We start from the raw sequence: 57671 nt of genomic DNA, 5'->3' as shown, positions 1-57671 counted from the left end.
AGGAATAAAAGCCAACAGACCAACCTTCTGGAGCAAACCGGCCCCAATAATAAACCCCAGTAATAAAGTGCCAGAAGTAACGAGCTAGAGTCCCGATAAAAGTACTCAAAAAGATATAATAAGTTGCTTTCTTCTGATTTCCCGAAGCGGTTGCCTGTTGAAGTGCCGGAGCCACAATTCCTGCTAGCCCATTAAAAGCAAAAGCTACTGGATAATCTAGCACCACTTGTATAGGGTGGATAATTGAAGCTCCGCCTAGAATAATCGTCAGTAGGCCCCATAAAAGCCCAGTAAATATCCCTGCTTTCCACCCTCGACGTAAACAAAACAACGTAATGGGAATCGAGCCCAAAGCGATATCGAAGCCTGTTCCTTCGATAGGAAACAGTGAGATAATAAAGGCCAAAGTCGCAATCACCCCAGCCTCTATATAAACAGTTAACGAATTTTTTTGCATAAAAATACCCCCTTTGATACACAAAGGAGGCTTAAGTCTTCTTAAGTCTGCAATCCCTCCGCACGTACTAACGTGATCAGGTAATAAGAGTCCCGGCATACATCCAGTCTCAATCACTCTAGTGATTCCCCTTTGCTTGGATGATATCATAGCTCATAAAAAAAACGTTGTCAATCTCGATGTTTTATAGCCCTTCTTTCAGATGATACATCTAAAGATTGTGGCGTTTTCTATGGATAAATTAGTAAGATCCTTTTCTTTTATGATGAGATATTTAATTTGATGGATGATATGAATTTAAATGATGCCTACTTCTGGACAATTAATGAATCAATGGGGTTTACTGATATTGAACACTATTTGCTAAATAAGGGTGGGTACACAAGCTGATTGTATTCAAACCAGGGTCAACACTTGGGCGTCTGATAGAATTGGAACCTATGGTGTTATAGGATTTGTGACTCCAAATTCTATTAATGATAAAGGTAGTATGGCTGGCTTTAGGAAGGTTATTAATGAAGAATTTAATCATATATATACATATAACCTGACTGAAGCTATCAAAGGGAAAATAGGAGATGATGCATTAAAAGAAGGTGGAAGTGTTCTCGATATTATGATAGGAACGGCAATAACGATAATTAAATAGAATCTCAAAAATCTTTTCTCAATAGTTGAGAAGGATTGATGAGATTCTATTACTAAATCCTACTATAATAGATAATAGATTTTATTACCTATCGATGCTACGGACATGCGTATCATAAATAATCATTAATAGTCATGTTGCTAAAAGTCAAGATGATGATCTCCCTTTCAATAAAGCGTTAAGATTGATTGCTGATGATGAGAGTGATCAAAACAAGTAAATGAGAAAATAGTTAATCACCTTATGTTTGATGCATTAGTATCATTAATATATGTGTTGTTAGCAACGGCATTTAGGAAACTGGTATTATTCCAAGCCTGCTAATCAACAGGTTGCGGCGCTCTCGCTCCATCTGCCTCTGATGTGTGAATTGCTAAGTAACGAGTAATAAAAGCGTTATTCCCTCAATCGCATCCGATAGTCGTTGGGGCATACCCTTTTTAATCATTCTATCTCTTCTAGATCACTCGGAGTATGAGTGATGTCACTTCGCGTTCCCTAAATGCTGGTCTTTATTATAAATGGCATCAGACAACGCTACCTAATGATTAGAGTGATACTTGTTTGAAATCAGTATTAGGTGTACGATGAGTGAATGGTACAATAAAGATAAAGATTAAAATATATTCCCCAGTTTATTATCAATCGTCTGCCACCATTCTTATTTAATTCGACTGCATGTTAAAAGGAATGAGAAAAGTAGGCTTAATAACAAGAAATTGTAAGTAATAAAAATCCCTAAATGCTTGAACCTTGGAAAATTTTTCTTTAAAAGACGAAAGCTTTTATCCTGAGGATGAGTTAGGGACAGGTCATTCAAACGTTAAAAACAGTAATCACTCAGTAGCCTTTCACAGTTAAGGAAGTTCTTAATGATTTACAAAGCTTACTGCATGATCTATCAGGCTAAACTAGTTATAAAGGCTATAGAATGGCCACAAGGGCGCTATGCAATAATAAATGGGAATTGGAGGGAATTAAATGGCACGCAAAAAAACCTTTACCCAAGATGAATTATATGAAGCAACTCATCAGTTGATGCTTGCAGAGGGTTACGATCAATTTAATTTTATGAAACTTGCTAAAGCACTCGATGTTTCGCGAACAGCCCTATATAAATATTATAGTAATAAGGATGACTTACTACATGAATTTTTAAACGCTCAGATGAATGAGTGTGTCCAACGTATTGAAACAACCGATTGGCCTGAAAATTATGAAGATAAACTATCACAGTTATTAGACCTTATCTTTGATTTTGCAGATGTTCATAGCATATCGATTCAGGTCCCTAACCAAAAATGGACAGAGGCGAATCAACACCAAGCCAATATCCAAGAGTCAAAACAGTTACACGAAAAATTTTTTAATTTTATTATGGATGTTATTATCGAAGGGCAAAGGAATGGCGTACTTAATGCGCAACTTCCCCCTTTTCTGTTAATTGAAACGATATTTCATAGCCTAATGTTGCCTAATCGAGCGGGTTTATCTGCTCAAAAACGTAGTGATTTCATGAAAGTAATCCTCTTCAATGGTATATTAAACAGCAATAAAAAAAACGATTAGTGACACCACTGTCACTTTGCGTTATACTTAATCTTGCTTATAGAAAAGTTAGAAAAGAGGGATTATTTTATGTTTTTAGCAAGTAAAGAACTGTGGTTTTCTAAAAGACGTTTTCTACTAATTGGCTTCATTATCGTGATGATTTCATGGTTAGTATTCGTCTTAAGTGGACTAGGGAATGGCTTGGCTGATTTAGGAACAGCGGTCATTCGTAATTCAGAGATGGCGTTGGCAGTCTTTGAGAAGGAAGCAGATTTCAGTTTATCTAAATCTACTTTACCTGAAAGTCTGATAGATGACATAACCGAATTAGAGGGAGTCGAAGAAGTAGCTGCTATTACGCAAGCAATAGGTTCAATTTCGCAGGATAGTGTGGATACTGAAGAAAATGGCAAAAAAACCAGTGTGATATTTCTTGGTATTGAAGAAGGAAGCTTTCTAGAACCAGAAGTAGTCTTAGGAGAAGGACTTAAAAATGATCGACCTTATCGGGTAATCGTAGATTCTTCATTATTGAATGAAGGGTTTGCTTTAGGAGATACGGTGACTGTGAATAGTTTAGGGTTAGAATTGGAAATTTCAGGCTTCGCGGATACTCAAACATTGAATCATTTACCTGCCGTTTATGTACCCATGGAAACTATACGAGAATTGAAGTATGTTGTTCCAGGTTCTGATATGGGCATTAAAGATCCCATAAGTGCCGTGTTTATAAAAGGTAACATAGACCGAGACATGATTTCTTCAACGATCGATGGAGTAGAAGTCGCTGATAAAAAAGAAACATTAAACGGTACACCGGGTTATGCTGCTGAGAGTGGTACAATTTCACTGATGTTATGGTTATTAATATTTATCTCGGCATTCGTCATTGCTGTATTCTTCTTTGTCTTAACCACACAGAAAGTGAAACAATTTGGTGTATTGAAAGCGATTGGCGCAAGTAATTCCTTTGTGGTTAAAACAGTTGTGAGCCAAGTTTTCTTGCTTTCAACGATTAGTATTCTAATCGGAATAGCTTTGACTTACTTGATGACGCTTGTTTTACCAGAAGGCATGCCTTTTAACTTACAACCAGAAATGGTGCTGATCTACAGTCTTGTTTTACTTGCAACTAGTATGATAGGCTCCTTATTCTCTGTGAAAAGTATTATCAAAATTGATCCAGTTACCGCATTAGGGAGGGCTGAATAATGAGTGGATTAGTATTAAAAAATGTGACAAAAACTTATCAAGAAGGCGCGTTTAAAACAGTCGCCTTACAAGACTTATCATTAAGTGTTGAGCATGGAGAATTTATTGCAATTATCGGTCCATCTGGTTCAGGTAAAAGTACCTTTCTTTCCATTGCGGGAGCTTTGCTAAAAGCTACATCTGGTCAAGTGCTCATCGATAATGTTGATCTTGCCTCACTTTCTGAGAGAGAACTTTCAAACATTCGCTTAGATAAAATTGGTTTTATCCTACAAACATCGAATTTATTGCCTTATCTAACAGTAGAAGATCAACTACTAGTTGTTAAGAAAATGGGTGGAAGCATCAAAACTGAAGATAGAGTATTGGCCAAAGAGTTACTGAATGATATCGGTTTGGGTGATAAATTAAATAAATATCCTCACCAACTCTCCGGGGGTGAACGTCAAAGAACAGCAATTGCGAGAGCGTTCATGAACAATCCTAGCATAATTTTAGCAGATGAACCGACTGCAAACTTAGATACCAAGCGTGCTCGTGAAGTCGTATCGCTGATTTCTTTAGAAGTGAAAGCTCGCAATAAAGCCGCAATAATGGTGACCCATGATGAGCGGATGCTATCTTACTGTGACCGAGTTTATCGGATTGAAGATGGCGTATTATCACTTGAAAAATAAGTGAATTAATGTAATAAAGAAGGGCTGTGCCAACAGTCCCATTCATAAGAAAGCACGAACACACGATAGAGAATCATTTGTCTGCTCTATGTAGTGCTCCCAAATATTAGAGTCAATGTAATGGAATATTAAGCCGCTAATTGAGTGTCTTGTTTTCGGTGTATAACTGGAGATAGGCCACTCAATTTTGTTTAGAGAGCTTGATGATGATAAGCGAGTATAGTTTTTAGCTAAGCCGATTTGCTTGACTAGAAAAAGTCTTTATTGACTGCGCTACATAAAGAAAATAACTGGAGGAAAATTAGGATGAGTCAGCTTGCTAATAAAGTGGTTAGCACACAGCAGGCAGCTAAAGTAATATCTTTATTCATTTACCATCTATCTAAAATCATGGCTTGGATGTTATTTCTCAGTTATGGCAACTAGAAAAGAAAGAAACTTTTCTAATTCAACCTTTAGAAAGTTTTCACCCAGAGAGATCACTGATAAAATTGATTTTTTTCAAGCGGTAAGAACTGTAAGACGACAGAATAGACAAAATTTCATTGCAAGCTCGATATTTGTCCATATTAAAAAGGTAGGCTCGTTAAACTACTTATCGAGCCTACCTTTTGTATTAAGCTAAATTATTTTGCACGCTTTACTTCAATACGGTAGCCATCTGGATCCGTCACGAAGAAGTAAGTCGGTGTCCCACCAGAAAGACCTCTTAAGTCACCAGTTTTGTAAGCAGAGTCTTTACAGATCTCATGCATTTTCTCTAAATCGCTAACTGTCACACCTAAATGACTGAAGCCATCACCAATAGTATATGGTTCAGCATCATAATTGTAAGTTAACTCAATCTGTACACCAGTTCCTGGGGAATTTAAATAAATTAAATCAAATTTATCTTCAGGGAACTCACGACGACTCGCCACTTCAAAATCAAATAAATTAGTGTAAAAATCTAAAGTAGCTTCAATATCTCTAACACGTAAGCAAATCTCAACTAGTACTTGGTTCATAAAAAATCATCCTCCAATAGTTTCTTATCTCCATAGTAACATGAATCGACCACAGACGCATTTTATTCAATCTAAACACTATAACTTTATCCTTACAATATGTCGATAAGTAGTGACGAGTAAGCCTACGGCTCCAAATCTACAGTAATTATTTTGTTGAATTCGTCGAAATAAGAAGGAGATTATTCATCAAAGGAAACGGCGCCTGCGCAATCACTTAGTTTACAAAAGCCTAAAAGAAATCCAACCTTTTCATTGGTGGAAAACCTATGGCCTAGATTAAGCAATATAGAACTCGGAGCAGCCATAATATTAAAATCGCCATCAAGCGATGTATACGTGTGAACAATCACGTAAGGTTTCTTTCAATGCTTGACTACGTGCTTAAGCTTTCAGGAGCCCACTCGTCAAATCTTTAAACACTCTAAACATTTGGGCAGAATATTCACTAAGAAATATCCGTGATTTGTCATGTGCCAAAAGCCATGTTCTCTTCTTAATCTTGGATTACTGGAATAAAGTGAGTAGGTCGAATAGCTATTTTTCGTTAGCACCTCTCTTCAACAATCAGCTCCTTGCACAGCAAATTTACTGCTTCGAATGATAAGCAAATAGGCTGACACTGCACTTGCATATGATATAATGATTCTAAACTTAAATTAAGCCATCACAAAAGTCATTTTTAGCGCGTCAATTTATTTTAGGCTATTATAACTAACACTAGGGGTGGAAAAGCATGAAAAAGAAGCAAGTAGAAAAAATGATACCAATACAAGCAGCAGTGCCGAGAATGTCGCCAACCGATAAAGCAGAATTAAGCAACAAACAGTTGACAGAAACAACGCAGACACCCACAACAGAAGCAGATTCATTCTTCGCCGATGTGATGGAAAAGTTGCCTAAGAAAACAGTGGCGAAAATTCTCAATAGTTTTGACAGTTCAAAAATTCAAGCGGAGAAGATTCTAAGCAAAAGTAAAGATCAGTTCGACCGAATTTTTGACCAGTTTCTAGTCGGTGTCGATGACGAAATACGTAAGAAGTGTCATTCAATTATCCATGCGGCGTCCTTAACGGCTGCGATTATTGGCTGCTCGCCGATAGCTTTTTCTGATGCTGTTCTATTAGTACCGGTTCAATTAACGATGATGGCTCGTTTACATAAACTATTTGGCCAGAAGTGGGTGGAAGGCCTAAGCAAGAGCCTGTCGAAGGAATTGTTGGTGGTTGGCTTAGGAAGGGGCGCCGTGGGTAACATTATGAAATTTGTACCTGCAGTAGGAACCGTGGCTGGCGCGGCGATTAACGGCGCGGTTGCGAGTACGATCACCGAGGCCCTCGGTTGGACAACAGTTAAAATGTTGAACGACGGGGAAGATATTCTTGAAGACCTGACTAGCTTCAAAGGCCAGTTTAGAACCCTATCCAAGGCACTTAAAAGCACCACTAATAAGTAAACTCCTCCTACCAAAATAAGACTGTAAATCCCTCGCAAACTCCAAACAAAGCAAAAACGCCCTCTCAAAAGAGACGGCGTTTTTTTATGCGTGCTATGTCAAATAACCTTCGATAATCTTAACAAAAGTTGGGATGAATTCTAAATAATCATCGACCTCAATATACTCATCGAGTTGATGTGCCAGATTCACATCGCCCGGTCCATAAATGGCGACATCCATCGTTGGATTGTTCCGTTGGAATTGGGCAGTATCGGTGGTTCCGGGTAAAGCAATCACATCGATATTATCTTGGTGTGACACTTGATGAATCACTTGAATTAATTCAGACTCTGGATTGGACACAACTGTCGGCATATCCGCTAACAATTCAAATTCAAACTGATAGCCATTATTCTGCTGATTAAGTTCATTAACGGTTGCTTGAATTAATGCCGTTAAGCGATCATTATCAAATTCAGGAATTGTTCGAGCATTGGCTTGATATTCAGCGTATTCTGGAATGGAATTCAACTGCACGCCACCTTCAATTAAAGTCACACTATGAATCGTCCGGCCCAATTTATCATTGTCATATTGTTCGACCACCGCATCCAACTTTTCTTGAATCACGACCATAAAATCACGTAAATGTTGAATCGCATTCTGACCTTTTTGAGGAGTCGAAGAATGGGCTGAAACGCCATAAGATTTTATTCTGTAATTGTATGAACCACCATGCATGTAAAGAATACGCTGATTAAAGGGCTCCGCGACTAAGATGCCATCTAAATCATCCGCATAACCTAAATCACTCAACTGTCGAGCACCAGGTTCGCCAGTTTCTTCACCAACCGTCGCTAATAAACGAAGCGTTCCATTGAAAGTCTGGTTTTCTTTGGCATGAATCATCGCAATCACTAGCGCCATTAACCCACCTTTCATATCGGTAGCCCCGCGACCGTATAATTTGCCGTCGATAATTTCAGCTCCATAAGGATTATGTTGCCACAAGTCGTGATTACCGGCTTTGACTACATCCATATGACCAGAAAGTCCCAAAGTTTTTGTCGAGTTTCCATTCTGGATTTCCGCAACTAGATTTGAGCGGCCAGGTTCCAACTCAATTAAGCGAGCCTCAATGCCATGCGCCTGTAATAGCTGTTGCAAGTAAATCGCGACCTCTGTTTCATGATCATTTTCCGTCTTGATCCGGATAATATCCTGTAAATACTCAACTGCTTTTTCATTGCTAATCATAAATTACGCCCCCTTGTTGATTTTCTTCATCTTACTGTATTTCTGACGATCAAGTCAATTTCTGAAGTTATGCTATCTATGCTAATGTTTTTCAAACACGACAAACACGACAAAAAACGATCACCACCTGTCAAAATCTGGTGGCAATCGTTCATAGTCTGGTTATAGGTTTGGAATGTCCATGATGACATGACCGTCTTTGATTTCAATGATTCGGTCGGCTTGTTCAGCGACTTTTTTATCATGGGTAATCAGGATGAAAGTCGTTTTCAATTCTTTATTGATATCTTTTAATAGATTGAAAATCGTTTGTGTTGTTTCAGTGTCTAAGTTTCCCGTCGGTTCATCGCCTAAAATAATTTTAGGTTCATTAATTAAACTGCGGGCAATGGCGGCTCTTTGTTGTTGGCCCCCTGATATTTCAGTCGAGCGGTTATTTTTGACTTTAGTCAAACCCACCATTTCGATTAAATATTCAGCACGTTTCATCGCTTCATCCGTCACCTTATTGTGTTTAATACGGTAAGGCATCAGTACATTTTCTAATACCGTAAATTCAGGCAGTAGGTGATGGAATTGAAAGATGAAACCAATCGTTTCATTTCTTAGAGTCGCTAACTCGTTTTTACTCATCGCCGATGTGTCTTTGCCGGCGATGGTCACATTACCGCTTGTCGGCATATCAAGTGTGCCGATAATGTTCATTAAAGTTGACTTACCACTTCCTGATTGACCAATAATTGAAGTGAAACTAGCGGCTTCAAACGCTAAACTGACATCGTGTAACACTTGTGTTTTGACTTTTGTACCATAGACTTTATTGATATTGTTTAATTGAAGTATTTTACCCATTTTGAATCACCTCCATTGGATTAAGTCGTGACGAATTCTTAGCTGGAATAAATGCCGCTATCGTTGAGGCGATAATCGCAATCACGGTCGATAAGATAACGAACTGTGTGTTAAAGTAAAAGGGAACAAGTGGTGTGCCATCTGTATTTTGGACAAAAATAGAGAAAGTATACATCAGGCCTAAGCCGACACCCGCTCCAATTAAAGCACCGAATGTTCCTAAGACAAAACCTTGGAACAAGAAAACTTGTCCGGCTGTCTTATCTTTAATCCCCATAGCTTTTAGAATACCTAATTGTTTCGACTTTTGAACCGCTGAAATAGCCAGCACTGAAGCGATTCCTAATAAGACCGCAACTAAGACAAACACTTGAATCATATAACTAGAAATAGATTGCCCTGATAAACCAGACAAGAGGGCTTCGTTGGTTTCTTTCCAGTTACTTGTTTTTAAGTTTGAATCAGCTACTTGCGAATCAATCTCACTTGCGATCGTGTCAGCAGCGAAGACATCATCTATTTGTGTTTCGATGGAGGTTAAATTAGTCGTTTCATCAAATAAAGTTTGACTTGTTTCTAAGTCGGTGACCACCCATTGTTCGTTTAAACTGGCAACGCCTAAATCAAATATTCCGGCGATGGTCAGTTCTTCCATTGAGTCTGTTGTGGCTAAAAAGTCAATAGCGTCTCCGACATACAAATTATTGTCTTGCGCGAAGTTTGTACCGACTAAGACTTCATTGTTAGCTGAAGGGATGTCGCCTTCCACTAAACTATCTTCAAAAGAATAAATGTCTTCTGCGTCCGCTAAATCAAAACCTCTTAAAAAAACAGCCTTCGTCGTATCTTCATCTAAGGATACAAAGCCATTGCGACTGAAGGATTTAGTGACAGCTGTTAGACGTTCATCTTCTGTTAACGATTCATACAGCGCATTATCGTCTTCGAAAGGATCACTGTCTTGTGAGTTAACGATCGTGATATGGGGCGAGGAACCGATGGTTCCGTCGACTAAGGATTGTTGTAAGCCTTCGATTAATGACCCGACGAATACTTGAACGGCCACACCAATCACAATCCCGAGTACAATGAAGGCTGTTTGCACTTTACTTGTTTTAAGAAAGCGCATGCCAATTGAAAATGCTAGTTTCATATTATTTTTCCACCTCGATTAGTTGCTGAATATCCTCAAAGTTTCGTAAGTGAATATGAGCGCCTGTATTTTTTACACTATCCGGATTTGCGTCAATTGCACGACCACCTAAGATAAAGGTTAAATCTGAATTCGTTACGTCTTTAATGTTTTCAATCAGTCGATTAACCGACAGAATGTGGTAAAAGTTAGTCACACTGATGACTAAGTACTTTGGCTTCACGTCTTTAATGGCATTCACTATCGTTTTTAAAGGTGTACGTGCCCCAATAAAATAGGAATTAAAGCCGGCAATTTGGAAGAAGTCAGACACCATCTTCGCCCCCAGCTCATGATCTTCAAGTTCTGGACACATCACAATAACATTTTCTCGTTCACCCATAACGGGTGCTTGTTCTTTCAAAATATAGGGGTAGGCTGATTCAATAATCGTGCGAATTATGGCGCTTCTAACGTGTTCTTTCCAAATCAGGTCTCCTTCATCTTCGTACTCATTGATTATGCTTGCTAAGGCTGGACTTAAAATAGACTCGTATAATTCCATCACAGTAACGTGTTTGTTTTCTAAAGCATCCATCGAAAGCTTAACGGCTTGCTCTTTATCTTCCATTTGTAAAGCTTGTAATATTTGTTGGTATAGCTCGTGCATATTAATCACTCCTTCTTTTTATAAGATTCCGTGAACAAAAAGATGAATCACTTTTTCGACAGACACTTCTTGCTTGAAGCGGTTGTCTTTTTGAATAAATGGTGCAATGACTGAATAGAAATGACGCGCTAATTCGGGCGGACTAAAGTGGGGTGAAGTTGGGACATGATGATTAAAGAGTTTTACTAAAGGCTGTAAGTAAGCAGAGCCCCACAGCTGATAAAGATGAGCGTGGTTTTCATCGGAAATTTCATAAGTCATATCATGGATCATTATCGAAAAGTTCGCAGGGTGCTTATCTCTCAAGTAATTAAGAATATCACACAGACTTGCTTCTAAATCAGTTTCGGTGTCATTAACTATGGCCTCTAAGCCCACTTTAACTTGAGCAGATAAGTTTTCTAAAACCGCAATGTAAATATCTTCTTTAGTCTTAAAGTGATGATACAAATTCGGTTGTTTGATCTGCGCTTTCTCGGCAATTTCACGAGTTGACGTCGCTTGAAAGCCTTTTTCCATAAATAATTCGCCTGCTATGTAGAGAATGTAGTCTTTTGTGCTGATTCTTTCTGGAATCATCTGTCGCCTCTCTTTCTATCAAAGCATTTACAGATACCTTCGAGGGTTTACTATTTAAGTTACTGACTCATTTATGATGATTAAAGCCTCTGATTGCTTGTGTGACTATTTATAAACTCCTAATGATAACAAGTAAAGATAAAGTTATATCACTCGATATAAAAACTTATCATTTGATAAGTGTATACATAATTTAACACACCCACTTAATTTAATCAATCGTAAGCGATGCATTTTTCAAAATAAAATTTTTGCCGCCTGCCAGAAGAGGCTTTAACCAGACTTTAAACCCTAAAATAATCCCAACGCTTTCAAGTCTCCATTCCCCAATAATTGTCTAAAATAAGGTTGAATAGGGATAGAGGTGTGGTGAAGATGATTCAAAATCAGCAAACCCATCATTTATACAGCCTCCGAGGCGGTTCCTTTTTATGCCACGAATCTTACTGCCGCCGTTACCGCTTAGCCGGCCGCAACTCAAACACCGCCAACTCCTCGAGCCAAAACACCGGCTTTCGAGTAGCAGAAAACATCTAAAACAAATAAGCATTGAGGGGAAATAAGACCAATAATCCCCTCGTATTAAAACCCATCGCACAACATTTACAAGCCAATCGCAGTAAAGACAAGAACACAGAGTGAGCAGAATATAACTGCCCACTATGTTTTTTCGTGTAGAAAAGACCAGCAAAAAAAGCAAGCGGTAGAAGAATTATCTCCAGACTAAGAAGGCAATCCAAACCTAAAAAAGCTTCATGAAGGCTGGCGCTTTGCGACCATGAAGGGAACCACAAGACCTGCCATCGGACCGACGGCAGGATAATAAGTCTCGCTGCTTTAATTTAATCGTCGTTAACCAAAAGGCAACGACACCGCCTTTTTTTTGCAATAAAATCCACCATCCAGCCAAGCTTTCCTTAGATGGCTAGCACTCTCTAGCCGGTCTTTTGGAAATATCGGCTAGAGGCTGCTTCCCACTAGCCGGTCTTTTTGAAAACATCGGCTAGAGGATGAGCTCAGGCTTATAATCTAAGTATTTTGGTAGTAGGATTTAAAAAGAGGGTAGTCCAATCATCAGTAGGCCTCCTAAGAATATCTTTGCCTTGACAAACATGGGTTACGGATGTAAACTTAGGATAACAATCTAGGTTACACTTGTAAACTAAACTAACAGCAGGGGGAAAGATTATGGAAAAGAATAAACATCAACATCATGATTCTCACGACGATCACAGTAACCACGACGATCATGACCATCACGATCACAGTAACCACGACCACCACGACGGTCATCATCATCACGGAGATTTCAAACAAATTTTCATGAATTCTCTAGTCTTAGGCATTCCTATCCTACTAATGGCGCCATTCTTTGGCCTAACTGAGACTGGACTTATTCACTTTGCCTACTCAGATATCGTGGTCGCCATTTTAGCAACGATTCTTTTAATTTATGGCGGTAAACCATTCTTCCAGGGTGGCTGGCAGGAAGCGAAAAACAAAGCACCAGGCATGATGGCTTTGGTTTCCTTAGGTCTGGGCGTTTCTTATCTATATAGTATGTATGCGGTTATTGCTAACTACGTAAGCGGCCAACATTTGATGGACTTCTTTTTCGAATTCGCCTCACTTGTGCTGATTATGTTATTAGGACACTGGATTGAAATGGAAGCTTTAGGCGATGCGGGCGACGCTCAACAATCTTTGGCAGCTCTCTTACCTAAAGAGGTTCACGTGTTAGCAGACGATGACACCACAGTCACCAAAGCATTGTCAGCATTAAAAATTGGCGACCTGGTACGCGTTCAAGCAGGCGAGAATATTCCAGCCGATGGCGTAATTGTCCGAGGTGATTCGCGTGTCAACGAATCTCTATTAACTGGAGAAGCCGTTCCGATTGAAAAGCATAAGGGAGATCAAGTCATCGGAGGATCAACCAATGGCCCCGGTGTGCTGTATGTGGAGATTCAAGAAGTCGGTGAGAAATCCTTTATTTCACAAGTTCAACATTTGGTAAGTCAAGCCCAGAGTCACCCCTCGCGAGCAGAAGATTTAGCCAATCGGGTGGCGAGTTGGTTGTTTTGGATTGCCTTAGGGGCAGCCTTGCTTGCTTTTATTATCTGGTTTAATCTAGAAGGTCTAGAAAGTGCCGTATCCTTTGCGGTTGCCACCTTAATCATTGCCTGTCCGCATGCGTTAGGTTTGGCCATCCCATTGGTCGTTTCACGAAGTACAAGTCTTGGGGCGCAACGAGGTCTTTTAGTCAAAAATCGTGAAGTCTATGAATTAACCAGTAAAGCCACGCACATTGTCTTAGATAAAACTGGCACCTTAACAACGGGCGAATTTAAAGTGCTCGACACTCAAGTCTTTGGGACAGATTATACGGAGGAAGAATTCATTGCCTTATTGGCTGGCCTTGAAGCGGGGTCGAGTCATCCAATTGCCCAGTCGATTATCACACATGCTGAAGCGGCCTCGATTCAAGCCAGTCATTTCGAACAAGTTGAAGTCCTCGCTGGTAAAGGGGTTAGCGGTCAACTGAATGGCAAAGACTATCAACTGCTTAGTCAAAAAGCCTACGGGCAACCGCTTGACGTCCAAGTGCCTACAGGTGCTACCTTGAGTATTCTAACGGAAAACGGCCAAGCGATTGGAACAGTTGCCCTAGGAGATGAACTCAAAGCGACCAGTAAAGCCTTGATAGATTTCCTGAAAGCTCAAGGTATCCAACCGATGATTGCAACGGGCGACAATGAATCAGCCGCCAAAGCTGTTGCGGATCTCTTGGAGGTCGACTACCGGGCCTCGATGTCACCTCAGGATAAATACGCGCTGATTGAAAGCTATAAAAATGCAGGTCAAACAGTGATTATGGTCGGCGATGGTGTCAATGATGCGCCGTCACTCGCTCTGGCAGATGTGGGTGTCGCGGTAGGTGCCGGTACTCAAGTTGCTCTTGATTCTGCCGATGTCATCTTAACGCAGTCGGATCCAGGTGATATTGAAGCCTTTGTCGAACTCTCTATTAATACCGACCGAAAAATGAAGCAAAACTTGGCTTGGGGAGCAGGCTACAATTTCTTGGCAATTCCAATAGCTGCTGGGATCTTAGCCCCCATTGGCCTTACGTTGGCACCTGCTGTTGGCGCAATTTTGATGTCCGCCTCAACCGTCATCGTGGCCTTTAACGCCATGACTCTAAACTTAAGTGAGTCAGAATAAGCCCGTTCTTTCAAGCAACTTCTTGAAAAGGTAGTGGCGGGGTAAATCCAGCAGGCCTGCAGACGCTTCACAAAAATCTAAACAAAAACATAGTGAGACTCCTTCCTTTTGAAAGAGCACTCACTATGTTTTTTTCTGACCAAGGCTTCCAACAAAGCAAGCGTGATCTTATCTGATGAATTAGTGGAGAAACGCAAGGACAGCCAACGGCCCATCAATTAAAAGCGTTTCAACCAAGTGTTTGGTGCAAATAAAATTATCATAGGGAATATTTCTAGACGGCCCATGATCATGATAAATGAGAGGACTATTTTGACTAGGGGGCTAAAATGCGCAAAGTTTTGTGACGGACCGACGATGCCAAGCCCAGGCCCAATATTATTAAAGGTAGCTGCGACAGCACTAAAAGAGGACAGCAGATTTGGTGTTTCTAAACTGACGACTAAAACAGCCACGACAAAAATCAGCACATAGACCACGAAGTAACTCAACACTGTATTGACCAATTTAGCATCAATTCGGCGGCCTTCATATTCAATGGTTACCACTCGGTTTGGGCGAATGGTCCGTTTAATTTCCGCCCAAGCCGCTTTAATCAGTAACATAATCCGAGAGACTTTCAAACCACCAGCCGTTGAGCCAGCCATACCTCCGACAAACATCAACAGAATTAACATCAGTTGCGAGAATAAAGGCCAATGATCAAAGAGGGCGGTTGAATAACCCGTTGTTGAAATAATGGAAGCAACCGTAAAGAAGCTATCGCGAAAGGCGCTGGTGACACCATAAGACGTCGAAATTAAATTCAGCGCAATCAAGAACACACTGCCGGCAATGATTGCCAGAAACCAGCGGAGTTCTTCACTTTTAAGGGCGCGTTTAGCTTGACCAATGAAGGCCAGATAAAATAAATTGAAATTAATACTGAAGACAATCATGCCGATACTTAAAATCATTTCAACGGTAAAACTATCATAAGGTGCGATACTGCCATTTAAAACCCCGAAACCACCGGTACCAGCTGTCCCAAAAGCCAACAACATCGAGTCAAAGAAAGGCACACCAGCTAGCCAAAGTAAGCCCAGCGTTATCATCATAAAGACGAAATAAATCACATACAAAATGCGGGCCGTAGAAGACAATTTTGAAACGAGCTTGCCAAAGGTTGGCCCAGTCATTTCAGCCTTCATAATATGAACAGAGGCCGATTCAGCTTTAGGTAAAATCGCCAAGGCAAAGACCAAGACGCCCATCCCACCAACAAAATGAGTAAAACTACGCCAGAATAACATCGAATGCGAGAGCGCCTCGACATCATTTAAAATGCTGGCACCCGTTGTAGTAAAACCACTCGACATTTCAAAAAAGGCATCGACAAAGGATGGAATCTGCTGGCTGACCACAAAAGGAATCGCGCTAAAAAATGAAATCGCAATCCAAGAAAGTGAGACAATCGTAAAGCCCTCCGTTGCATAGAAATTACGACGATGGAGTTTGGTGCGCGATAAGAAAAAACCAATCGCGAATGTGACTAAAGCCGTACCAAGAAAACTAGCAATATTGACCCAGCTTTCTTGATAAATCATACTGACAATTAGAGGTAATATCATTAAGCCCGCAAGAATCATAAGGATATTGCCAAGCGTATAGCGGATAATTTGTTTATTCATTAGGCACTCCTTACCTTAAGATGTCATCAATATCGCTAAATGATTTATGCTTGGTCACAATTAGCACATGATCATTGGCTAAGATCACATCTTCACCAGAAGGATAAATTAATTGGTCGTCACGCATAATGTAGGCAATCAATAAATTGTCTTTGGTGTTTAAATCTTTCAGCTTGATATTCAAGACGCGACTATTTTCTTTCACGAAGAATTGCAAGGTTTCGACTTCGTCATCAGCAATTCGAATCAAAGCCTCCACATTGGACGCGGTCGCATTACCTAAAGAGCGGACATAGCGTAAAATCTTGTTCGTAATTAAGCGTTTAGGCGTCACAATCGCTTGTAAGTCTGAGTCGCCTAATATTTTTAGTAAGCCCGTTCGACTGACTTTCGTCATGACTTTCTTAATGCCTAGAGAGAGGGCGTACATTGAGTTGATAATATTTTCCTCATCGATACCGGTTAAACTTAAGACCGCATCAAAGCCTTCAATCCGCTCTTCCAATAACAGTTCTTGGTCCATCCCATCGCCCTTAATCACCACGACTTGTGGAAAACGGTGACTGAGATCTAATGCTCTTTCTTCATTTAATTCGATAACTTTCAGGTCGATATCCATTTTACTCAACAGATGAAGCACGTAATAGGTTACTCGTCCACCACCGATAATTAAAACCGAGCGAATTTTCTCTTCCCGGTAACCGGCTTTCAAGTAGAAGTTTGCTAAATCCTCCCGTGAACCGGTCACATATAAACGGTCCCCAACCCTTAGGACAGTTTGTCCACTAGGAATAATCGTTTGTTTCGCATGGGTTAAGGCACAGATCAAGACCTCGCCATATTCTTGTCTAAACTGGCTTAAGGACTGGTCGGCTAGAGGACTGCCAGCTTTAATCTCCAGCTCTACCATATTCACGCGGCCCTTACCGAACTGCTCAATGCTGAGGGAATGCGGAAATTCAATACTTTTAGTAATATAGCGCGCCGCCACCATTTCCGGATTAATGACCAGGTTGATGCCTAGGCTTTCGCGAACAAATTCAATATGGTTGGTATACTTAGGATTTCTAACACGAGCAATCGTGTATTTAGCTCCTAATTGCTTGGCGATAATGGAACTAATAATATTTGTTTCGTCTTCGGGCGTGACAGCAATGAACATATCACAGGTCTCAACACCCGCTTCGACTAAATTATCATAATCTGCCCCGTCGCCCACTAAACCTGTAATATCGGTTTTATTGATAATTCTTTCCAATCTTTCTGGAACAGCTTCGATGAGGACGATATTATTTTCTAAAGCAAGTTCATGACAAAGAATCTCGCCAACTTTTCCCCCACCTATAATGACAATATCCATTTGAGGATTCACCTTCGTTTTCTTAAATATTTGGTACAAATTAGCTCTATATTAGCAAACTTCTGATACTTTGTAACTTAAATTCAGAAAAATAAGTGTAAGATACATTACAAAATAGTTGAAAGCAATAAATACACTTCTAAGAAGTGACTCAATAAACAAAATAATAGAACTAATAGGAGGTAATCATAGAATAAATTGCTTGAGATTACAATGGAAAAAGTGGAGAAACTTCAAGAACTTAAACGTTTGATTCTTGAGCAAGGTTAGCTAGCAATAGTAGAGAAAGTAGAAAGCTTGATACGTAATAGGTAGGGATAAAGAACCTAGACTGTCTTTATTACACATGTTTCTGGAAAAAGCATTTTCGTTCTTTTATACCAGTAGTTATCTTTAATCAATGAGAAACAAGAGCCATTAAAGAATGTATTAGTGGTGCTATACGACGCTAAGAAAAAATATACTGATGGTGTTAATTAGTATGATGCCTATAGGTTTGAACGGAATAAATGACAAAAGATTGGTTACAGATGAATTAGCGTTGTTTCCAATTAAACGGAAGGATTATCTTGTACTGTTCCTTTTGGAGGAGTCACGATAGCCACTCACACTTAAAATCCAATTCTTGCATGTTTTACAAGTAAGTCTATGCTTCATGATGCGGATTGTTTACGGTATTAACTATACCTAATCCCCCACGATCTCATCTTCATAAGCTACTTTAAAAAGTAGTATGTTTTCCATGGTTCATAAGGCAGTTCTTACCTTATCCGATAAAGTGTCTTAAGCTTGAAGTGACGAAACTTCACGAGAAAGCACGTAACATTTTCTTCAATATGACGAGCTAGTATCACGCCTTAGAAGCAGATTGCAATAATGGACTCATTGGTATAACAACAATGAGTGAATCAACATGAATTAAATGGCTTGCTAGCACGACAGCGTATATTGTAGCGAAATTCAGCGTATAATCTTAGACATCATGAATCTAACTAGCTACTTGCAAGGATTACCTTGTTAGTCGTCGATAGTCGCTACTTCTTATATAAAACCAAACACCTCATACATTGATACGAGGCTGCTGTCTATCGTTCTTATACCAAGAAATGCATAACGAGTAAATTGTGAGGGAGGCCTAGCAATTTACTCCGTTTTAAACCGCTGAAATAAGAGTAACTGGCAAAGTGTTCTTCTTGCTTGCGATTCTCAACTTATAGGTCGTAAGCGTCTAAAGAATTAAGCTAATTTACGAGAAGTCTCTAAGAAATAAATTGGAAACCTTTACAAAAAATGCTTGACATCAAAAAAGTTTATCTTATAATAAAAATATGAAACGTTTCAAATCTCAAGGAGGTTTTTAAATGCTGTATGGTGCAATTGAAGCTGGAGGTACAAAATTTGTATGTTCAGTGGGAAATAAAGAATATCAAACTTTAGATAAAATAAGTATCGAAACGACGGATCCTAAAGAAACATTAAAACAAGTGATTCATTTTTTCAATAAGTATAAAGAACAAGTATCAAGTTTTGGTATTGGTTCCTTTGGTCCAATTGATTGTGATAAAAACTCACCAACGTATGGATTTATTACAAATACCCCTAAATTGTTATGGAAAGATTTTGATGTCTTGGGTACATTAAAATCAGAGTTTAATGTACCGATGTATTGGACGACAGATGTTAATGCGTCAGCCTATGGCGAATATCACTTTGGCCATGGTGAAGACCTATCAAGTTTAGTTTATGTAACGATTGGTACGGGAGTTGGTGGTGGAGCCATTCAGAATGGTGAATTCATTGGAGGAGCCTCGCATCCTGAGATGGGCCATATGATTGTTCATCCTCATAGCAGTGCGACTCAAGGCGGGATTTGCCCATATCATGATTTTTGTTTAGAAGGATTAGCATGTGGACCAGCCATAGAGCATCGAGCAGGCATAAAAGGCAATGACTTAGAACCTGAGAGTGTTGAGTGGGAGATTGAAGCCTACTACATTGCTCAAGCAGTGTATAATATCACGTATCTCTTAAGACCGGAGCGGGTCATTCTTGGTGGAGGTGTGATGAATAAAGAATCCTTGTTAGAAAAGGTACAAGAAAGCTATCAAAAGTTAGCCGGAGACTATTTAGAAATTGACGATATTAAGCGTTATATCGTGCTACCTAAATTAGGTGGAGAAGCTGCCGTTAAGGGCTGTTACAAATTAGCAGAGAAAGCGTTTAATAAAAAATGAAAGGAGTTTAAATATGGCGACGATGAAAGATGTAGCTAAACTAGCAGGTGTAAGTGTTGGTAGTGTGAGTAATGTGTTTAACGGCTTAAACGTAAAAAAATCTACATATGATAAGGTGAAAGCCGCTGTAAAAGAATTGGATTACGAAACAAATAATTTAGCGAGAAGTTTTAAATTAAATCAAACGAATACTATCGCTTTAATACTTCCAACGATTTGGCATCCGTTTTTTTCATCGATAGCCTTTTATGTAGAAGAAGTAGCAGAAAAAAATGGTTATCATGTATTTTTATGTAATTCGAATGGCAATTCAGAAAGTGAATTGAATTATATAAAAATGTTGAGAAAAAATAAAGTGGACGGAATTATTGCAATCACTTATCGAGATATCGACTCCTATATGGAAGGATCGTTACCTTTTGTAAGTATTGATCGACACTATAACAAGGATATTAGTATCGTATCAAGTGATAACTTTAATGGAGGAAGACTGGCTGCTCAAACGTTAAGTGAAAAAGGCGCAAAAAAATTGTTGTTTGTTGGGACGCATAATGTTGTCTATAACGAAACAATGAAAAGACGCCAAGGTTTTGAGTCATACTGTATTGAACATAAGATTGATCATCATATCATTGATCTATTAGAACCAAAAACTGATTTTACGGATGAGCTAAAAGATTTTATAAAAGAACATCCAGATACTGACGGGATATTCACAATAAATGACTTTGTAGGATTGAATGTAATCAATGTCCTAAAAACCATGAAAAAAGAAATGGTTAAAGATTATCAGTTAATAGGATTTGATGGGATTAAATTGAGTAACGAACGAGAGTATCAAGTATCCACAATTGTTCAACCTGTAAAAGATCTAGCTTATAAGGCATTTGACATATTAATGAAACAAATAAAAGAACCAGACTATAAAGAACAAATGATTATACCAGTGACGTTTGCGGAAGGAGGAACTACTAAATAAAATTAGTTTCTCTGTCCGAAAATGAAACGTTTCAAATCAAGGGGTGAATAATATGACTGAACTAAAAAATGTTAAGAATAAGAACAATTTCTTGACTAAACTAAACAATCAAAAGTACTTGCTCATGTTGATGATACCAGCAGTATTAATCACATTAATTTTTAAATACTTTCCTATGTATGGCATACTATTAGCGTTTAAAGACTATAACCCAATGCTAGGAATTACAGGCAGTCAGTGGGTTGGACTGGAACATTTTAGAGACTTTTTAACCTCACCAAACTTTTCAAGACTATTAGAAAACACACTGAAATTGGCAATTTATGGCTTATTATGGGGCTTTTTCCCGCCAATAATTATTGCATTGATGCTTAATCAAATAATGTCGCAAAAAATAAAAAGTACCTTACAAACTATTCTTTATATGCCGAATTTCATTTCGACAGTTATTATTGTCGGAATAATATTCTTATTGTTTTCTTCCTCAGGGCCGATTATTTCGATTCTAGACTCAATGGGCATACAAGCACCTAATTTCTTGACTAATCCGGACTCTTTTAGACCCTTATATATATTTTCGGGCATCTGGCAAGGAATGGGCTGGGCTTCGTTACTGTATACAGCTGTTTTATCAGGAGTCCCACCAGAGCTATACGAAGCAGCCGAAATTGATGGAGCAACGATTCTTCAGAAAATTATGCACATTGAATTACCAACAATGAAACCATTGATTATCATTAACTTAATTTTATCAGTGGGTGGCATTATGAATATTGGTTATGAAAAAGCATTCTTAATGCAAACGAGCCTTAACCTTCCGAAGTCTGAAATAATTGATACGTATGTTTATAAAGTCGGACTTCAGTCTGGAGATTATTCCTACTCGACGGCAGTAGGATTATTCAATACAGTGATTAATCTCATCTTGCTGTTAACGACAACACTTATTGTAAACCGAATAAATAATAGAGAGGGGTCTGCAAAATGAAAACGGTAGCTTTTGATGGAAGAGATCGATTCTTTAAGTTAATCAATTCATTATTACTCGTCTTAGTTATTGCATCAATCTTATTACCCGTTCTTTATATCTTGGCAGCAAGTTTTATGGACCCGACAGTTCTAATAAATCAAGGGATAAGTTTAGATGTCAGTGATTGGACATTAGATGGCTATATGAGAGTTTTATCGGATTCTTCAATATTAAGAGGATTCATTAATTCATTTATTTACTCACTTGGTTTTGGGGTAATGAATGTCTTAATTACGATGACAGCAGCCTACCCAATGAGTCGACCAGATTTGATGTTTAGAAAACCACTGATGATTTTCTTTGGTATAACCATGTTCTTCGGAGGAGGCTTAGTCCCTACTTACTTATTAATTAGGAATATTGGCTTGCTAAACTCGCCCTGGGCTTTAATACTGCCAGGATGTTTATCTGTAGGTCACCTATTACTGGCCACTGTTTTTGTTAGAGGCTTGCCAGATGAAATGTTAGAAGCTGCTAAAATTGATGGGGCAAATGACATTCAAGTATTTATTAAACTGATTTTACCATTAAGTAAGCCAATCATGTTTGTCGTGTTTTTATATTCTTTCGTTGCCATGTGGAATAGTTATTTCGAAGCGATGATTTATATTAGTAATCCGGATTTGGAACCACTCCAACTCGTATTACGAAGAATATTAGTCCAAAATCAACCGCAAACCAATATGATTGGGTCTCAAACTGCAATGGCAGAAATGCAGAAAATTGCAGAACTGATTAAATATTCAACGATTGTCGTTTCAAGTGCACCGTTACTGATTATGTTTCCTTTCTTTCAAAAATACTTTGAAGAAGGTGTCGTTCAAGGAGCTATTAAAGGTTAATTCAAATAAACAAAAGAAATTTAATTCGATATTCGAAAGGAAAATTAATATGAAAAAGAAACCATTTGTTTTAGGAACAACGTTATTGACGGCAACGTTATTATTAGCAGGATGTGGGAATAATGGCGGCTCAGGAACATCAGCAGCAGATTACGAATTAGAAAATGTTGAATTTCCACTAAAAGAAAAAGTCACATTACATTTAATGACGAGTTCATCACCTTTAGCACCATCAGATCCTAATGAAAAACTGATTTTCAGTCGTTTGGAAGAAGAAACGGGTGTTCATATTGAATGGAATAATATTGCGGATGATTATGCAGAAAAACGTAACTTAGCCATTGCTGCAGGAGACTTACCCGATGCAATGTTCAATGCTGAAGCAAGCGATAAAGAATTATTAGCTTGGGCTGAAGACGGAGTCATTATCCCAGTCAATGATTTAGTTGATAAATACATGCCTAACTTAAAGGCTATTTATGAAAAGTATCCGGAATATAAAGAACTGGCAACAGCACCTGATGGGAATATGTATTCGTTCCCATGGATCGAAGAATTGGGTGAAGGAAAAGAATCTATTCATACAGTCAATGGGATGGCTTGGATTAATGTTGAATGGTTAGACAACCTTGGTCTTGATATGCCGGAAACAACAGATGAGTTAATGCTTGTATTAGAGGCTTTCAAAAATGATGATCCGAATGGAAATGGTGAAGCAGATGAAATTCCACTTACCTTTATTGATGGTAATGGTAACGAAGATTTCAAGATGCTATTGGCGGCATTTGGAGGAGATGGGGATAACGATAATCATTTAGTAGTCAATAATGATCGTTCACTTAATTATACTGCTGATGATGATGCTTATCGTGAAGGGATTGAGTACTTCAGTGAATTATATCAAAAAGGTTTAATCGATCCAGAAGCTTTTGAACATAACTGGAACTCATATGTTTCAAAAGGAAACGATCAAAGATACGGTGTATATTTCACTTGGGATAAAGCAAATATTACGGGTGATAATGATAATTATGATGTATTACCCGTTTTAGAAGGACCACATGGAGATAAGAAAGTAACTAGAACCAATAACTTTGGATTCTTTAGAGGCCGTTTTGTTATAACAAGTGTGAATAAAAACTTAGAGTTAACCGCAAGATGGGCAGATAAAATGTATGAGCCAATCCAATCGGTACAGAACAACTGGGGTACTTATGGTGATGAAGAACAACAGAATATCTTTACATTAGGCACGAACGAAGCAGGAGAGCCAATGTTACAACATGCACCATTAGATGGAACAGCACCAGGAGAACTAAGACAAAAAACAGAAGCGGGTGGACCATTAGCTGTACTGGATGAGTATTACGGAGTGTATACGACATCGCCTGATGATGCTCAATGGAGACTTGATTTAATGCATGAGCATTATTTAGAGTTTATCGAAAATGACTATAACTTCCCTCAAATGTTTATGAATGTTGAAGATGCCAATAGAATTGATCAAATTCTTGCAGACTTAAATCCATATATTTATCAACAAAGAGCAGAATGGATTATTGGTGGCATAACCGATGAATCTTGGGATAATTACTTAGCAGAATTAGAAAGATTGAATTTATCAGAATTAATGGAAATTTATGAAAGAAATTATAAAACATATATCAGTAACTCGGAGGAATAAAAAATGAATTTATTGAAAAATGCGAACACATTTATTCAAGAGAACAAAGAAAATATGGTTGAAAAATTCAGACCAAAGTTTCATTTAGCGCCTGAATATGGATGGATGAATGACCCCAATGGTTTTGTCTATTATCAAGGTGAATACCATTTGTTTTACCAATCAAATCCATATGATAGCAAGTGGGATACGATGCACTGGGCACATGCTAAATCAAAAGACTTAGTTGAATGGGAATATCTTCCAATAGCAATCGCACCAGATCAACCCTATGATAAAAATGGCTGTTTCTCAGGTTCAGCGATTGTTGTAGAGGACAAGTTGGTGCTGATGTATACCGGAGTGTACGAGGAAAACGGCATCGTTAACCAAGTTCAATGTATTGCGACATCAACTGATGGTATAAACTTTGAAAAACATGTTGCCAACCCAGTCATTGATCAAACGAATCTTGGTGAAGTAGGTACGACCGTTGATTTTAGAGATCCTAAAGTCTTCAAAAGAGGAGACACCTATTATTCAGTAGTTGCGTCAAAAACGCTGGATGAACAGAAGTCTCAAGGACAAATATTTATTTTTAGTTCAAGCGATTTAATCGAATGGTCACAAGCGTCTGTGCTTCTTGAAGGAAATGATCAATTAGGCAATATATGGGAATGTCCTGATTTATTTGAAATTGACGGAGAAGACATCCTTGTGTTAAGCCCAATGAACATGCCGATGGAAGGGAATCAATATCAAAACCTAAATTCATCAATAGCCTTCTTAGGGAAAGTCGATTGGGAAACCCTTTCATTCGAAGTGAAAAGCTACCACGAAATTGACCATGGGCTAGATTATTATGCGCCTCAAACGTGTCTAAATGATCAAGGACGAAGAATCATTGTGGCTTGGCAACAAATGTGGGGCCGAACTAACGTAACAGACGAACTAAAACATGGTTGGTCAGGCATGATGACATTACCTCGCGTGTTATCGGTGAAAGATGGTCAATTAATTCAAACGATTCCAACTGAATTATACGATCGCTTATCAACTTTGGGCGATGATAAAGAAGAGTTTAAAGAGCAGCATTTAATTGAGAATGAAAAGGTTAACTATCTTAAAGTTGAATCAGCCTCTGAATTAACTGAGCTGTCGATTAAAATTGGGAATGACACAGAAGAGTATTTCTCGATTAACTTGGAAGAAAATGTTGTTTCGATTTCAAGAAAGTATGTGAATCCTGAGATTACAGGGGAAGCAACCTATACTAATGAGCGTTCAATGGACATCAATCCAGTTAATGCAATCGAGTTAGTAATTGATACCTCGTCCATTGAAGTCTTTATAGATGGTAAAGCAATGAGTAGCACGGTTTATTTCGATTCTCCAATTAAAACAATTGAAATACACAGTGAAACTAAAGAAACTAAAGAAGTAACGATAAGTGAAATTAATTAATCGTTAAACTCATTTATATAAAAAAGAATTTAAACTACACACACACACACATATATATAAATGAACAAAAACGCTCCTATAGCTAGCTTTGGCTAAACATAGGAGCGTTTTGTTCGTTTATCTACGAATCAGTAAAAAAATCGCTTGATTTCTGCTTCAGCCGTTTCAGGCGTATCTGATCCATGAATGAGATTGTAAGTCACATCAGTCGCATAGTCACCGCGAATGGTTCCCGGCGCTGCTTCAAAGACATTGGTTGGCCCCATCATGGCGCGCATACCTCGAATAACGTCTTCACCTTCAAGAACCATGCCAAAGACAGGGCCAGATAACATATAGCGTTCCAGTTTAGGATAGAAAGGCTGGTCAGTTAAGTGGGCATAATGCTCGGCAATGATAGGCGCATCAAGTGTCATCAATTTGGCTTGTACGATACGGTAACCTTTCTTTTCAATACGTGAAATCACGTCACCCATCATGCCACGCTTGACACAGTCTGGTTTCAACATGATGTATGTTTGTTGAATGGTCATCTGATCACTCTCCTAAAGCTTATTTTTACCATTATATCAAGAAAATGATGACAATGCGCTTGACTGACTTTTATTGTAACTTCTTTTACCTCACTTTCTTGTTGTGTGAAAAATATGGCGAACTAGCCATTTATCAGTTAGAATTAGGTAGAGTCATTAAGATAACACAAGCCAATTTAATTGAACGGTTCACTATAGCATGTCAAAGAATCAGTACGCAATAAAATGCAGTAAGGAGACTAAGGATGTTAACAGAATTATTAGAACACTTAAATGCAGGCAAGGCTCTATTGCCAGGTAGTGATTTAAGTAAGTTAATGAATGAGATTAGTTCAGATACACGTAAAAGACTAGGACAGGCCAATACCGCTGGATATCTAAATGAGGACGAAATGCATGAGATAGTTCAAGGGATTTTAAATTATGATATTCCCAAGTCTGTCAGTATTTGGCAACCTTTTTATATGGATTTCGGGCGTAATATACGCTTTGGTGAAAATGTGTTTATTAACGCGAATGTGCACATGCAAGATCAAGGAGGCATTCAAATCGGTAATAACGTATTAATCGGTCACCAAGTGGTCTTAGCAACTTTAGACCATGACTTGTTACCGGCAGATCGAGGCGTTCTACATCCAGCTAAAATCGTCATAGAAGATGATGTATGGATTGGGTCAAACGCGACCATTACAAAAGGTGTGACGATAGGACAGGGTTCAGTCATTGCGGCTGGAAGTGTCGTAACAAAAGACGTACCGCCATTGTCGATTGTTGGCGGTGTTCCAGCAAAAGTGATTAATAAGATAAACAAACCAAAAAGAGGGATTATATGATTGCAAAAAATGAAGAAGAAATTAATGGACTAAAAGAAATTGGTAGAATTTGTGGTTTAATTCGTAATGAGTTAGTCGCTTATACTAAGCCGGGGATAACGACTCAAGAGTTGGATGATTTAGCCAAAGATTATTTTGAAAGAGAGGGCGCTCAATCGGCGCCAATTGAAATTTATGATTTTCCAGGCCATGTGTGTATTAGTGTCAATGAAGAGGTTGCCCATGGAATTCCCGGCGATCGCGTGATTGAAGAGGGCGATATTGTCAATATTGATGTGTCGGGTTCTAAGGATGGTTATTTCGCGGATACGGGGATTTCTTTTGTGGTGGGTCAAGGGGACCCTCGCGCGCACTTAGTGTGTGACGTTGCCAAAGAAGCCTTCGATGCCGGTCTTCTTAAAGCAAAACCTGGTTCTAAGTTAAGTGGTCTGGGTAAAGCCGTTCATAATACAGCCCGTCGTCATGGCTTGACGGTCATTAAAGACCTGACTGGACATGGTATCGGTCGTTCGATTCACGAGGAGCCAGAGCACGTCTTAAACTACTTTTCGCGTTGGGATGATGAGATACTAGTCGATGGTCTGGTGATTGCCTTTGAACCCTTTATTTCAACCTATGAGGAAGAAGTTGAGCAGGACGAGGATGGCTGGACGCTGTTCACTGAAGAAAGCATCGTTGCTCAATACGAGCACACGCTGATCATCACTAAAGATGGCCCAATTATTACAACCCTTTAGGACTCAATATGACTATGAAACAGCTGCCGCAACTTAAAAGAGTTGAAGGTGGCTGTTTTGTTTGGATTGCTGTTGGCTAGCACTTGGTTTACTAGTATAGTAAAATTAATAAATGTTATTGTACAAAAATCAGCTTAGTGAGGCTTGAAATTAAGGAGAATTGAATGGAATTTGTTAATGAATATCCTGCGTTAAATAGTGAGGAATTTTCTGAAGTGAATTATCTTTCGCTTAAATATATAATGAAAAAGAATTACAAAATATACAATTTAATAGTGTTTATCGTGTTCTCTTTGTTCATTCATTATTACATCGGACTATGGAAAGTCACCGGTAGTTTTGCAGGGGTTATGATAGTGCTTATTTGGTTGCAACCGAGCGTTACTGCGAGGATTGCTTTAATAACTCTTAAAAAAAGACACTCAGTGATGAAAAGTCCTAAAAGTTTGATTAATCGAGTGGTTTTCGGACGAGATATTCAGATATATTGGGGGGAGGAACTTGTTGCAATAAGTCAACTCGATCAGGCAAAAGCCTTTATGCTGACGGATAATTTTATTTTGTTAGTATTAGAAGGAGACAGTGTTGTTGCCTTTAAGAAAAATGCTTTTCTGACGGGGACATCGGAGGAATTTATGAAGGAACTCAGAAAATTAGGGATTAAGAAAGTTTAGAGGGGTGTAGAATGATTTTTATCAATCAATTTCCAAAGATAACAGACGAGCAATTCAAAGAAAGTATCTATAGAGCCATGAAAAATCGAGCTGGCGAAATAACGAAGAAATTAGGCTTTGCCTATATTTTTGTGGTAGCTATGATGTGGTTTTTCACTAAAGATGTGGTAGGAACAGTCTATGTCTTCGCTTTAGCTGTGTTAATTTGTTTATTGCTGGCGATAATTGGACCTAGACTTGCGTACCGAAAAATGCTGAAAAACAGAAGTGTTTTAGCAACACCGAGTGATCTAGTTAATAAGGTCGTAATAGATAGTCAGATGTCAATCTATCGAAATGAGACGTTAATGTTTACGAGTGAGATTGAAGAAATCAAGGTATCTTTAGAGACGGAAAATTTTTTCGTACTGATTATGAAGGGGGAAACCATCGTTCAGCTTGAAAAGAATAGTTTTCTAGAAGGTTCAGAAGAGACGTTTCGAGAGTGGTTGCTTCAGCAAGGCATTCGCAATAAACGATAGATATTAAAAACTAAGCTAGCAAAGTAGATTAAAGCAAAGAAAGGTGGCGTCATGGGGGCAGTCTATATCAATATTGTCTTTATATTTGTCTTAATGTTTCTAGGTTACTATTTGACCTACAAGGGCTGGTTTAATGATACCGTTGGAGATGCTTTCTCTAAGCTGGTACTGCAAATTGCCTTGCCGTCTAGTATGTTTCTGACGATTACACGTAATTTTACGCAAGCAGAATTTCTGGAATTAGCCAAAGGAACGATTGTGCCACTTGTTTCGATGCTACTGACATTTGTGGTCAGTTTTATTTATATTAAAGTCTTTAAGTTGGCTGTTTCAAGGCGTGGTATTTTTTCAACCGCCTTTACTTGTTCCAACACAATTTTTATTGGTTTACCGATTAATTATGCAATCTTTGGTAGTCGCGCAATTCCCTTTGCTTTGTTATATTATATCGTCAATACGACCTTATTCTGGACAGTGGGTATTTATTTAATTGCCAGCGACAACCCTCAATTTACCAAAGAGAAAGTTCAATTTAATCCACTGGTTGCTTTGAAGAAGATATTCTCACCAGCGCTCGGCGGTTTTATGCTGGGAGTGACTTGGGTTTTAATCCAGTTGCCTTTGCCTGAGTCAGTCACAACCTTCCTAGCTTATTTGGCTAATTTAACGACACCACTGTCGATGTTTATTATTGGCATTATTGTTTATGGTGTTGGGATTACTAAATTGAGCTTGGATAAAGAAATTATTGGGGTTTTGGTGGGACGCTATCTAATCTCACCACTACTAGTATGGGCTGTTGGCCAGTTTATCACGGTACCACCTCTGATGTTATCGGTATTTATTATTCAAGCAGCTATGCCTATGCAGAATTCTATTCCGATTCTAGCGCGTTCTTATCAAGCGGACCAGAAATTTGCGGCTTCAAGTTTAGGCTATTCAGTCTTACTTTATTTACTTTATATTCCAGTGTTATTGAAAATTATGTTGTAGTCATATGAAATGAAAAACCTCCTGCCGCTAACCTATAAAGGGAAGTGGTTGGAGTTTTTTTGTGAATAGCTATTTAAAAAAAAACATATCTTCAAATTTTTGATCCAAAGCAATACAGAGTATCAGGGCTAATTTTGCTGTTATTTGTACAGAAGGACGAACTTGAAAAGGGAGAGTTTTATTATTTAGGCAAAGTAATCCCGATCAAAGATAGTGAAAAACAAATCGAAATGTCTAGGAAAGAAGAAACAGTCCCAGTTGTGACAATTGACTTCGAGCTTGAATATCCAGTGCCATTTGAGTTGTATCAATACCTTGTGAATAGGTAGCCGTAGTTAAGTCAAATAAATAACCATCACAGTCGATCGAATCTACTGTGATGGTTATTTATAATTTTGTAGAAAAGGTTTTGACTTTGGCACCTCTAAACGTTCATTTTAATAATAATCTACTATGCGTGTATCAGAAGTACAATATAATATAGACGATTTAATCCCCTTCATTGTTTCTCTAACAGAAGCAGTTCAAAGGTATCTTTGACGGGGAATAACGAACTAGTGCACCTTTGTAAAAAAGTAGTTCTACTCTTTGTTGGTTTAGGGTGTCCCCAACATATGCATAAACATTCCGTTGATTTTACAACGTTCTTCGTATAGAGTTAAAAGAATATGGCTAACAGTGCTGACAAGTGGTGTCTTGCTACTAAGTAGTTATACAATCACAGGCACGGCGACAGAAACCGTGTTTATGGGATGAATACGGCCAATTAGTTTGTGTTGTTAAGGGAGGAAACGTACTGTGCATTATGACGTAATTGTGGTTGGCGCTGGTTCGATGGGGATGGCGGCAGGTTATTTTCTTGCCAAAAGTGGGAAGAGAACTTTATTAATAGACTCCTTTAACCCACCTCATAACAAAGGGAGTCATCACGGAGAGACGAGAATCATTCGGCATGCGTATGGCGAAGGTGTAGAATACGTTCCGTTGGCGCTCAAGGCTCAAGAATTGTGGAAAGACTTAGAGAAAAAGACGGGAAAACAGTTATTTATCCAAACGGGTGTTCTAAACGCAGGCCTTAAAGACACGGATTTTACCCAGAACATCATCTCAAGTTCAAAAGCCTATTCATTGCCACTTGAGGTGTTAAATTCAAGTGAAGTAAATAAGCGTTGGCCGGGCATCACTTTACCAAACATGTATGTGGGGTGCTTTGAACCAACGTCAGGAGTGCTGAAATCTGTGGAATGTATTGAAGCTTATCGAGAACTTGCAGAGCAAAACGGAGCTACCATCTTAACTAATAGCAAAGTGAAAGAATTATCGGTTCATGATAAAAGAGTTACCGTCAAAACCGAGAAGCAAACTTTTACCGCAGATGCGTTAGTGGTTTCAGCAGGATCGTGGTCAGGAAGTCTCCTTTCCATGTTGGACTTAAATCTCCCTCTAAATCCTGTAAGAAAAACATTTGCATGGTTTGATGCCGATGAAAACTTGTATAATTATAAGGATTTTCCAGCTTTCTCATTTGAGACATCTCAAGGACTGTATTATGGTTTTCCAAGTATTAATGGTTCCGGATTAAAAGTGGGCCGGCATGATGGAGGAGAGACAATCAATCCAGATGAAGCCATCCCAGAATTTGGCGAATTAGAGGAAGATACGACAGATTTAAGCCAATTCTTACATGACTACATGCCTTCTACACAACAATTGAAGTACGGTAAAACATGTATGTATACACGAACTCCTGATGAAGATTTCATTATTGATTTGCATCCTAACTATTCAAACGTTGCGATCGCATCAGGCTTCTCAGGACATGGTTTTAAATTTAGCAGTGTAGTTGGACAGATTTTAAGTGAATTGATTATTTCAGGGAGGACTAATCAGAATATTACTCCTTTTTCAATCAATCGATTTAAATAAACTTCTTTCGAAATTGATCATGGACTAGACTATTATGCACCTCAAACTTGTCTAAATGATCAAGGGCGAAGAATTATTGTGGCTTGGCAACAAATGTGGGGCCGAACTAACGTAACAGCCGAACTACAACATGGTTGATCAGGCATGATGACATTACCTCGCGTGTTATCTTTAGAAGACGGTCAAATAATTCATACGATACCAACTGAATTTTATGATCGATTAAGACTTCTGAATGATAAAGCAACGTTTAACGATCACTTTTTGATTGAGAATCAAAAGGTTAACTATCGTAAAGTTGAATCACCCTCTGAATTAACTAATCTATCGATTAAGATTGGGAATGACCGAGAGGAATATTTCTCAATTATGTTAGAAAAAAGTGTGGTATCTATTTCAAGAAAGTATGTGAATCCTGAGATTACAGAGGAAGCAACCTATACTAATGAACGGTCTATGGACATCAATCCAGTCAAGGCTCTTGAATTAGTAATGGATACCTCTTCCATTGAAGTCTTTATAGATGGAAAAGCAATGAGTAGAACAGTTTATTTCGATTCTCCAATCAAAACAATTGAAATATACAGTGAAACTAAAGAAACTAAAGAAGTAACGCTCAGTGACAGTAATTAACCGTTAAATTCACTTAATATGACGAATGGTAATAATTAGGGTGACAATTTTTTCTTTACCCAATTAATAAAGTCGTGTACTTAAAAATTTCTCCGTAATCGGAAGCAAATGATTTTTAAAGCCTTCTCAGGCAGACTGCTCATTAACTAATCAATTGCCGGGTGCATAACGGAGTAGTTTTAGTACTGCAAGGAATCATAAAAGTTGAGTATGACCAATTTTTATGTTCTGTACCCATTGTGAAATACCCTTTACTCTTTCCAGATGAAGTATTCATTTTATCCAAATTCCCAAAAGACCTCAGTCTGCTTCAGTTGACTTGGGTCTTTTGGAATTAGGGTTACCAATATTAAACTTGTCTTGTATTTCTGAAGTTGGCGACAGATACTTTTTTCTTAGGACCGTAAAGTAAGAATTAAGACGCCTTCGTAAAACCAATTACTAATTGTTGAAAAGGGTAGTTTCTCATGATATTCTTGACCCAAATTTATGCGGGTAACAAGTACGTGCTAATTATGTTGAATAACCTCAAGCAACTGTGGCGCATGCTTTGTTTTCCTGCCTTTTTGAGCAATCAGTTGATTAACATTTGCTCAGGAGTCTTTTGTTTCTCCAATAGGACTAACCAAAGAAACGCTCAATCTCAATTGCAGCATTCTCGACGGAGTCAGAACCATGAATTAAATTATAGGTCACATCTGTCGCATAATCACCGCGAATCGTACCAGGAGTAGCTTCAAATACGTTTGTAGGCCCCATCATGTTGCGCATACCTTGGATAGCATCTGGGCCTACTACAATCATCGCAAATACTGGACCGGACAATAAATAAGTTTCTAACTTAGGGTAAAAGGTCTGATCAAGTAAGTGCGCATAATGTTCAGCGATTAAAGGCGCATTTAATTGAATGAGCTTGGCTTGAACAATTTGATAACCTTTCTTTTCAATGCGTGTGATGATTTCTCCCAACAATTGCCTTTTCAAAGCATCCGGCTTTAACATGATGTAAGTCTGTTGTGTTAACATTTCGTCACGCTCCTTGCAGATATTTTCTTCATTATATCAAGCTTGAAAATAGAACGGTAGCGAAGTCATTTGATTGAGTATTTTGCCTCGGGTTGGAAGTAAAAGTTTAGTAAATGATGTGGTGAAATGTTATAGTGGAGTTAACAACAATCAAAGGAGTGGTCGAATGACAGCGTATGAAGTACCGAATGTATGGCAGTGGGAAGATGAAAACTCAGAGCGAGGCGGCAATCGTCCTACCGCAGGTAGTCGTTTTGAACAGACATTACCGGTTGGTGAAGCACCGTTTCAATTATATTCTTTAGGCACACCCAACGGTATTAAAGTAACCATTATGTTAGAAGAATTGAAAGCTTTAGGGATTCAAGAAGCAGACTATGATGTGTATCTCATTAATATTGGAACCGGCGATCAATTTGGTTCAGATTTCGTTGCCATCAATCCAAATTCTAAAATTCCAGCTTTAGTCGACCAAAGCCAATCGCCGCGAGTGGATATCTTTGAATCAGGTTCGATTTTACTTTATTTAGCAGAGAAATTCGGTCAATTATTACCTGAAGATATTCATGGCCGTACAGAAGCATTGAACTGGTTGTTCTGGCAAATCGGTTCAGGCCCTTATGTAGGGGGTGGCTTCGGTCATTTCTTCGCCTATGCGCCCGAAAAGATGCAGTATCCAATTGACCGCTTTACAATGGAGACGAAGCGTCAACTAGACTTACTGGATCAAACGTTAGCTAAACGTCCTTATATTGCAGGTGACACTTATACAATTGCCGATATTGCGATTTGGTCATGGTATGGACGTCTCGCTTTAGGTAATTTATATGAAGGTTCAGCTGAGTTCTTAGATGTTCAAGCTTACAAACATTTAATGGAATGGTCACAACGTATTGCGGAAAGACCTGGTGTTCAAAAAGGTCTTGAAGTTGAATACAAAGAACTAGGCGAATAATTGAAATATAATAAGACTGGTCGCGCATCGGATGTGTTCGGCCGGTCTTATTCTGTATTATAAATATTATGCTACGCTCAAAGTCCTACCAAGCGACTATTATTATTAGCGATGGATTCCTCCTGGTACCGCTTTGGAAAACAAGTCGCTGAGCTGCGCAGGATAGTTCAAAAAAGTATCGATATATTATCAAGTTAAAACTGATAAACGGAATTTAAAGGACTTGGATTTGTACGGATTTATCTAGTCTATTAGAAAGATAAGAATGGAAGTAAGAGGAGCATTTGATGAATGTAGAATTGACAAGGTTTAGAGTAAAACCTGGTAAGAGCCAACAAGTCGATGAATGGTTGGCCTTTCTAAATGGCAATATGCAAGATGTCTTAGTCACATTAGAAGGCGAAAAGATGTATGTTGAAACGATTTTCAGAGAAATTTTAAACGGTGAAGAATACTTATATTGGTACTCTGTCCAAGGTGAGGGTGGACAAGACGTTGAAACCTCAAGTCACTGGATTGATAAAAAGCACTTAGAATATTGGGAAGAGTGTATCGATCCGACTTTTAGGCCAGTAGATTTATCACCTGAAGTTGTGATGATTCCTGAAAAAGTCCGCAATAGCATGAACTGAATCTATTAATAGAATATATATTGTGAGGTGAGCTAGGGCTTGCCTTTTTGAGTTTTATAAGGAATAAACACCGCTTATACTTCGCCCAGCTTATTGTTTTTCCAAGGCGGTAGTCGCATTCAAAGTCTCACGGTTGTGAGGGATTTTCCAGTTCAAGCGGCTAGGGTATAACTACTTCGTTGTGCTACTTGTGGTCGTTCAACAAAAGTAGTTTTGTATTATCAAGTTAAAACTGATAGACGGAATTTAATGACATCGAGCGTAGGGAGAGTATTTAAAGGGATTGAGATGACAGACTCTGTGCACCTTACTCCGCTATTAATAATTTATATGCAACTTTTTAATAACTGTTGCATATAAAGGAAATAAAATTGGTTATGTAAGCGTTATAAATATACAATGAGAATTAATAAAATGGAGGAGTTGAGACTTATGTTGAAATTAATCAATAAAGTACCAGCCGGAACATTTCTCGTTCCACTAATAATTAGTATGGTGCTATATACTTTTTGGCCTGATTTATTTAAAGTAGGTGGTTTTACTGAAGCGATGTTTAGTAGTGCGGGTGTGAATCTTATTTCAGGTTTATTAGCTTTTGCGACAGGCTCACGAATAAATATTCAAATTTTGAAGCGTTTATTAAAACATCAAGGAGCTTTGTTGTTAGTCAAAATCGTCATTGCAACTATTTTGTCATTTGCTTTCTTGGCTTTATTTGGGCATCAAGGGATTTGGGGAATTTCAGGAGTTGCATTTGTAGCAGCAATGTTTAGTGTCAATCCCGCTATGCAGTTGTCTATCTTAGAAGAATACGGTTATGAAGAAGACGGCATGATTATAGGTCTATCAACGTCAGTGACTTTACCGATTTTACCCATGATTATTTATAGCACTTTCTTTTCAGTAGAAGGATTGGCGGGTATTAACTGGTCACCGATATTGTCCGCACTATTCCCATTAATAATTGGTTTTATCTTAGGAAATATTGATCCCGCTTTCGGCAAGTTATTCGGTCCATTAGTTGGAGCCTTATTACCATTTTTAGGTTGGAACTTAGGTCAAAGTATGAATTTTATGGAAGCTTTGAAATCCGGTGGTGCAGGAATCCTATTGACTGTCATTTTCTTGTTGGTAATGTCAGTTCTGTATGTAGCAGATACTAAATGGTTGAAACATGACGGTTTATCGGCTTTTGCGATGATGTCAGTGGCCGGGGTGTCAACAATCGTGGCACCAACAATTGCGCATGGATTCCCAGAAATTGAACCATTTGTCACATCCGCTAGTTCACAAATACTATTCGCCTCAATTATTACGTCACTCCTTATTCCGTTTGTAATTGGGAAGAAGTATAAGAAGGTGTAGCAAGTATAAATTAGAAAAATGTTAATTTATTTGATAGGCATATGATATGCCAACGCAACTTAGTATATAAATACTTTATAACAAACAAAACCCAGCTGTTTATTTAACGGCAGGGTTTTATTTATGTGTGTGTAAATATTAATAATTTTAGAAATCAAAGTGTGTAACAGTTAAATTTTCCTCAGCAATGTAATTCACATCTTCTAAGCTTACTTCAGGGTATAAAATTAAACAATTAACAGTCGAAAAAGCAATAACTCGTTTAACTGTTCTCTGTACTAAAAGGCTTTACTCAAAACTAAAAGTTCGAGCAAAGCCTTTTTTGATTTTTTGACGAATTGGGTAAGTACGAATGTAGTGTGAAAGCACACTATTTCTCTAAAATCAAACTAAGAATAATAAGTTTTTACAACAATATCTTGCTCATGATTACCGAAATTTTTACCAAATAGCGTTAATCCACCGACGTTTTCAGCATCTTGATTTACTTCAAACTTTAGATTCCAGACTTCGAAACCTTGATGAATGTCATCAATAGTTATGTCTGATAGTAAGTCCCCATCTATATAGGTACCATGTTTAGTGATTCGAATGGTTTTAAGTAAGCCATATTGATTTAAGTTATCTGGCCAGTAATCTGGATTGAGTTTACCTCTAGTATCTGCAAAATCTCCAGGGCTAGTCCAAATACCAAGTTTAATGTCATTGAGCCAGAAAGTAATGTCTGATGGCCAAACGTCATTTGAGAAAGGGAATTCAGAACTTAACTCCATGCTGATATCAATTTGCTGTAAAGTGTCTGCTTCTTTAAGCAAATTAGGTGTTTTATATTCAACATATCCTGATGTAAACCACAGAATATTTGCATTCATGCGTCTTGAATCCATGAAAAACCTAGGCTCATCTACTTGACCAATGAAATCAGTATCATCTGCTAATCCGCACGTTGGTTGAATATGATAATCAGTATAATGGCCAATTGGGATTGAAGATTCATAAACTTCGAAAGAAGGGTAAATTTTCGTTGGGAATACTATATTAATTTGATCAACTTTTAAAATTGAAACTTTCTGAAGTCCAGATACTCCGGGAATTCTTTCTGTTTTTATTAATTCGGCTTCTTCAAGTTTTTTGATATGTTTAGAGACAATTGCACTACTTAAATTTAGTTCTGTCGCGAGTTCTTTGATATTCATTTTTTTTAGAGATAAAAGTTGGATAATTTTTAGTCGCACATCACTTGCTAATGCTTCAAACGTTGCTAATGATGCTTCAGAAATATCTAATTGCATTAAGTCACCTACTTTCTTTCTATTAACTTAACCATAATATAAATCTTTATTTGGTTAATGTCAAGGTTAAGTTTGTTTTCGTATTTTTAAAGTGGATATTCGGATAAAAGTGATATCTGAACTGTTGTATAGGTATTTGTGTGGTTTGGCTAAGTTGATGTAAGGTTAATAAAAACGTTGATTGTGAATAATTAAATTACATAAGAGAAACAAAAAAGTTATTGACAACGCTTACTTATGTGTATATGATTGACTTGTAAGTTGAACAAGGATTGGATTTTGCATTGATTTTTTTTATCAAATCACAAAAAAGTGTAGTATGAATTAGGCAATTAAATCTTTGGTTAACAAAAAAGTTAAGTATGATAGTGGAGATGAGGGGAATAGTATGACACAGAAAAAAATTGTTTATCAAAATCCGATTGTTTTAGAACGAGCTGATCCATGGGTATATAAGCATTCAGACGGTTATTATTATTTTACAGGATCAGTACCAGGTTATCAGGAAATTGAAGTCAGACGCGCTCGGACGCTTAATGAGTTAGAGACTGGTGAATGTGCAACAGTGTGGAATGCCCACACTGAAGGGGAGATGAGCAGATTGATTTGGGCTCCTGAAATTCATTTTGTCCGAGGCAAATGGTACATCTATTTTGCAGCAGCTGGCAGTGCAGAGACTGCAGATGGAACGTTTCAACATCGAATGTATGCACTTGAGTGCTCTGATGAAAATCCGTTGACTGGTAAGTGGATTGAAAAAGGTCAAATTAAGACACATTTGGAAAGTTTTAGTTTGGACGCCACGGTTTTTGAACACCAAGAAAAATTGTATTATGTTTGGGCTCAGAAAGATCCTGAAATAGAAGGAAACTCAAATCTTTACATTTCAGAAATGGCAACACCTTGGCAATTGCAAGGTGAAATTACGATGCTATCAATTCCTGAATATGATTGGGAAATAATTGGTTTTTGGGTCAATGAAGGTCCAGCGGTTATAAAACGAAACGGAAAAGTATTTATAGCTTATTCAGGCAGTGCAACTGATGAAAATTATTGTATGGGTCTACTTTGGGCTGATGAGAATTCAGAATTATTGGATGCTGAAAGTTGGTCAAAGAGTTCAGAACCCGTATTTGTCTCTAGTGAAGCCAATTCTTTGTTCGGACCAGGACATAATAGTTTTACGGTAAGTGAAGATGGGGAAAATGATGTATTAATTTATCATGCAAGACCTAAAAAGGTTACCGAGGTTGAACCATTAGACGTACCAGATCGTCATGCAAATGCACAAGTATTTACTTGGGATGAAAATGGATTCCCTGTGTTTGGAGAACCAGGTCAATAATAATCAAACTAATAATAAACATACTATAGGAGAGAACAAATGAGTAAATTTCAAATCAATTCACAGCGTAAATTAGGAAAGATTAGTAAGTATATTTATGGTCAATTTGCGGAACACTTAGGTCGTTGTGTTTATGAAGGTGTTTGGGTGGGAGAAGAGTCGAATATCCCTAATGTAAAAGGTATTCGCCAAGATGTTGTTGAGGCATTACGTGCTATTCAAGTTCCCGTGATTCGTTGGCCTGGTGGATGTTTTGCGGATGAATATCATTGGAAAGATGGGATTGGTCCAAAAGAAAATCGTAAATCGATGGTCAATACGAATTGGGGCGGCGTAACGGAAAATAACCATTTCGGTACACATGAATTTTTCGAATTATGTGAACAAATTGGTGCTGAAGTTTATATTAACGGAAATGTCGGAAGTGGAACTGTCCAAGAAATGTCTGAATGGGTTGAATATATGACCATGCCTGGCCAGTCACCAATGGCAGATTGGCGCCGTGAGAACGGAAGAGATTTCCCATGGAAAGTTAAATTCTTTGGTGTAGGTAACGAGAGCTGGGGATGTGGTGGAAATATGCGTCCAGAATATTATGCAGATCTCTATCGTCAGTATCAAACTTATGTGCGCCATTATTCTCAAGATAAAATTTATAAAATTGCTTGTGGGCCTAACGTTGATGATTATCATTGGATGGAAGTATTGATGCGTAATGCAGGCCATTTCTTAGACGGCATTAGTTTGCACCATTATGCTTTAGCTTCTTATTGGGAAAATAAAAGACCAGCAACAGGATTTCCAGAAGAAGAGTGGTTTTCATTAATTGATAGCGCTTTAAAAATGGATGAGTTGATTACAAAACACAGTACAATTATGGACAAGTATGACCCTGATAAAAGAGTTGGTTTGATTGTTGATGAATGGGGATCTTGGTTGGCAGTAGAACCACATACTAATCCTGGATTTTTATATCAACAGAATACAATCCGCGATGCAATGATTGCTAGTTTAACATTGAATATTTTCCATCGCCATAATGAGAGAGTACATATGGCAAATATTGCTCAGATGGTTAACGTATTACAAGCAATGCTATTAACAAAAGGTGACCAAATGATTAAAACAACTACCTATTACGTGTTTGATTTATATAAAAATCATATGGATGCTGAGCTAATTGATGTGACAGGATTGGGCTCTGACCATACAGATTTCACCATTTCGAAAAAAGATAATGTACTCACAATTTCAATTTGTAATTACGATTTAAACAATTCAGACGAGATAACATTTGACATTAGAGATACTCAAGTGTCTTCAGTTATTGCAGAAGCTTTAGTAGGTACAGAGATGGACCAACACAACACTTTTGAAAATCCAGACAATTTAGTTAAAACAAACTTTACAGACTTTAACCTGAATGACAACCATTCACTAACAGTCAATGTTCCACCAATGAGCGTTGTTTCGTTATATGTTCAAACAACTTAATAAAATAATACTATCTAGAAAAGAGGACTTTATTTAATGGAAGCAAAGATGAGGATTTCGAGAGACTATCGAATTTCTGAAATTGATAAACGAATTTACGGATCATTTGTTGAGCATATGGGACGTTGCGTGTATGAAGGGATTTATGAACCACAACACGAAACTGCGGATGAGCAAGGTTTCCGTGACGATGTTAAAGATTTAGTTGCAGAACTAAATGTACCGTTGTTGCGCTATCCTGGTGGAAACTTCTTATCGGGTTATAACTGGGAAGATGGTATTGGGCCAAGAGAAAACAGACCTCGTCGTTTAGATTTAGCTTGGAAAACAATCGAAACAAATGAAGTTGGTCTGCATGAATTCATTGAATGGGCAGAGGAAGTAAACTCCGAAGTCAATATGGCGGTCAACTTAGGGACGGGAACGATTGACGACGCGCGACGTATTGTCGAATATTGTAATTTCCCAGGTGGTACCGAACTAAGCGAACTGAGAAAGAAAAACGGCCGTGAAAAACCTTTTGCGATTAAGACTTGGAGCTTAGGGAACGAAATGGACGGACCTTGGCAAATTGGTCAGAAAACTGCTGAAGACTATGGAAAATTAGCAGCTCAAGCAGGAAAGTTGATGAAATTAGTTGATGACTCTATTGAATTGGTACTATGTGGTAGTTCAAGTACGGAGATGCCAACATTTGCTTCCTGGGAAGCAGAGGTACTCGATCAGGCTTATGAGTATGTAGACTATATATCATTGCATCGTTATTACGGAAATCAAGAAAATGATTTAAGTAATTACTTAGCTAAATCTTTAGACATGGATTTCTTTATTAAGAGTGTCACAGCTATTGCAGATTACATTAAAGCTAAGAAAAAAAGTGATAAGACAATTAATTTATCCTTTGATGAATGGAATGTTTGGTATCACTCTAACGAAGAAACACATAACACTGAACCATGGCAAGTTGCCCCACCAATTCTACAAGATATTTATAATTTTGAAGATGCCTTATTGGTTGGTTGTTTATTAATTACTCTATTAAAGAACAGTGACCGTGTGAAAATTGCTTGTTTGGCTCAGCTAGTTAACGTTATTGCACCAATTATGACTGAGAAGGATGGTAAAGCTTGGAAACAAACTATTTTCTATCCGTTTCAACAAGTGTCTGACTTTGGTCGTGGAATTGCTTTAACACCGAATGTTCATGTAGCGAGTTACGATTCAAAAGATTTTAAAGAAGTTCCTTATTTAGAGTCGATAGCAGTATTAAATGAAGAACAACAAGAATTAGTAATTTTTGCAGTCAATCGTTCTGAATCAGAGGTAATAAATTTTGAAGCATTGATTAGTGAAATTAACGTAACATCTGTTATTGAATTCAGCCAAATGAGTGGATTTGGTATAAAAGATATCAATGACAAAGATTGCGAACGAGTTTATCCGACAATTAGTGAAGCTATTGCTTTAGTTGACGATAAAGTACAGGCTACATTGGAACCCTTATCTTGGAATGTTATTCGTTTGAGTATCGCATAAGATTAAATTGTTAAAGGAGTTAAGTCGAATGCTATTAAACAATTGGAAGACCTATCCCAAAGCTAGGCTATCAATTCATGACCCTTCTGTGATTCAAGTTGAAGAAACAGTTTATGTATTTGGTACGCATTTAACAGCTGCCAAATCAAACGATTTAATAAATTGGCAAGTTGCACATCGAACAGAATATGAAGCAATGGAAGAAAATTATTTATTAGGTAATGTAGTTGAAAATTTAGCTGGCTCACTTAAGTGGGCTGGCTATAATGATGCGGATACAGAAGGTGGATACGGTCTTTGGGCGCCAGACATTATTTGGAATCCTTATTATCGGAATCAAGATGGCTCAGAAGGTGCTTATTTATACTTTTATTCTGCTTCCTCAACTTGGAGAAGGTCAGCAATAGGCTTTGCTGTTGCTCCAAAAATTGAGAGCGCTTTTACTTATGGAGATACAATTGTTTATTCAGGTTTTACTAAAGTTGATGCAACTGATAAGTCCGAACGTAACATTAATTATCGGTATACTCATCTACAGCATTTAATCGATAATGGGCAAGTAGCTAGCTTTAGTGAGAATTGGGTAAAGGATGCAGGTATGACATATAACTCAGACTACGCTCCGAATGCCATTGATCCAAGTGTATTCTTTGATGAAGATGGACTTTTATGGATGGTATACGGATCATGGTCAGGTGGGATTTTTATACTTGAATTAGATATCCATACCGCTTTGCCAAAGTATCCTGGGATTGATTCCTTAACTTCTGAGGGGCAAGTGATTGATCGCTATTTTGGTAAAAAGTTAGTGGGTGGATATCATCAGTCCGGTGAGGGACCCTATATTATTTATAATAAAGAATTTGATTACTACTATTTATATATGACTTATGGAGAGCTTCGTAGAGACGGTGCATATAATATGCGAGTGTTTCGGTCAAGAAGACCAGATGGCCCTTACTATGATATGTTGGGTCAGCAAGCTCTCTATCAGCCAGATGATCGTAACGAAGATTATGGTTTAAAATTAATGGGCAATTATCAATTATTTGAAATAAAACCTGGTTATAAATCACCAGGACATAATTCGTTACTTCATTTTAAAGGAAAATATTTCATCTTGTTTCATACACGTTTCGATCGAGAGGATGAACAACATGAGTTGCGTGTCCATCAAATGTTAATGACGGTTGAGGGGTGGCCGGTTGTGTTGCCATTTGACTATTGTGGTGATATAGAGCAATACTCTTTATCTTCTGAGGAGGTTGTTGGAAGCTATGAATGGTTGAATCATGGAACCTTAAATGAAGATGAAGTAAAAATACCGCAAACGATCTATTTACATGAAAATGGGCAGATATCAGGATACAAAGAGGGTAGTTGGTCAAGACGCGCCGAGAACTCAATACAAATTCATCTAGAGGGTACTGAATTTTCTTGCCAAATATATTTACAGAAAGTAATTGGACATCCGAAAGGACGACAAGTAATAGCAGGAATAGGCCAGAACATGACAGTCTGGGGGATTAAAAAAGATGTCTAGTTTTACTAAAGTATCAGTAAGCGAACAACCACATAGTAAAAGGGGTGATGATTCAATGATCAAAACATTAAGTGCCATTAGAACTACTATTGTTTTATCAATTTTTTTACTCACAATGACAGTGTTGTCTTTACCTAGTGTTTCTGTAGCGGCACAGTCAACAACAATTCTACATAGTTATGACGCTTTTATTCAAGACAGGTTATCTAACGGTTTAGAAATATATAAACAAGATGCAATGTCTTTTCAAGTGACAGAAATTGCAGTATCGCAACAAAATATTAAAAATGATGCTTTGATTTTAGAGAATCTCCAGCAGATTGAGTTTGAAATCGAAGCACCAGCATCAGGTCTATATTATATGGCATTGACTTATCAAGATGTCACCGAAAGTATCCTCCCGGTTTCAGTTGAAATGACTGTCAATGGAGAGATGCAGTACCAGGAAATGCAAAACTTAGAATTTAAAAGTTTATGGCAACGCGAAAAAGAAGTTCAAAGAGATCGTTATAATAACGAAATTTCTCCAGATATTCATAAAGTGAATCAAGCAGTGACTTCGTACCTTACTGCCCGTAATGGTTATCATAATGAACCATTACTAATTTCATTGCAAGCAGGTACGAATAAAATCGAACTAACAAGCACGGAAGGTACACTTAATCTTTTGATAATCCATTTATTAGGTCAGGATGAAGTACCTGTTCTGAATGCTGAATCGGATCCTACAGTAGAGGTTGAGGGAGATGTGAGTGTTACGATACAAGCTGAACAGGTTTATATGCAAAATAGTTCGAGCATCCGTCCAGGAACAGCTTTTAACGATAGTCTAACACCCTATAACAATGAACATCGTGTTTTAAACTTTCTGGATGGCGCATCGTTTCGCTATGCTAACGACCAGATTATTTATCAAGTTGAAGTACCAACAGCTGGCTATTATTTTGTAAGTTTACACTATCAACAAGATGCAAGAGTTGATTTTCCTGTGTTCGTAAATGTGAGCTTAAATGGACAAATCCCCTCAGAAAGTTTGATTAATCAAGCGTTACCTTATAGTGCTAGTTACCAAGATGTAACGTTTATCAATCAAAGTACTCAATCAGATTTGCCAATTTATTTTGAAGAAGGCATAAATGAATTGAGTTTCCAAATTACATTAAATCCAGTGAAAAATGTCTTGGAAAGAACTGAATCCTTAATCAAAGATATTCAAGCGCTCTCTTTACAAATTGAAAATTTATTAGGAGGAAGTGTTGATACGAATCGAGATATCGATTTAGAAGATTATATATCAGGCATTCCTGAACAACTATTGGTTTGGGCGGATGAATTAGCTTTATTGCAAGACGAAGTAATCGCTTTGACCAAAATTGAATCAACCCCGGGTGCATTTCAACAATTGAAATTGGCTGAAACTCAATTGCGTGATTTAGGAGAAACCCCACGTAAAATTGGGAATCGTTGGAATGAATTAGCAAAAGGTGGAGCTTCTGTTACTGCACATTTGGCTACTTTGTTACAAGAAGCAACTGATAATGGTGTGTCTATCGATGAAATTGTGATTCACCAAACAGAAAAACCAGCAATATCGCAAGTTGGATTTATTGAAGGTATTAGCAATTCTTTCCAACGCTTCTTTCAATCGTTTTCTTCTCAAGACTACGATGTAGCGAATGATTCCGACAATCTTCAAGTTTGGGTGAATCGTCCTCGTCAATATATCGAAATTATGCAACAGATGATTGATCAAAATTTTACGGTTGAAACGGGCATTCAAGTTGATTTGTCAATTATGCCTGATCAAAATAAATTAATATTGGCGAATAGCTCAGGAAATGAACCTGATGTAGCGCTAGGTGTAGGATACGCCTTACCGTTTGATTTGGCTATTCGAGGTGCACTTGCAGATTTAACTCAATTTGATGGCTTTGAAGATGTAGCGACAAATTATTCGAAAAACTTACTAATTCCTGCTGCAATCGGTGAGTCTGTTTATGCAATGCCTGAAACGATGAATTTTTATGTATTATTCTATCGAAAAGACATTTTAGACTCCTTGTCTTTGCCTATACCTGACACAATGCAAGAGTTAGTGAATTTATTGCCAGCATTAAAACAAAGAGGAATGAGTGCCTTTTATCCAACCGCAACATTAGGAACATCGTTCAAAATATTTCCTTGGACAATGCCAATGATTTATCAAAGCGGCGGAGATTTCTATACAGATTCCATCTTAGAAACGGGCTTGGCAACGGATGCAACAATTGAAGGAATGAGAGACCTAACCGATTTATTTACAATCTATAGTTTACCAGTTGATGTACCAAGTTTTTATCAACAATTCAGAGATGGATCGATTCCAATCGGTATTTCTGACTTTGGAACGTATCTAATGATTCTAAATGCTGCGCCAGAAATTGCAAATTTATGGGACATTGCGCTTGTTCCTGGTGTAGAAAATGAAGAAGGAGAAGTACAACGTTGGACATCGGGTGGAGCAGAAAGCTCAATTATGTTCTCGGATAGTGAACGAAAAGATGAGGCATGGGAATTTATGCAATGGTGGCTATCTGCAGAAGTCCAAACTGAGTTTGGCGTATTGCTTCAAACAACATATGGACGTGAATACATGTGGAATACCGCAAATTTAGAAGCATTTGCAGAATTACCTTGGTCAACTAGCCACAAAAATGTCATCCTAGAACAATCGCAATGGATTGCTGAAGTGCCAAGAACATTGGGTGGTTATATGGTTGAAAGAGAAGTAAGTAGATTGTATACCTCTGTTGTAGTTGACGGTGAAAATTTACGTAAATCTAATGACTTATCGATTAAACGAATTAATCGTGAAGTGCTAAGAAAACTAGAAGAGTTTGGATATATCGTAAATGGCGAGTGGGTTATGCCTTATGAGATGCCGAATATTGAAAATTTATTAGTTGAGGAGGGAATGTCAAATGACGACTGAGACTCAAAAGAAACGTAAACATGCTGAACTTCGTACAAATTTTGCATTTCTTTTACCCTATGTTGCCATGTTTACAATCTTTATTGTAGTACCTATTTCGGTTGCGATCTTCCTGTCTTTGACGAACTTCAATACGATTGAAACGCCAGAATTTATTGGTTTGACCAACTATGTCAACTTATTAACGCAAGATGATGTGTTTATGCAATATGTCATTCCTAACACAGTTATTTTTGCCTTGATAGTTGGACCAGGTGGATATGTATTAGGATTCTTGTTAGCTTGGGTTTTAGCTCAATTGCCTAAACTCCCACGAACTATCTTAGCGCTAATTTTTTACTCGCCATCAATGACTTCTGGTGTTGCGATGACGGTAGTTTGGCGGATTATATTTAGTGGGAATGAAACTGGATATGTTAATGGCCTTTTGTTGAGGCTAGGCTTTATAACAGAGCCCATTGTTTGGACCATTAATGCAGACTTTATTCTACCTATAATGATATTAATTGGATTATGGGGAAGCATGGGTGTTGGTTTCTTAGCTATGTTAGCAGGCGTATTAAATGGGGACCAAGAATTATACGAAGCAGCTGCAATTGATGGTATTAAAAATCGTTTCCAAGAATTGATTTATATTACAATACCTTCGATGCGCCCACAAATGTTTTTTGGTGCTGTAATGGCGATAGTGGGTGCATTCTCAAATGGGTTGATTGGTGTACAATTGACCGGAGCTAATCCGGTAACAGGCTCTTATGCTGGTCAACTAATAGTCAACCATATTGATGATTATGGTTTCTTAAGATATGAAATGGGCTATGCAGCAGCTATTTCAGTAATACTATTAATGATGATTTACTTATTTAGCTATGTCGCAAAACAATTGTTTACGGATTGAGAGGAGGAATGAAATGGCCAAACGAAAAATAGGAATTAACCCTAAGAAATTTGAGGTTAGCCAGATAAAATTTTATGTCATCCTGGCACCTTTTGTAGCCTTTATGTTGCTTCCGATAATATTTATTGTGAATCATGCCTTTAAACCGATGGATGAATTGTTTGCGTTTCCTCCTACATTTTTTGTTAAACAACCCAGTTTGGAGAACTTTAAGAATTTGTTGAAAGCCTCTCAAATATCTAACATTCCGCTGAGTAGATATGTGTTTAATAGTCTGGTAGTGACGATTTCAGTAGTGATATTAGCTGTTCTAATCACATCTATGGCAGGGTATGTTTTATCCAAGAAAAAATTTAAAGGTAAAAAAATGGCCCTTGAATTGAACAATACAGCGTTAATGTTTGTTCCAACAGCAGTAACAATCCCGAGATACATTATTATTAATGTTTTAGGACTTGAGAACAACTTTTTGGCACATATTCTACCGTTGCTAGCAATGCCAGTCGCGCTTTTTCTAATCAAGCAGTTTATTGATCAGGTGCCTAATGAATTAATTGAAGCAAGCCTGATGGATGGGGCAAGTGAATGGACCGTGTATTGGAAAGTGATCATGCCTCTAATTAAACCAGCATTAGCAACAGCGGCATTATTAGTTTTTCAGGCAGTCTGGAATAATATCGAAACATCACAGTTATTTATGACGAGCGATTCTTTGAGAACATTGGCTTTTTATCTTAACACATTTGCTGCGAATACTAACCTTGTAGTAGGACAGGGAATTGCTGCAGCTGCTTCGCTAATTATGTTCATACCTAACTTAGTGCTATTCATTATCTTGCAAAGCAATGTAATGAATACAATGAATCATTCAGGAATTAAGTAGGTGATGAGATGAGAAAAACACAGATAAAAAACAAACAATGGCTTCTTATAAGTTTATTATTGCTGATTACTGGTAGCATACTTGGGTTTAATCCGAGTGTTGCGAGAGCTGAAACTGCTTATCGTACCTATACACAAGATGGCTATGGTAATTATGTTGAAACACAGACAGGCTATGAGCCTATTCGAACGATTTCTTATGTAGGAGAGCTGCCATTAAATAGACCGACTGATATGAAGTTGGGACCGAATGATTATATTTATATTGCAGACTCAGGTAACCAACGTATCGTTATTCTCAATGCTGAAGGTGAGTTTGAACGAGAAATCAAACATGAGGCATTTAAATATCCTACGGGCTTGTTTGTCACTGAAAATGGACGCTTATATATTGCTGATGAATCGGCAGGTATCGTGTTCGTATTTGATGAAAAAGATGAATTAGTCCATCAATTCGAACGACCAGAAGCAGTCTCGTTTGGTAAAAACGCAACATTCTCACCAACTAAATTGTCAGTCGATAATCGAGAGAATGTTTATGTCTTATCTCGTGGTAATAACAATGGGATTATCATGTTGAATGCTGAAACAGATGGAGAATTTTTAGGATATTTCGCACCTAATATTGCTCAACAGTCAATTTTGACAGAATTTCGTAAATTAATATTTACTGAAGAACAATTAGAAAAGATGATTGGAACAGCACCTACTAGTGCAACTAATCTAACGATTGATCATCGTGGTTTGATTTACACTGTCACTGCTAATGAGACGATTGACGACGTATTAAAAAAATTAAATATGGGTGGTGCAAATTTACTAACCTCTAATTATATTCCATTCCCAGCAAGTGTGGCAGTTGGAAATTATGACAATATTTATGTCTTAACAGAAAATGGTTATATATTTGAGTATACGAGTGAAGGAGAATTTCTATTCCTATTCGCCGGGCCAGATGCAGGTTATCAAAGAAGTGGTCTATTAGGTAAAGGTTCAGCGATAGCGATTAACTCAGCTAATCAAATATTAACCTTAGATGAAACAAAGAATGAAATTCAACTATTCGAACCAACAGAATTTACCAGAACATTACATAATGCTTTAGACTTATATCAAGATGGAGATTATGAAGAAAGTAAAATATATTGGGAAGAAATACTAAAGATGAACGCGCAATTTGACTTTGCTAATCTAGGGATTGGTGAAGCATATTATCGTGAGAATGAGTTCAATCAAGCAATGGCATCTTTTCGACAGGCTAAAAATATTGAAGGCTACTCAGATTCATTCTGGGAGATTCGAAATGTTTGGCTTAAGGAGAATATGACAGGCATCATTGGTTGTTTAATCATACTATTCATTTTGGTTAAAGCGTGGTCGTATTTGAAGCGCAAATACGCTTGGAAGACTCCGTTGAACGTAATTCTGCAAAAAACTCAGCGAATTAAATTATTACAAGAGATAGGTTTTATATCGTATTTTGCTAAGCATCCAATTGATGGCGCTTACGGAATTAAACGAGAACAGAAAACGAGCAATTTATCAGCCTTAATCATTTACATAATGGCGTTAGTAACGTTTGTGATTAATAAATATTATGCTGGCTTTATATTTCGAACGGTCGAAGATGGAGAATATACATTAGTTAATGATGTTCTTGTAATTGTAATTATCAGTCTATTTGTCTCAGTCGCAACCTATATGATTTCGACCATCACTGATGGCGAATCAACGTTAAAAGAGACAATGCACGGGTTTGTTTACAGTTTAGGACCATACATTCTGATTCAATGGATTTTACTTATTTTGAGTAACTTTTTAACATTGAATGAGCAGTTTATTATTCAGTTCGGCTATGTGATTATGATAACTTGGGTATTGAGCTTAATGTTGATTGCAATTACAGAGTTGAATGGTTATCGCTTTAAAGAAACCATCAGAACTGTATTCTTGACAGCATTCGCAATTTTTATTGCTGCAATTACAATTTTCATTGTGTATTCACTAATGAATCAACTGATTAGTTTTATTGTGTCAATATTTAGAGAGGTGGTGGCTCGATTTGAATCTTAAAAAAATCATACGTGAGAATTTTCGACTGATTATATTCGTTATATTCGTCTTGGTGTTAACAATCTATTTGTTTATCGAGACCAGTGGTAATCAATCAAGCACCCCAACTATTGTAACCAATGAATTACCGGTCGAAACCGAAGTGTTACCAGAAAACACCGAACCAACTGATAATTTAGTAGTAGACGAATTGGTTGACGAAGTGATTGAAGATGCTCCTGCCATTGAAGAAAATATCTCTCAGGAAGATTTTGTTACAGGAGAAGAAATGATAGAGCGTCGTGCAAGTGTGATTGCTAAGGATGTTGACGCTATCGATGGACATATTAAAATCGCTGAATCCGATCAATTAGCTTTGTATTTGAAAGAAGAAAATTTATCCATTATTGTTCGAAATAAAAATAATGGCGCCATTTTTTATTCTACTGTGGAAAATCCAGAGAAAAGCAATGAAAATTGGAGCAATTTTGTCAAGAGCAGTGTGGTTGTTGAATATTTAGTCGATACGAATATTGTCTATTATCAAGCGGATATGTACAGTGGGAAACCAGAAATAGATGTAGCGCAAAAAGAATCAGGCTTCAATGCAGAAATATATTATCCTGATTTAGAATTTGGTTTCACTTTGTCGGTTGAATTAGAAGAGGATAATCTATTAGTTGAAATTCCTCAAGCAAGTATTATTGAAGAATCCGATAAATATAAAATTGGTAATGTCTATGTCTATCCATTTTTAGGTTATTCGAAATTGGATGAAGAAGCAGGGTACTTATTAATTCCTGATGGCTCAGGTGCGACTATTTCACTTGAAGATCATTTAGGTCAGTATAAACAACCCTATTCAGAGATGGTTTACGGAGCTAACATTGGAATTGATGAACCGTATGTGTTATCACGAGTGTTTAATATGGTTACAAGTCAGAAACCGAATGATATATTTGCACCAATATTTGGTGTGATTCATGAAGATAAAGAAGCAGGATTTCTAGGTGTGATTGAATCAGGAGATTGGCACGCTTATATTGAGGCTTATCCTAATGGCGCCATTTTACCTTATAACTGGGTGACAAGTAAATTTGTTTATCGTCAATTTTATAATCAGTCGACTAGTCAAACGAGTGGAACGATGGTCGTTCGTCAGAATAAGAGAAATGATTTTGATATTAGGTTACGCTACTCTTTTGTGGAAGATGAAACAGCTAACTTGATGGGATTGGCTGAGGCATATAGAGATTACTTGTTAAAAGCGGGACTATTACCTGAAATAACAAAAGCAGTTGATTTTCAAATGCGCTTAGATTTTCTAGGTGCGGAGTTAGAAGCGGGGTTGATTGGACATCGATTAGTCGCTATGACGACATTCAACCAAGCGCATGAAATTCTGTCTGATTTGGTAGATGCTGGATTAACGAATCTTTTAGCCATTTACAGAGGTTGGCAAGCGGATGGAGAATCCGGATCATTGGGTAGGAATCGATTTGACGTTGAATCAGCTTTAGGTGACAAAGGAGAATTACTTCAATTAGTAGAAGATTTCGAGCAAGAAATTCCAATTTTCTTCGAAGATGATCCACTGCGATATAATCCATTCTTAAATACAGAAGTTGGAGCGAATATTGCGAACAAATTTAATCGACGTGTTCATTACGAAATCGTTTATGGAAAAGTGTTCAGATATTTTAACTATTTAGAGCCGCTTGAAACAGTAAATCGACTTTCAAGTAAAGTGGAAAGTTTTCCAGAGTTAGAAAATTTGGCTCTAACAGGTATTTCAAATACTGTATTTTCTTATTCTAAAAAAGGAACAACTTATGATCGAGTTTCTTCTGCATCGTCATATATCAATAGTTTTAGTGAATTAGTCGGAAATAAGTCCTTGCTTTTAGATATGCCATTACAACCTTATTGGCAATATGCAGTAGGTATTTATAATCTACCTATGAGTTCATCAGGGTATGTGTTTGAAGCGGAAGAAGTTCCATTCTTCGCAATCGCACTCAGAGGTGCTTTACCTTTATATGCCACTTATTCTAATTTTGAATCGAATGCCAATGAGTTTTTCTTAAAGTTAGTAGAAACCGGAGTGAATCCTTCATACCTACTTACATATGAAGACTCTAGTTTATTAAAAGAAACCAATTTATCGCATATCTTTAGTTCTAACTTTAGCTCATACCGTGAAGAAATTATTGAGCGTTATCAAGAATTAACTGAACTTCATCATCACATTTCAGACAGTAAAATTGTTGCTTACCAGAGAGAAGATGGAATTTCTCAAGTTACTTTTGATAACGGAGTCAGCATATGGGTGAATTTTAATGATTACTCAGTGATGATTGAAGGTCAGCAAATAGGTGCTCAATCTTATAAGGTGGTGGATTAATTGATGAAACGCAAGCATAAAAAAAGTATCCAATCACGTAAAGCACGCATCGGTTATTTGTTTGTAGCTATTTGGATGATTGGTTTTGCAGTTTTAGTATTCTGGCCAATGTTACAATCTTTTTGGTTTAGTTTGAATACCATTCGATTGAGACCTACGGGTAGAGCATTTCGTTTTGAAGGCTTCAATAATTATTTAGATGTTTGGCTGAAAGATATGTTCTTTGTTCAAGAATTGATTTCATTTCTTGTTAGTACCATTTTAAGGGTGCCAGTCATTGTCGTGTTCTCATTGATTATTGCACTGCTGCTAAATGCGAAGATAAAATTTAAAGGATTCTTTAGAACGATATTTTTTCTACCAGTAATAATTGCTTCTGGACCAGTATTAGAACAATTAATTAGTCAAGGTGCATCGAGTATCCCAATGTTAGATACAGCCTCCTTAAGTAATATTCTTAATCAATTTCTACCTCAGTGGTTAGCGACACCAGTCACTAGTTTGTTTTCAGAAATTGTGATCATACTTTGGTACTCAGGCGTTCAAATACTAATTTTCTTAGCTAGTTTACAGAAAATTGATAAGAGTTTGTATGAAGCAGCAAAAATAGATGGTGGTTCAGTTTGGGAATGTTTCTGGAAAATCACGTTGCCCGTTCTAAAACCAATGATTTTACTTAACTCAGTCTATACACTGATTACATTATCTAGTGGTGGTCAGAATAATATTATTAATTTAATTTATAATAATATGTTTTCGGCAACCAGAGGTTACGGTTTTGCTTCCGCAATGGCTTGGATGTATGCGGTTATCATATTAGTCATGGTAGGGATTCTGTTCTGGCTGTTTAGAGATACTTCAGCTAAAAAGAACAGAGATCGCGTAATATTCCGTAAAGATTCTGCACCTTCTGACTATCAAAAAAGTTTATTTAGTATCAAGAAAGGAGAGGATATAGATGAATCAGAAGAGTCAATCGATGAAAAAGAATAAGCAATCATTTCGATATGATTGGAAGCAGCGTCTTCAACCCAAACTGGTGCGTTTTCGCAAACTTTTGTTAGGGACCAATGATCGACAAGGTTGGTTGATTCAAAGTGTCATTTATATTCTCTTATTAACCATTGGATTTGTTTACCTGTATCCAATTTTCTATATGGTGGCTACTAGTTTTAAGTCTTTAAGCGATCTATTAGATACGTCTATTCAATGGCTACCGAGTGAATTATATTTGAATAATTATCGACAAGCTATTTCGGTACTAAATTTAAAGGAATCGCTGCTAGGGAGTATTGTCATCTCTTTTGTACCATCGATTTTTCAAGTAATCGTGACTTCAATTGTAGGTTATGGTTTTGCACGCTTTGATTTTAAATTTAAGAAATTACTGATGTTTTTAATGGTGTTTAGTTTTATCGTTCCGCCGCAGGTCTTGATGATGCCGACTTATGTACTTTATAACGACTTAGGTTTATTAGGATCCTTGTATGCGTTTATTATTCCAGCAGCCTTAGGCCAAGGGATTAAAAGTACAATTTTTATCCTAATATTTTACCAATTTTTCCGTCAAACTCCTCAATCGTTATATGAAGCAGCAGAGGTAGATGGCGCAAGTGAATGGACAAACTTTTGGAGAATTGGTTTACCAATGGCTGTGCCAGCTATAATAATCGTGTTTATCTTTTCGTTGGTCTGGTATTGGAATGAGACATATTTGGTCAATCTGTATATTGCAGGCACAACGTCGAACGCAGGGCGTAACTGGGTGACTTTACCTATTGCTTTACAAAGATTCACCACGACATACGAAGCAATGTATCCCGTAACTGAAGGCGGTACAATGAAGATAAATGAAGGGATTACACTTGCGGGTACGATGATTACATTAATTCCTCTATTGATTACTTATGCGATTTTGCAAAAGTATTTCACTGAAAGTGTTGATAAATCAGGAATTACTGGGGAATAATCACGTAGAAAACATAAGGGAGTGTTGCGAACATAAATTACTTGCATTGAAGTCGTCGGGTTGGGATTAACACGCGAGTTGTTAATCAAATACATAACAAAATTGTATAAAATCAGGGAGGAAATTATAAATGAAACTTATGAAAAAAAGTATTGTTGCTTTATTAGCCGGTGTAACAGCATTCACAAATTTAAATTTACCAATTGCCAACGCCCAAGAATTACCTGAAATGACAACTGAAGAAATTACCTTGACGTATGCTTCGTGGGATAATTTTTCTGTACAAGAATATCTTGCGAATAAGTTTATGGAACAATACCCTAATATCAAAGTAGAATTGGTAACGGTTGATCAGGAAGTTTGGAATGACGGACTTTCGAATTTAGCAGCTGCCGGTAATTTACCAGACGTATTCTGGTATCAAGGTAACGTCGATGTCCCAATTATTAATGGCTGGTTAGGAGATATGACAGAGTACTGGGAAGCAGATCCGGAATCAGCGGATGTATTGGTTACTTTACAAGAAACAGGTTATTTAGATGGCGAGAGTAAATTGGCAGCTGCAGTTTTCTACGAGCCTTACACTGTGTTCTTAGATGAGAATGTTTTCAACGCACTTAATCAAGACATGCCGTCGGCTGATTGGACATATAGCGAAATGCTAGAGCTAATGCAAACAATGACAGTGCCAGAACAAGGAATTTACGGATACAATGATTTTACAAAATTAGTGACGATGGCACCCATTGTTCAATCAGATGCAAAAGGTGAATTTGGATGGAATGGTGAAACATTTGATTTAACCGGTGACTGGGCAGAAGCATTGACTACACAGGCAGAATTTGTCAGAACAGGTGTACATGCCCCATTCTTTGATACGGATGAAGCAGAAGCAGTCTTTGGTGATCGCTTACTGTGGGCAGCAAGTACGGGTAAAATTGCGATCCAGCTAGATGCGTGGTGGACAAAAGATTTATTTGCGACGGATGAATTTATCGACAAAGGAATTAAATGGGTACCCTATCCAGTTCCACAAGGTGAATCTGCAGAGACATTACATAAACCAGGTTTTGTAGACTTCGGTAGTATCTCTTCAGCTACAGAACATCCTCGTGAAGCCTATGAACTATTGAAATTTATGGGCTGGGGTTCAGATGGTTGGAATGCTAGAATTGAAGCTTTTGATACGTTGACGAATGATGACGGAAGTTTGATGTTTGAAATGCCAGCGGGCTTACCACTTGTTCAAAATCAAGCGCTATGGGATGAGGTTGCAGCTCGTTTGCCACAAGATGATTATTATACTGCTTACTTAGAAAGAGTTAAAGAGCCAGTTCCATTAGGTGGGGCAGTGATTCCTGGTTTCCAAACTTGGTTGGAAGAAGTGTACTTCGGTGGTGAGTACGGAGATGTTGAGAATGCAGCCATTAATGGCGAAGTTAATCCAGCCGATATTGCACCAGAATTAACTGAATTATTGAATCAATATCACTTAGACGCACTAGATGAAATTTTCTAAGGAAAACTAAAAATTAATGAAGTGGGATACGTGTGTATCCCACTTCGTGTTTGGAGGAGAAAAAATGCTGTCTAAATCTCAGCGTAACTCATTGAGAATGAAACGAATTAAGCGAGTAAGTAAGCAGCTTGCCTGTCAGTTATTAGTATTATACGCAATAAATATACCCATTATTTCTGCAGAAGCCTTTTCTGAATCTGACAAGATGGTCGAAAATCCGGTTGTGGAATTTCAGGAAGTGAACGTACATGATCCGTCGATCATTCAAACAGAAGAAGGAATGTATTATGTTATTGGCTCTCATTTGCACTTTGCTAAGTCACAGGATTTAGTATCATGGGAACAACTTTCTTATGATGTTGCTTCTAGTCCATTATTTGAAGATATTACGTTTGAATTTGCAGAAGAATTTGCCTATGCTAAGACAGATACCTTTTGGGCGAGTGACATTATTCAATTAGCAGATGGGCGTTACTACTTATACTATTGCTTGTGTGAAGGAAGTAGTCCACTGTCTATTTTAGGTGTTGCAGTGGCAGATTCAATTGAAGGGCCTTACCAGAAAATTGAAAGTTTTTTGAAATCGGGTTCGCGCTACACGCCAGATATGCAAGCATATGATGCGACGATTCATCCGAATGCGATTGATCCTCACGTATTCTTTGATCAAGAAAACCGATTGTGGATGACTTATGGTTCGTACTCAGGTGGTATTTATATTTTAGAATTAAATCCAGAAACGGGTTTGCCACTTGCAGAAGACTATGATTATGGTACTAAATTATTAGGGGGCAATCATAGCCGAATCGAAGCGCCATATATTTTATATAATCCAGAGACAGGATACTATTATTTATTTGTGTCTTATGGTGGCTTGGCACAAGCAGATGGCTACAATATACGTGTCGCACGCTCCAAGGCACCTGATGGCCCTTATGTTGATTATACAGGTAATCAGATGATTGATGCGAAAGGCGCTACTGGAACATT

Annotated in this window: 49 protein-coding genes, 1 pseudogene and 1 riboswitch (2 of these 51 cut by a window edge); of the genes and pseudogenes, 38 read left to right on the top strand and 12 right to left on the bottom strand. The window is 37.7% G+C overall.

Translation table 11 applies throughout. The features are described from left to right. Positions 1–457 carry the 5' portion of an energy-coupled thiamine transporter ThiT gene (gene thiT, locus GF867_RS06730; RefSeq protein ID WP_153832340.1) on the bottom strand. It extends 107 nt beyond the left edge of the window, so only the first 457 of its 564 coding nucleotides appear in the window; its start codon is at positions 455–457; the stop codon falls past the left edge of the window. A gap of 36 nt (positions 458–493) precedes the next feature. After that, positions 494–599, bottom strand: a riboswitch (TPP riboswitch). Positions 600–914: 315 nt separating this feature from the next. Here thiT and GF867_RS06725 point away from each other — a divergent pair. The 4 genes from GF867_RS06725 (at position 915) to GF867_RS06710 (ending at position 4546) form a co-directional block, all read left to right on the top strand. Then, a complete protein-coding gene (locus tag GF867_RS06725) occupies positions 915–1106 on the top strand; it encodes a hypothetical protein (protein ID WP_172973978.1) in 192 nt (63 codons plus the stop codon). A 981-nt stretch (positions 1107–2087) separates the two neighbouring features. Further along, positions 2088–2675, top strand: a complete 588-nt coding sequence (locus GF867_RS06720; RefSeq protein WP_153832338.1) for a TetR/AcrR family transcriptional regulator — start codon at positions 2088–2090, stop codon at positions 2673–2675. A gap of 69 nt (positions 2676–2744) precedes the next feature. After that, the gene (locus tag GF867_RS06715; protein ID WP_153832337.1) at positions 2745–3869 is read left to right on the top strand and encodes an ABC transporter permease; all 1125 of its coding nucleotides are present in this window, start codon (positions 2745–2747) and stop codon (positions 3867–3869) included. Continuing rightward, positions 3869–4546, top strand: coding sequence for an ABC transporter ATP-binding protein (locus GF867_RS06710; protein ID WP_153832336.1), 678 nt, complete (start codon positions 3869–3871; stop codon positions 4544–4546). The genes GF867_RS06715 and GF867_RS06710 overlap by 1 nt, the downstream gene beginning before the upstream one ends. 626 nt (positions 4547–5172) lie before the next feature. Here the strand turns inward: GF867_RS06710 and gloA are convergent. After that, complete coding sequence (gene gloA / locus GF867_RS06705; protein ID WP_153832335.1) at positions 5173–5553, bottom strand: lactoylglutathione lyase; 381 nt, start codon at positions 5551–5553, stop codon at positions 5173–5175. A gap of 886 nt (positions 5554–6439) precedes the next feature. On the opposite strand from gloA, the gene GF867_RS06700 reads away from it, so the two are divergent. Beyond that, positions 6440–7009, top strand: a complete 570-nt coding sequence (locus tag GF867_RS06700) for a YcjF family protein (RefSeq protein ID WP_253940774.1) — start codon at positions 6440–6442, stop codon at positions 7007–7009. Positions 7010–7102: 93 nt separating this feature from the next. Here GF867_RS06700 and GF867_RS06695 read toward each other — a convergent pair whose 3' ends face one another. From GF867_RS06695 to GF867_RS06675, 5 genes are all read right to left on the bottom strand, one after another. Further along, positions 7103–8248 (bottom strand): ArgE/DapE family deacylase, encoded by a 1146-nt coding sequence (locus GF867_RS06695; RefSeq protein WP_153832334.1) that lies wholly within the window; start codon positions 8246–8248, stop codon positions 7103–7105. 162 nt (positions 8249–8410) lie between these two features. Further along, positions 8411–9100: an ABC transporter ATP-binding protein gene (locus GF867_RS06690; protein ID WP_153832333.1), complete on the bottom strand. Its 690-nt coding sequence runs from the start codon at positions 9098–9100 to the stop codon at positions 8411–8413. Further along, the gene (locus GF867_RS06685; RefSeq protein WP_153832332.1) at positions 9093–10253 is read right to left on the bottom strand and encodes an ABC transporter permease; all 1161 of its coding nucleotides are present in this window, start codon (positions 10251–10253) and stop codon (positions 9093–9095) included. The genes GF867_RS06690 and GF867_RS06685 overlap by 8 nt, the downstream gene beginning before the upstream one ends. Position 10254: 1 nt before the next feature. Further along, positions 10255–10902, bottom strand: coding sequence for a cobalamin B12-binding domain-containing protein (locus tag GF867_RS06680; RefSeq protein ID WP_153832331.1), 648 nt, complete (start codon positions 10900–10902; stop codon positions 10255–10257). A gap of 18 nt (positions 10903–10920) precedes the next feature. After that, complete coding sequence (locus GF867_RS06675; RefSeq protein ID WP_153832330.1) at positions 10921–11481, bottom strand: TetR/AcrR family transcriptional regulator; 561 nt, start codon at positions 11479–11481, stop codon at positions 10921–10923. Between the two features lie 375 nt (positions 11482–11856). On the opposite strand from GF867_RS06675, the gene GF867_RS06670 reads away from it, so the two are divergent. Both GF867_RS06670 and GF867_RS06665 read left to right on the top strand, forming a co-directional pair. Further along, on the top strand, positions 11857–12018 hold the full coding sequence (locus GF867_RS06670) for an SUMF1/EgtB/PvdO family nonheme iron enzyme (RefSeq protein ID WP_153832329.1): 162 nt from the start codon (positions 11857–11859) through the stop codon (positions 12016–12018). A gap of 651 nt (positions 12019–12669) precedes the next feature. Beyond that, positions 12670–14706, top strand: a complete 2037-nt coding sequence (locus GF867_RS06665) for a copper-translocating P-type ATPase (RefSeq protein ID WP_153832328.1) — start codon at positions 12670–12672, stop codon at positions 14704–14706. Between the two features lie 218 nt (positions 14707–14924). Here the strand turns inward: GF867_RS06665 and GF867_RS06660 are convergent, their stop codons facing one another. Both GF867_RS06660 and trkA read right to left on the bottom strand, forming a co-directional pair. Beyond that, positions 14925–16376, bottom strand: a complete 1452-nt coding sequence (locus tag GF867_RS06660; protein ID WP_153832327.1) for a TrkH family potassium uptake protein — start codon at positions 16374–16376, stop codon at positions 14925–14927. Between the two features lie 10 nt (positions 16377–16386). Next, positions 16387–17736 carry a Trk system potassium transporter TrkA gene (gene trkA, locus GF867_RS06655; protein WP_153832326.1) on the bottom strand — a complete coding sequence of 450 codons (1350 nt, stop codon included), beginning with the start codon at positions 17734–17736 and terminating at the stop codon, positions 16387–16389. A gap of 1361 nt (positions 17737–19097) precedes the next feature. On the opposite strand from trkA, the gene GF867_RS06650 reads away from it, so the two are divergent. The 6 genes from GF867_RS06650 to GF867_RS06625 are packed head-to-tail and all read left to right on the top strand — an operon-like array spanning position 19098 to position 25948. After that, complete coding sequence (locus GF867_RS06650) at positions 19098–19970, top strand: ROK family protein (RefSeq protein WP_153832325.1); 873 nt, start codon at positions 19098–19100, stop codon at positions 19968–19970. Between the two features lie 13 nt (positions 19971–19983). Next, complete coding sequence (locus GF867_RS06645) at positions 19984–20949, top strand: LacI family DNA-binding transcriptional regulator (RefSeq protein WP_153832324.1); 966 nt, start codon at positions 19984–19986, stop codon at positions 20947–20949. A gap of 52 nt (positions 20950–21001) precedes the next feature. Continuing rightward, positions 21002–21937: an ABC transporter permease gene (locus tag GF867_RS06640; RefSeq protein ID WP_153832323.1), complete on the top strand. Its 936-nt coding sequence runs from the start codon at positions 21002–21004 to the stop codon at positions 21935–21937. Continuing rightward, the gene (locus GF867_RS06635) at positions 21934–22821 is read left to right on the top strand and encodes a carbohydrate ABC transporter permease (RefSeq protein ID WP_153832322.1); all 888 of its coding nucleotides are present in this window, start codon (positions 21934–21936) and stop codon (positions 22819–22821) included. The genes GF867_RS06640 and GF867_RS06635 overlap by 4 nt, the downstream gene beginning before the upstream one ends. 49 nt (positions 22822–22870) lie before the next feature. Next, entirely contained in the window at positions 22871–24505 is a 1635-nt protein-coding gene (locus GF867_RS06630) for a type 2 periplasmic-binding domain-containing protein (protein WP_153832321.1), read from the top strand. A gap of 3 nt (positions 24506–24508) precedes the next feature. Beyond that, entirely contained in the window at positions 24509–25948 is a 1440-nt protein-coding gene (locus tag GF867_RS06625; protein ID WP_153832320.1) for a glycoside hydrolase family 32 protein, read from the top strand. A gap of 128 nt (positions 25949–26076) precedes the next feature. On the opposite strand, the gene ndk (GF867_RS06620) is transcribed toward GF867_RS06625, so the two are convergent. Further along, positions 26077–26475, bottom strand: a complete 399-nt coding sequence (gene ndk, locus GF867_RS06620) for a nucleoside-diphosphate kinase (RefSeq protein WP_366927783.1) — start codon at positions 26473–26475, stop codon at positions 26077–26079. Positions 26476–27125: 650 nt separating this feature from the next. Here ndk (GF867_RS06620) and GF867_RS14490 point away from each other — a divergent pair. The 9 genes and pseudogenes from GF867_RS14490 to GF867_RS06575 form a co-directional block, all read left to right on the top strand. Then, positions 27126–27314, top strand: a pseudogene (locus GF867_RS14490) (DapH/DapD/GlmU-related protein); the annotation flags it as partial. Continuing rightward, positions 27311–28051 (top strand): type I methionyl aminopeptidase, encoded by a 741-nt coding sequence (map, locus tag GF867_RS06610; RefSeq protein ID WP_153832317.1) that lies wholly within the window; start codon positions 27311–27313, stop codon positions 28049–28051. The pseudogene GF867_RS14490 and the gene map, both read left to right, overlap by 4 nt. A gap of 164 nt (positions 28052–28215) precedes the next feature. Beyond that, a complete protein-coding gene (locus tag GF867_RS06605; RefSeq protein ID WP_153832316.1) occupies positions 28216–28725 on the top strand; it encodes a hypothetical protein in 510 nt (169 codons plus the stop codon). 11 nt (positions 28726–28736) lie between these two features. Further along, entirely contained in the window at positions 28737–29246 is a 510-nt protein-coding gene (locus tag GF867_RS06600; protein ID WP_153832315.1) for a hypothetical protein, read from the top strand. Between the two features lie 51 nt (positions 29247–29297). After that, positions 29298–30239: an AEC family transporter gene (locus GF867_RS06595; RefSeq protein ID WP_153832314.1), complete on the top strand. Its 942-nt coding sequence runs from the start codon at positions 29298–29300 to the stop codon at positions 30237–30239. Between the two features lie 95 nt (positions 30240–30334). Next, on the top strand, positions 30335–30568 hold the full coding sequence (locus GF867_RS14360) for a DUF3427 domain-containing protein (protein WP_366927782.1): 234 nt from the start codon (positions 30335–30337) through the stop codon (positions 30566–30568). A 469-nt stretch (positions 30569–31037) separates the two neighbouring features. Continuing rightward, the gene (gene solA / locus GF867_RS06585) at positions 31038–32165 is read left to right on the top strand and encodes an N-methyl-L-tryptophan oxidase (RefSeq protein WP_216650275.1); all 1128 of its coding nucleotides are present in this window, start codon (positions 31038–31040) and stop codon (positions 32163–32165) included. Between the two features lie 12 nt (positions 32166–32177). Continuing rightward, complete coding sequence (locus tag GF867_RS14020) at positions 32178–32303, top strand: hypothetical protein (RefSeq protein WP_366927781.1); 126 nt, start codon at positions 32178–32180, stop codon at positions 32301–32303. 6 nt (positions 32304–32309) lie between these two features. Next, positions 32310–32798 carry a GH32 C-terminal domain-containing protein gene (locus GF867_RS06575; RefSeq protein WP_153832312.1) on the top strand — a complete coding sequence of 163 codons (489 nt, stop codon included), beginning with the start codon at positions 32310–32312 and terminating at the stop codon, positions 32796–32798. A 621-nt stretch (positions 32799–33419) separates the two neighbouring features. Here GF867_RS06575 and ndk (GF867_RS06570) read toward each other — a convergent pair. Then, the gene (gene ndk, locus GF867_RS06570) at positions 33420–33824 is read right to left on the bottom strand and encodes a nucleoside-diphosphate kinase (protein WP_153832311.1); all 405 of its coding nucleotides are present in this window, start codon (positions 33822–33824) and stop codon (positions 33420–33422) included. 166 nt (positions 33825–33990) lie between these two features. Here ndk (GF867_RS06570) and yghU point away from each other — a divergent pair, with 166 nt between their 5' ends. From yghU to GF867_RS06555, 3 genes are all read left to right on the top strand, one after another. Beyond that, the gene (gene yghU / locus GF867_RS06565; RefSeq protein WP_153832310.1) at positions 33991–34779 is read left to right on the top strand and encodes a glutathione-dependent disulfide-bond oxidoreductase; all 789 of its coding nucleotides are present in this window, start codon (positions 33991–33993) and stop codon (positions 34777–34779) included. 287 nt (positions 34780–35066) lie between these two features. Then, complete coding sequence (locus tag GF867_RS06560; RefSeq protein ID WP_153832309.1) at positions 35067–35411, top strand: DUF6176 family protein; 345 nt, start codon at positions 35067–35069, stop codon at positions 35409–35411. Between the two features lie 432 nt (positions 35412–35843). Further along, the gene (locus tag GF867_RS06555; protein ID WP_172973977.1) at positions 35844–36776 is read left to right on the top strand and encodes a 2-keto-3-deoxygluconate permease; all 933 of its coding nucleotides are present in this window, start codon (positions 35844–35846) and stop codon (positions 36774–36776) included. A gap of 389 nt (positions 36777–37165) precedes the next feature. Here GF867_RS06555 and GF867_RS06550 read toward each other — a convergent pair whose 3' ends face one another. Beyond that, positions 37166–38068 carry an ArsR/SmtB family transcription factor gene (locus GF867_RS06550; protein WP_153832307.1) on the bottom strand — a complete coding sequence of 301 codons (903 nt, stop codon included), beginning with the start codon at positions 38066–38068 and terminating at the stop codon, positions 37166–37168. A gap of 388 nt (positions 38069–38456) precedes the next feature. On the opposite strand from GF867_RS06550, the gene GF867_RS06545 reads away from it, so the two are divergent. From GF867_RS06545 to GF867_RS06485, 13 genes are all read left to right on the top strand, one after another. Further along, positions 38457–39413: a glycoside hydrolase family 43 protein gene (locus tag GF867_RS06545; protein ID WP_153832306.1), complete on the top strand. Its 957-nt coding sequence runs from the start codon at positions 38457–38459 to the stop codon at positions 39411–39413. 39 nt (positions 39414–39452) lie between these two features. Continuing rightward, positions 39453–40907, top strand: a complete 1455-nt coding sequence (locus GF867_RS06540) for an alpha-N-arabinofuranosidase (protein WP_153832305.1) — start codon at positions 39453–39455, stop codon at positions 40905–40907. A gap of 36 nt (positions 40908–40943) precedes the next feature. Next, positions 40944–42443, top strand: coding sequence for an arabinosylfuranosidase ArfA (gene arfA, locus GF867_RS06535; RefSeq protein WP_153832304.1), 1500 nt, complete (start codon positions 40944–40946; stop codon positions 42441–42443). Positions 42444–42471: 28 nt separating this feature from the next. Continuing rightward, complete coding sequence (locus GF867_RS06530; RefSeq protein ID WP_153832303.1) at positions 42472–43986, top strand: glycoside hydrolase family 43 protein; 1515 nt, start codon at positions 42472–42474, stop codon at positions 43984–43986. 55 nt (positions 43987–44041) lie between these two features. Continuing rightward, positions 44042–46957 carry an extracellular solute-binding protein gene (locus GF867_RS06525; protein ID WP_172973976.1) on the top strand — a complete coding sequence of 972 codons (2916 nt, stop codon included), beginning with the start codon at positions 44042–44044 and terminating at the stop codon, positions 46955–46957. Further along, positions 46947–47855: a carbohydrate ABC transporter permease gene (locus GF867_RS06520; RefSeq protein ID WP_153832301.1), complete on the top strand. Its 909-nt coding sequence runs from the start codon at positions 46947–46949 to the stop codon at positions 47853–47855. The genes GF867_RS06525 and GF867_RS06520 overlap by 11 nt, the downstream gene beginning before the upstream one ends. A gap of 13 nt (positions 47856–47868) precedes the next feature. Next, positions 47869–48738, top strand: coding sequence for a carbohydrate ABC transporter permease (locus tag GF867_RS06515; RefSeq protein WP_153832300.1), 870 nt, complete (start codon positions 47869–47871; stop codon positions 48736–48738). Between the two features lie 8 nt (positions 48739–48746). Beyond that, positions 48747–50810 (top strand): NHL repeat-containing protein, encoded by a 2064-nt coding sequence (locus GF867_RS06510; protein WP_153832299.1) that lies wholly within the window; start codon positions 48747–48749, stop codon positions 50808–50810. Continuing rightward, positions 50800–53193 carry a DUF5696 domain-containing protein gene (locus GF867_RS06505; RefSeq protein WP_153832298.1) on the top strand — a complete coding sequence of 798 codons (2394 nt, stop codon included), beginning with the start codon at positions 50800–50802 and terminating at the stop codon, positions 53191–53193. Before GF867_RS06510 ends, GF867_RS06505 begins: the two co-directional genes overlap by 11 nt. A 3-nt stretch (positions 53194–53196) precedes the next feature. Then, positions 53197–54186: a carbohydrate ABC transporter permease gene (locus GF867_RS06500; RefSeq protein ID WP_153832297.1), complete on the top strand. Its 990-nt coding sequence runs from the start codon at positions 53197–53199 to the stop codon at positions 54184–54186. Continuing rightward, entirely contained in the window at positions 54152–55162 is a 1011-nt protein-coding gene (locus GF867_RS06495) for a carbohydrate ABC transporter permease (RefSeq protein ID WP_216650274.1), read from the top strand. Before GF867_RS06500 ends, GF867_RS06495 begins: the two co-directional genes overlap by 35 nt. Before the next feature lie 130 nt (positions 55163–55292). Next, positions 55293–56681, top strand: a complete 1389-nt coding sequence (locus GF867_RS06490) for an ABC transporter substrate-binding protein (RefSeq protein WP_153832296.1) — start codon at positions 55293–55295, stop codon at positions 56679–56681. 64 nt (positions 56682–56745) lie between these two features. Next, positions 56746–57671 carry the 5' portion of a family 43 glycosylhydrolase gene (locus tag GF867_RS06485; protein ID WP_301538508.1) on the top strand. Its footprint extends 616 nt past the window's final position, so only the first 926 of its 1542 coding nucleotides appear in the window; its start codon is at positions 56746–56748; the stop codon falls past the right edge of the window.

Origin of the sequence: Fundicoccus ignavus (assembly GCF_009659375.1) — a bacterium.
Taxonomy (GTDB): domain Bacteria; phylum Bacillota; class Bacilli; order Lactobacillales; family Aerococcaceae; genus Fundicoccus; species Fundicoccus ignavus.
Note: the sequence above shows the minus strand (reverse complement) of the source record. Positions and strands in the feature narration are given on the sequence as shown.

Bases quoted from the DNA above. Each gene is read 5' to 3' on its own strand.
- GF867_RS06530 (WP_153832303.1), top strand. From the start codon at position 42,472: ATGCTATTAAACAATTGGAAGACCTATCCCAAAGCTAGGCTATCAATT.
- GF867_RS06555 (WP_172973977.1), top strand. From the start codon at position 35,844: ATGTTGAAATTAATCAATAAAGTACCAGCCGGAACATTTCTCGTTCCA.
- GF867_RS06650 (WP_153832325.1), top strand. From the start codon at position 19,098: ATGCTGTATGGTGCAATTGAAGCTGGAGGTACAAAATTTGTATGTTCA.
- GF867_RS06560 (WP_153832309.1), top strand. From the start codon at position 35,067: ATGAATGTAGAATTGACAAGGTTTAGAGTAAAACCTGGTAAGAGCCAA.
- GF867_RS06600 (WP_153832315.1), top strand. From the start codon at position 28,737: ATGATTTTTATCAATCAATTTCCAAAGATAACAGACGAGCAATTCAAA.
- GF867_RS06685 (WP_153832332.1), bottom strand. From the start codon at position 10,253: ATGAAACTAGCATTTTCAATTGGCATGCGCTTTCTTAAAACAAGTAAA.
- GF867_RS06515 (WP_153832300.1), top strand. From the start codon at position 47,869: ATGGCCAAACGAAAAATAGGAATTAACCCTAAGAAATTTGAGGTTAGC.
- GF867_RS06670 (WP_153832329.1), top strand. From the start codon at position 11,857: ATGATTCAAAATCAGCAAACCCATCATTTATACAGCCTCCGAGGCGGT.
- GF867_RS06645 (WP_153832324.1), top strand. From the start codon at position 19,984: ATGGCGACGATGAAAGATGTAGCTAAACTAGCAGGTGTAAGTGTTGGT.
- GF867_RS06500 (WP_153832297.1), top strand. From the start codon at position 53,197: ATGAAACGCAAGCATAAAAAAAGTATCCAATCACGTAAAGCACGCATC.
- ndk (WP_153832311.1), bottom strand. From the start codon at position 33,824: ATGTTAACACAACAGACTTACATCATGTTAAAGCCGGATGCTTTGAAA.
- GF867_RS06665 (WP_153832328.1), top strand. From the start codon at position 12,670: ATGGAAAAGAATAAACATCAACATCATGATTCTCACGACGATCACAGT.
- GF867_RS06525 (WP_172973976.1), top strand. From the start codon at position 44,042: ATGATCAAAACATTAAGTGCCATTAGAACTACTATTGTTTTATCAATT.
- GF867_RS06625 (WP_153832320.1), top strand. From the start codon at position 24,509: ATGAATTTATTGAAAAATGCGAACACATTTATTCAAGAGAACAAAGAA.
- GF867_RS06520 (WP_153832301.1), top strand. From the start codon at position 46,947: ATGACGACTGAGACTCAAAAGAAACGTAAACATGCTGAACTTCGTACA.
- GF867_RS06690 (WP_153832333.1), bottom strand. From the start codon at position 9,100: ATGGGTAAAATACTTCAATTAAACAATATCAATAAAGTCTATGGTACA.
- gloA (WP_153832335.1), bottom strand. From the start codon at position 5,553: ATGAACCAAGTACTAGTTGAGATTTGCTTACGTGTTAGAGATATTGAA.
- GF867_RS06495 (WP_216650274.1), top strand. From the start codon at position 54,152: ATGAATCAGAAGAGTCAATCGATGAAAAAGAATAAGCAATCATTTCGA.
- map (WP_153832317.1), top strand. From the start codon at position 27,311: ATGATTGCAAAAAATGAAGAAGAAATTAATGGACTAAAAGAAATTGGT.
- GF867_RS06575 (WP_153832312.1), top strand. From the start codon at position 32,310: ATGATGACATTACCTCGCGTGTTATCTTTAGAAGACGGTCAAATAATT.
- GF867_RS06640 (WP_153832323.1), top strand. From the start codon at position 21,002: ATGACTGAACTAAAAAATGTTAAGAATAAGAACAATTTCTTGACTAAA.
- trkA (WP_153832326.1), bottom strand. From the start codon at position 17,736: ATGGATATTGTCATTATAGGTGGGGGAAAAGTTGGCGAGATTCTTTGT.
- GF867_RS06595 (WP_153832314.1), top strand. From the start codon at position 29,298: ATGGGGGCAGTCTATATCAATATTGTCTTTATATTTGTCTTAATGTTT.
- yghU (WP_153832310.1), top strand. From the start codon at position 33,991: ATGACAGCGTATGAAGTACCGAATGTATGGCAGTGGGAAGATGAAAAC.
- GF867_RS06700 (WP_253940774.1), top strand. From the start codon at position 6,440: ATGGAAAAGTTGCCTAAGAAAACAGTGGCGAAAATTCTCAATAGTTTT.
- GF867_RS06720 (WP_153832338.1), top strand. From the start codon at position 2,088: ATGGCACGCAAAAAAACCTTTACCCAAGATGAATTATATGAAGCAACT.
- GF867_RS06510 (WP_153832299.1), top strand. From the start codon at position 48,747: ATGAGAAAAACACAGATAAAAAACAAACAATGGCTTCTTATAAGTTTA.
- GF867_RS06710 (WP_153832336.1), top strand. From the start codon at position 3,869: ATGAGTGGATTAGTATTAAAAAATGTGACAAAAACTTATCAAGAAGGC.
- GF867_RS06695 (WP_153832334.1), bottom strand. From the start codon at position 8,248: ATGATTAGCAATGAAAAAGCAGTTGAGTATTTACAGGATATTATCCGG.
- arfA (WP_153832304.1), top strand. From the start codon at position 40,944: ATGGAAGCAAAGATGAGGATTTCGAGAGACTATCGAATTTCTGAAATT.
- GF867_RS06545 (WP_153832306.1), top strand. From the start codon at position 38,457: ATGACACAGAAAAAAATTGTTTATCAAAATCCGATTGTTTTAGAACGA.
- GF867_RS06680 (WP_153832331.1), bottom strand. From the start codon at position 10,902: ATGCACGAGCTATACCAACAAATATTACAAGCTTTACAAATGGAAGAT.
- GF867_RS06630 (WP_153832321.1), top strand. From the start codon at position 22,871: ATGAAAAAGAAACCATTTGTTTTAGGAACAACGTTATTGACGGCAACG.
- GF867_RS06675 (WP_153832330.1), bottom strand. From the start codon at position 11,481: ATGATTCCAGAAAGAATCAGCACAAAAGACTACATTCTCTACATAGCA.
- GF867_RS06490 (WP_153832296.1), top strand. From the start codon at position 55,293: ATGAAACTTATGAAAAAAAGTATTGTTGCTTTATTAGCCGGTGTAACA.
- GF867_RS06715 (WP_153832337.1), top strand. From the start codon at position 2,745: ATGTTTTTAGCAAGTAAAGAACTGTGGTTTTCTAAAAGACGTTTTCTA.
- GF867_RS06605 (WP_153832316.1), top strand. From the start codon at position 28,216: ATGGAATTTGTTAATGAATATCCTGCGTTAAATAGTGAGGAATTTTCT.
- GF867_RS06635 (WP_153832322.1), top strand. From the start codon at position 21,934: ATGAAAACGGTAGCTTTTGATGGAAGAGATCGATTCTTTAAGTTAATC.
- GF867_RS06550 (WP_153832307.1), bottom strand. From the start codon at position 38,068: ATGCAATTAGATATTTCTGAAGCATCATTAGCAACGTTTGAAGCATTA.
- GF867_RS06660 (WP_153832327.1), bottom strand. From the start codon at position 16,376: ATGAATAAACAAATTATCCGCTATACGCTTGGCAATATCCTTATGATT.
- GF867_RS06540 (WP_153832305.1), top strand. From the start codon at position 39,453: ATGAGTAAATTTCAAATCAATTCACAGCGTAAATTAGGAAAGATTAGT.